Raw genomic sequence first — 41,941 nt, 5'->3', positions numbered from 1 at the left:
CTCGCTAACTCACCGGCATTGAGCCTTGTCGGCCGACAGTCCGGTGGGTGCTCCGCCGGGCAGCAGGTCACGCAGGACGGCGTGGAGTCGGTTGAGGACGCGGGTGCGCTCGTGGACCAGGTCGTCTCGCCGCTCGGTCAGCAGTCGCAGGATCGTGGTCTGGTCTTCCTGGACGACGGGCCGCAGGTCATGGCGGAAGAGGGCGACTTGGGCGATGTGGAGGGCGTCCTTGGCGTCGGTCTTGCGGTCTCCGCCGGTGGCCAGCAGCCGGGCCCGGGCCGACAGAGTGGAGGGCACGTCGACCACGTTCTCACCCGCGGCGGCCAGCTGCTGGGCGAGCGAACGGCCCAAACCGCCGGCGCCTTCGACGGCGAAGCGGCGTTCGGGCCACTGCTCGCACCAGCGCATGAGCTGGCGGAACGTACCCGCGTTCACGACGAACCGGCGCTGGGCCACCTGATGACCGGCAGAGTCAACGGCGACGGCGGTGTGGGACGACTTGTGGGGATCGACACCGATCAGGATCACAGGCTGGCCTCGCACTCGATGAGACAGGGACGGGAGTGCGGTGGGCACCCTGACTTGAAGTCGCGTCACCTTCATGCCTCTGTCGAGCCACACCGCGCGGGTGTCGGCCGGCGGCGGCACGCTATCAGCGAGCCAGCCCGAAGGCGGCAAGGAGCACTGCGGGCCCGTGCCGGCCGACACCCTGGACGCTACGGCTGCAGACCGTGCATCTGGGCTCAATTGAACAAGTCAGGAGCTTGGTCAAGAAGCCCCGTCACTGTCTTGTCCACCCGCCCGACCGGCGCGTGCCGCCCTCGGCTCGGACAAGCGGCAAGGACGGACATGACCAGCATGACGCACGACGGCCCGGAGATCACCGGCGGAGTCGACACCCACGGCCTGACCCATCACGCGGCCGTGATCGACTCCATCGGCCGGCACCTGGCCGACCAGGAGTTCCCCGCGACCATCCGCGGCTACCGGGACCTGCTGGACTGGATGCGCTCCCACGGCACACTCGTCGCGGCCGGGGTCACGGTCATCGACGTCGACCGCCCGGACCGCAAGACACGCCGGATGAAGGGCAAGTCCGACCCGATCGACGCCTACGCCGCCGCGACCGCCGTGGCTTCCGGGCGGGCCACCGGCGTCCCCAAGAGCCGGGACGGCGTGGTCGAGGCCGTGCGGGTGCTGCGGGTCACCCGCCGCAGCGCCATCAAGGCCCGCACCCAGGCGATGAACCAGATCCGCAACCTGCTCGTCTCGGCGCCCGCGATGCTGCGCGAACAGGTCGCGGGCCTGGACCGGGCCCCGCTGATACGCACCCTCGCCCGGCTGCGGCCCGGCGACGATCTCTCCCGCCCGCTGGCAGCGACCCGCGCGTCACTGCGACGTCTGGCCCGCCGCCACCAGGCCATGGATACCGAGATCGCCGAACTCGACGCCGAAATCGGACCCCTGGTCAAGCAGGCCGCCCCGCAGCTGCTGGACCTGTTCGGCGTCGGACCGGAAACCGCGGGCCAGCTGCCGGCCTCGGCCGGTGACAACCCCGAGCGCATGCGCTCGGAAGGCGCGTTCGCGCACCTGGCCGGCGTCGCGCCGATCCCGGCGTCCTCCGGCCGCACCCACCGCCACCGCCTCAACCGGGGCAGCGACCGCGCCGCGAACAACGCCCTCCACACCATCGTGCTGGTCCGCATGCGCTACGACGAACGCACCCGCGCCTACGTCGAAGCCGCACCAAGGAAGGGCTCTCGAAGAAGGACATCATCCGCTGCCTCAAGCGATTCGTCGCCCGCGAGATCTACCGCGCCCTGACCAGCACACCAACACCGCAAATCACTCAAACCGATCTTGCTCCTGCGGCTTGACGCCCATAGGAGCATCCGCGGTCCAGGTCAGCAGCTTGCCCACCAGCGCGCCGCCGATGGCGCTGCAGACACCTACGGCCATCGCTTCGGCCCAGACCTCGCCGTCGTTCAGTGACCTGTTGGGCCCGGGCCCTGAGGTATACGCCCAGCGACTGCCCTTCGTCCTGGGCGCGTTGGATGTCGTCGTACAGGTGGCTCGCGTAGTCTTCGTCGGTCTTGCCGTGCCCGTGGCTAGCCGTGGTATTCCACGGCGACGCAGGCGTGCGGTCAGCCGGGTGCCCGGCCGACCGCACGTCGGGGCTCCGCAGCCGTCAGGATGCGGGTGATGGTCGGCGACGGGTCACGCCGGTACCAGCTGCCATTGCTGGTTGGCGCCGCCGCCGGATGTGTACTGCACGACCTTGGCGCCGTCGCTGGTGTCCCAGCCGTACACGTCCGCCGCCAGCCCGCTGTCGTGGCTGATGAGGGTGAAGTACCCGTCGCCGGTGGGCCGCAGGTACCACTGCTGGTTGGTGCGCCGCTGGATGTCCACTGCTGAAGCTGGAGCCCGACGGTCGAGGAGTAGCCGTCGACGTCGAGCGCCTTGCCGCTGCTGACGTAGCTCAGCCTGTACGCGCCCCCGGGGGCGGCGTCGATGGTCCAGGCACCGCCATCCGCCTTCTGGACGATCAACCCGCCGTTCGCGGTCGACCCGCCGGCCACGGCGAGCGGCTTGCCGCTGTTGCGGTTGACGATGCGGTAGTTCGTGCCCGTCGTGGGCTCGTTGGCGACCTCAAAGCGGTCGATGACGCCCCAGTCGTGCGTCGCAGCGGCCCGCGGGGTGCCGGTGACGCGCACGCGGATCGTGTGCGTGACGGAGGCGAGCCGGGGGCTGGTCCACACCGAGACGTCGCCGGTGCGCACCGCCGAGTACTCGTCGACCAGCACCTCGGCCCCGCCGTCGATGGAGACGCCCAGGATGCCATGGCTCGGCGCGGTGACCCCGTGCAGCGTGACGCCGGTACCGACGAAGCTCAGCGTCGACGTGTCACCGGTGACGTCACTGTAGGAGTTGGTGCCGGCGTACGGGCCGGTCTCGCCGCAAGTTCATCGCCGCGACCATGAGGTCGTCGGACGGGCCGTACAGGCAGGAGCCGTTGCCGTCACCCGCCGCGTAGGCCGTCGCGACGCCGTGGTAACTGACTCCGGGCCTGATCCGGCCGGCCGAAGCAGCCACCGCGGACTCCGGGCGCGTGGCACTGGTCACCGAGGGCGTCGCACTGGCCGGTACCGAGGGTGACGGCGCGGCCGAGCTGGGCGGCTGCGCGGAGGTCGGCGCCGTCGGCTGCCCCGCCGCACCCGTACCCTCGGCGACACCGGACCCGGCCGGCGGCCGTAGGCTCGCCGCAGTGGCCCCGGTGGACGCGTCGACGACCCGCCCGGCCTCGGCCCTGCCCCCGGTGGGAGAGGTCAGGACCAGGCACACCAGCCCCCCGACGGCCGACAGCGCCAAGGCAATGCCTGCGATCAGCCCGCGCCTGCGCCACGGTTGCGGAGCGGCGTGCTTCGTTGCCTTCATGCCCATCCATTCGGTCGTTCGAGCCGGCAGTTCGCTCCCCAGTTGCCACCGCCCCGGGAAAGGTTGCCGCTCGCGAGGCCCTCGTCACCTCCATGGGTGTGGATGCCGTGCGCAACCTCGGCCGGCCCCCTCGCCACGTTCGCTGGTGTGCCCTACTGCGGCCCCACTCAAGGAACCCCAGCCGACGCACCGCTGGGGCACCCTGAGGCGGTGAGTATCGGTCAGCAGGTGGAATGGCCCACGCCGTAAACCGCTCGTCTACGCGTCGGCGGGCCGCACCCACTCGCGATCATCATGGATCAGGCAGATCAGCGCTGCAGGGTGAGGACACCCGGCCGCCACGGCAGTTGGTCGTAGGGGCCGCTCGCCGTGGAGGACTTGCCCTGGTAAAGGAACTGCAGATGGCAGGGGTCGATGGTCATGGACTGGTCGGGGTTGTTGCGGACCAGGTCACCGTGGCTGATGTCGTTGGTCCAGGTGGCACCGCTGTTGGCCTTGCCCGCGAAGGGGTTGCTTTCGCTGCCCGCCTGCGGGGTCCACGAACCGCTCAGGCTGGAGGCCGTGAACGAGCGGAAGTAGCGCCCCTTCGCCCCCTTCGCCTCAACGATCATGAGGATTCCGCAAGCCTGGTCCGCCTCGCTGCTGGGCAGCCCCTACATCCGCACGGTGGGCGCGACGTACGACGTCGAGACCATCAACGCCATCGGCTTCCTCCTCGACCAGAAGCGGATCGCCTCGGGCGACAAGGTCGGTCACGTGTACTTCGAGGGCGACTACGGCGAGAACGCGCTCGCCGGGGCCAAGGCCGCGGCTGCGGAGGCCGGGCTGACGGTCGTCGAACAGAAGATCAAGCCGACCGACAACGACATGACGGCCCAGGTCGCCGCGCTCAAGCAGGCCGGGGTCAGGGCCGTGGTGGTCAGCGCCGGCCCCCGTCAGGCCGCCTCACTCGTCGGGGTCGCCGCGGCAGGCGGCTGGAACGTGCCGATCGTCGGCAACAACTCGGCCTTCTCCCCTCAGCTCCTGGCCACCCCGGCGGGCGCGTCACTGCAGAAGGACTACTACGTCGCCTCCTCCGCCCTGCCGATCGGCTCCGCGGAGGCGGGCCCGGCCGCCCTGGCCGCCGCGTACAAGGCGGAGTACCCGGACTCCGGACTCGACAACGGCGTGGTGGCCGGCTTCACCGCCGGCGCCCTGTTCGGGGAGGTACTCAAGAAGGCCTGCGCCGACAAGGACCTGACCCGCGAGGGCATCCGGGCATCGCTCCTGAGCCTGAAGTCCTACGACAACGGCTTCGGGATCACCCACGACTTCTCGGACCCGAAGGCCCCATCCACCCGGCAGAGCGTGATCATGAAGCCGGACGCAGCGGTCCCGGGTGGCATGAGGGTGGTGAAGGAGGCCGCGGCGGCGCCCGCCGCGACGAAGTTCACGCCCGCTCCCTGAGCAGCCCGACGCCGGCGGTCCCCTGCGCGGAGGAGCCTCCGGACGCCCGTGGCCTCCGGACGCCCGTGGCGTCCGGAGGCCCCTTCCGGCGGCGATCTTGTCCCCCCACGGGGTGTCCGGGGCCGGCGACGGCCAAGTGCTCCGCGGACCGACCCCGCACCGGGCATCCGCGGTCAGACACCCGCCGGCCGCGTCGCCCACCTGTCCGGACAACACACGTGGGGGCAGGGGCGGGTCAGGAGGCGGCGGCCCCGTAGTGGTCGGCGTACGCCTGGAGACGGGGAGGAAACGGGCCGTCGGAGCCGGTGGAGTTCAGCTGCATCCACAGCTCGTTCTCCACGACGAAGCGATAGGTGAACTCCTCGAAGGTGTCGGCGCACCGCATGAGGGAGGAGGCCACCGCAACCCGGACCTCTTCCGTCGGCTCCCCGTCCGACCACCACCCGGCGGACTCCAGTTCCACGTGCGAGAAGACCACGAAGGCCTCGCCGGAGGGTCGCAGGTACAAATACCAGATGACGCAGTCCTGCTGGTCCCGCAAGAACCGTACGAGACGGGCACCCTCCTCCCCCGGGCTGCGCAGCGGACCGGAAAGGTGGCTCCAGCATGCCGTCACGGAGACCTCGTCGAAAGCGCGGCTGAGCATCTCACTGCCGTAGAAGGCGGCAAAGTCTCCGGGGAGTGCCAGCCCGGCCTCCGCCAGTTCCCGTTCCACGGCTGCGAGATGCTCACCATGCTTCGAGCGCGGCCCCTCCACCCCGCCCAGCCAGCCGAAGCCGCCGTCGAGTTGCGCAGCGTCCAATGGCGGCAGGCTGTCCAAGGGGTACACCTCGTAGGTGTACCCACACGGCCGGAAGCGCCCCAGGTCCGTGGCGCACCAGCCGGTGGTGAACCGGACGGACGCTACGCCGGCGGGCCCGGTAACGGATATGGGCATGGAAGTCCCCTCGAAATGCGGCTGGTTCAGCGGTAGGTCTCCATCCTCACGCCCACCACTGACAACAGCCTTCGTCGTCACCCCAGGTACGTCTGCGACGTAGCCGACCTCGTGCAGGTCCGGCCCGGGACCGGATGCCACGCACGGCCCTCCGCATCCGGCTCGGCCCGCCTCGTACGTGCCGGCACACCCCGACGCGGTTGCCAGCGCCGTTCCGCCCATCGCACGGGACGGGCCCCGGGTCAGACAGCGGACGTGGTCCCGTTCTGCAGGAGCAGAGTGGGCATCCCGTCCACCAGCACCACGACGCCGACCACCTCGCCGACCGCGCAACGGCCCACCCAAAGCCGGGTCGCCGAGCCACGGCGGCAGGTCCCCGTCGGTAGCGAGCTGCTCCTGCGTCCTCGGCTCTCCGCCCGGCCGCCATGTCCGGAAGTCCTGGACCAGGGTGACGGCGCAGGTGTCGCCGCGCCCTCCGGCCGTCCAGACCTGGCAGACGTCCAGTCCGTAGCGGACGAGGGCCTCCTCGTAGCCCGTCCACATCCGTACGGCCGGGTGCCTGCGCCAGCCGTAGCCCGGGACGGTGAGCCCGCGCAGCACCTGCACCGCCTCGACCCGTTGCTTTCCGAGCCGCCGTCCGTCGAGCACGGCTGCCGAGGCCTGGAACGACGCGAACGGTAGGAACGTCTGCACGGGGTCTCCTCGTCCTGGAACTGCTCCTGGTGGCGCGCAGTGCGAGGACATCGCGGCAGTAGTCACGCAGTGCCTTGTCGTACTGGGCCTCGGGCAGCACACGGGGTGAGAACCGCGTGTACTCCACCAGGGCTTCGGTCGGGCTGAACGGCACCACGTATCCGAAGGAGAGGCCCAGCGGTGGCTGCGGCGTGCGGGAGTCCACCAGGTGGGCGAAGGACGGATCGAACGCCGGAGACCGGGTCCGCACGAACCACCCCTTGAAGTGCTGGAGCAGCATGGTGCGGGACGGGGGCAGAGGCCGCGGAGGGCGCGAGTCGAACACCCGTCGTGCGCGGAAGGTCCGCGGACGCCCCTCCGGGTCGCGCCCCCGGACCTCCGCCCCGCCCGGGAAGTCACGCACCGACTCGACGTCCACGTGCCGCCGACGCAGCCCCGGGCCGCCGGCGTCCGGCCCGAAGCGGCCTCGAAGCGGCCTCGAAGCGCAGCATCTTGTACCGCCACGGACCGAGCGGCGTATCGGCGGGGCGGCCGTCGCCGCCGGTCACCCTCAGCCTCTCCCAGTGGCCGATCAGCAGGGGGTCGTGTTCACCCGGTCCCTGCTCCCAGAAGCACCACGTCGGTCCGGCACGCGCAACGGACCGTCGCAGGCCTCCAGGACCATCACCGAGGGAGGGCGCGTGGCCCGCGGTCCGGGGGCGCTCAGGCGCACCGCGAGGCTCAGCCCGGCCGCCCCCGCTCCGACGATCAGCACGTCCGTGTCCCTGTCCAAGCGCCCCGCCCCTCTCGCTCCGCTCCGACCGCTGTCCCCCCGCACGGCTGCTCCGGATGCACCGACTCGCCCATCTGGCCGCAAACCCGGTGCACAGCCCGGCCGGTGTCACGCCACCCGCGGGGGCTGCAGGGCCCGCAGGCGGCGGAGGCGACCGGGGCCGCGGCGCCCGGCCTGCTGCATGCGGGCAGGGGCGCTGCGCGCGCCGTCGCCCGACTTGCACCGTGACCCGGTGTATCACCGTGGACCGTGGGCACGGGCCGGTGCACTGCGGACGTAACGCGGGAGGCAGTCGATGGAAGTGGACAGGCATCCGGGACTCGAAGCGGCGAAGGCGGCGATCGCCGCGCTGCCCCCGAAGTGGACGGCGGCGGCGGAGCGGGCGGCGGGAGGACTGTGGCGGCTGCCGAGGGCGGCCGATGCCGTGGAGTACACGCTCGGCGAGGACGAGGAGGGGCTGCGGGAGCGTGGCTGGGTGATGGTGCGCGCCCGGGTGGCGGAGGAGATCGGCTCGGGGCGGGACTGGACGCGGGAGGCCGCGGTGTGGCTCGCGCGGGGAGGGGCAACCTGGCGCGAGTCAGCCCGTGTGACGGGTGACCTCGCCTGGCGGGCGCGTGCCGAAGGAGTCAGCGCCCTGCTGTTCCTGGACCAGGCGTACGTGGCCTCGCTGGACCCGGGCACCGCGTTCGGGCGGGCCCTGTGGCACTGCTTTCTGACCACGCTGCGGTACGACTTCCGCTGCGTGGCCGTCGAGGCGTTCTTCGACGGCCTGCCGGCCGTCCGCGACTGCGTGGACCCGTACACCGACGCCCTGCGCGCGTTCGCCCTGCTCGGGCGGTCCCGGGCCGCGGGGCTGGAGCTCATGGAAGCGGTCATGGCCCGGGCGGGTGACGAGGACAAGGTGGTACACGCGTTGCTGCACGGGCTGTGGCTCGGGGACAACCTCCCGCGGCAGGCGTCGCTGATGCTGGACCTGCTGGACGCCTCCGCCTTCGCGGACGGGGCCATGGGGCCGGAGGCACTGTTCCGCAAGGCCGGGGCGCTGCGCAGGCTGAAGCAGTACGAGCCGGCGCTGGCGGCCGTGCACAGCGCGATCGACCGCCTCGACCCGGGCGAGGTGGTCGTGCACGCCGATTGCGTCCGCGAGCGGTCCCTGATCCTGGCGGAACGCAGCCTGCACGCGGTCGCAGGCGGCCTTGCCGAGCGGGGTGCCGCTGTCGGAGAGGGAGGGTAGGAGGAAGCCCTGTCCGAGTCACCGCCAGTGTCCGCCCCCGCGCGCGGCACCACGCGAACTGAGCCGGCCAGGAACACCCAGCTGTGGCTGTTGCCGGGGCGCCGGGGCGGGCCCCTCACCCTCCGCTTGGGCGGCCCCGGAACCGCTCCCGCCGAGCAACCCGCCGCCGCAGTGCGCGGACCCGCCGTCGAAAGCGGGCAGCAGCCGCAGATCCTGGTTCCGGCCGACGTCCGACAGAGTGCGACTTGTAACACCAGTACCAGGTATAACGGGCGACCGTATCGATCATCCGGATGTTCACGCCGCCGTTCGTCCCCCTCTTTGAGAATGACGCGGCGGATGGTGTCCTGGCCGACAACGGCGATATCGCGGCCCTGCCTTCGGCGCACCTCCGCCGCGACGGTGGACTTGCCGAGCCGGAGTTGCCGCGCAAGACGATCAGCAGGGGGCGCCGCCACTGCGGCCTTCCCCTACAGCCGGGGACGGCTCCGACACCAGACTTCCAGCACTAACCACTGCACCTCCGAAGGATCCCCTCGCCCCGCACCGAGATCATCTCGATGCCGAGCCGACTCCCACCCCACGGCCTACGCCTCGTCCGCCCAGATCACCTTTCGGCCGTCGCTCTGAACGTGAGCGCTGATCGACATCTCGCGGTATCCCCAGGACTCCTCGTCACGGGCACTCACCCATGCCTTCGCCTGGAACACGGTGGCCGCCAACTAGGCCGCAGTGCACTCCTTCGCTGAGCTCACCACTGATTCGCCTGGTCCGATGGTGACCTCCAGCCCGGTTCCCCACGGCCCGGGGCAGTCATGGGACACGGCGGTCTGGACGTAGGCGAGTTTCGCCCTGACGGTGATCGGCTGCGGGCCGGTGTTGGTCAACCGCAAGACGAACGCCGGCGTGTCGCCGTCCGCCCGGGTGCAGGGTGTCCACGCCAGGCCGTTGAGGTACCGGATGCGCCCGCACTTGTGGTTTCCGCCCAGCTCGGTCGCGGAGCCCACAGCACCAGAGGCCAGCGGGCCGGCCAGACTCGGCGTCTGCCCTGTCGGCTTCCCGGCTGCGACGTCGCGGGGGGACTCGGGGCCGGCCGTCGTCTTCCCTGACTCGGGCAGGTAGCGTCCGACGAGCACGGACACACAGATGATCGCCAGCACCCCGACGATGGCGAACGCCTGCTTCCCCGACCGGCCCGCCGACCACTGCAGGACGGGGCGGGGCGGCGGAGGGCTCGCAGCGCCGTTGCCATCGTCATGCCGCGCAGGGGGGTCTACCGCTGCCCCCTTCGCCGCCCTGGTGTCGGCTTCGAGCCGCTCCAACCCGGACCATGCCTTCTCCCAGGCGGCAAGCAGCCGCTCCCGGCAAGGCTCGTCGAACTTCTGGTGGCTGACGAGTTGGCCGAAGACCTCCCCTGACGGCAGGTACTCGCCGGCGAGGATCCGTTGCCAGGTGCTCTTCGCGACGCCGGCCTTGCCGTACCGGATCCTCAGAGCCGGCTCCAGCGTCCTGGCCTGGAGCTGCAGTTCGTCTCGGGCCTCTCCGAGCAAGTGAAGCCAGTCCAAGGCCTCGGGCGGAGGCGGTACCGGGATGGACTGGTTCCTCGCGCGCCTGCTGCCGATCATCGGCCTCCTCTCAGCCCGTCGTCCCACCTGTCCCAGTACCGGCCGTATGACTGCTGGTCAGACGCCTTGTGGGACAGGGGCCGACGCGGTGGGACATGTGCCGACGCGGTGGGACATGTGGGACGCCGTCAGCCTATCGGCCCCTGCACCGGCAGTGACATCGTTTGATCCGTCGGCGGTCGCCGGCACACCCCACCCCCCTTGCCCGGGCTGCTTCGCCATGCCTGGGCACGGCCTTGCCCTTAAGGAATCGACATCCCATGAAGCAGAACAAGCGCACGCGCCGAGTGGTCCTGTCCGTGGCCCTCGCCGGCGTGATCGGACTGTCCGTCGCCGGCACCACGAGCGCAAGCGCGGAGGACACGGCCAAGTCCGCGGACCATCTCACCAAGGCGGCCGCCAAGCCGCTTGCGCCCGTGACCCTGCGCCAGGGCTCGCGCGGTGAGATCGTCAAGACTCTGCAGGGTCAGCTCACCCAGCACGGTCACCGGGTCGCCGTCGACGGCACCTTCGGTCCCGCCACGACCGCCGCGGTCAAGGACTTCCAGAGCGAGCACAACCTGACGGTCGACGGCGCAGTCGGCCAGAAGACCTGGCAGGCGCTGAACGCTGCCCCCTCGGCGCGCCCCAGCAGCTCCCCCAGCCGCGAACTCACCCACTCCCAGGCCGTCGCCAGGCTGAAGGCAGCCGACATCCCGTTCAGCTCGTCCGGGCGCTGTACCGAGAAGTACAAGCGAGGGTGCACGAGCTTCCAGGGAGTCCGCGAAGGGACGCTCAACCTCGTCCTCGACCTCAAGCAGCGCAGCACGTGCGACTTCGTCATCACCGGCGCCGCGGAGAAGTACCCGCACAGTACCTCTGGCCTGCGCACCCACGAGCACGGATACAAGATCGACATCCGGCCGAACGCGTGCCTCAACACGTTCATCCGGGACCACATGGCCCCTGGCAAGCCCCGGGGCAAGAACAACGATCCGCGGTGGACCGGCCGCAACGCCGAGTACGTCCTGGAGCTTCACGGCCGGCGCGGTGAGCACTGGGACATCACCTACCTCGGCTGATCGTCCCTCTGCGGTGCGGGGTGCGCCTCCCCCGGAGGACGCGTCCCGCACCGGTGAGGAAGACACCCCTGCCAAAGGAGGCGGACATGACGAAGATCGGTACGAAATGGGCTCGGGCAGCAGCGGCGACCGCCGCGGTGGCCGCGATCCTCTGCGGCGCCGCAGTAGCCACCCCGACGCAGGCCCAGGCAGCCCCACTCAGCGGCCGGGTGTGCATGTTCAACGCCCCGAACGCGGTGGACATCCCCTACGACGGGCTCGGCCCCTACGGCCACGTCGGCTGGGCGTTCCACGACGGCCGGCACGGCAAGTGGACCTACGGCGCGACCGAGAACCCCGGCGGGAAATTGAACGTGCCCGCCGGCGGCGACAACGGCACCTGGATCAAGACCGGCGCCTGGCAGTCGATGCTCAACGACTTCAAGACACGCCACACCGGCGCCTTCCGGTACGTCAGGTACCGCTGCCAGAACACTCCCGCAGGTGATGCGGCCACTGCTGCCCGGGCGGCGAGGACCAGCCGTGGCAACGGCTACAACCTGTTCCGCAACAACTGCCTGACCAAGAGCATCGACATCTTCCACGCGTACACGCCGTGGCTCGGCGATACCCGTCACCTGCCCTCCCCCTACTACCGCGACAAGTCCCTCCCGCCGAACCTGTACTTCCTCGGCTCCCTCAACAGCGTGCGCTGGAACGACTACCGCAACCTGTAGCGCCCGGGCACGCCCAGAGCCCCTGGCGCTCTGCGCCAGGGGCTGCTTCGTACCCACGGGGGCTTACTGCCCGCGGCGGCTCAGTCGAGCCGTGAACCGCGCCCGGTACACCTGAGCGGTGATGCGTACCCACAGGCGGACGGCTTCGCTGCGAGATCGCACGGCAGATGGAGCGGGACCGGCGGGCCGGGGTGAGTAGGGCGCCCGACCGGTACACGACCTTCCACTGGCAGACGTTCCGGCAGCTGCGGGCCGACATCGTGCTGCGTCGGCCCATCACGGAGGGCCGCCAGCAGGTCGTGGAGGCGCTGGCGCGCCTCGGTGAGCCGGACCACGTGCTGCCACCCGGTCTCCGCCGCGGCCTGGAGAAGGCCGCGAGGCAGCTGTGGCTGCTCGGCGCCCGGCGAGCCGGCGACGGCGGCAGCGGGCACGGGAAGCTGGTCGACGAGATCAGTGAACGGGCCCGTCAGGACATGCTGCTCCTGGACCACGGCTCCGCCGATTGCCCCGCCGGTGTCGTTGCGGGACGTGTACGTGCGGCGCGGCACCGAGGAGCGCCTGGCGCGCGTCCTGCAGCAGCAGGCCCTGGCCGGCAGCCCCGGCCAGCCGGTCCAGGTGGTCTTGGGCGAAGCGGGCACCGGCAAGTCGAGCCTGCTGTGGTATGTGGCGGAATTGCTCGAGGGCCGCCGGGCGGCCCTCCTCCAGGACATGCGTACCGAGGCTCCGTCGAATGAGATCCGCGCGGGTGCGGCGCTCCGGCCGGTCCTGCTGCGGGCCGAGCAGGTGCTCACCCCCGATGAGGGCGAGCAACTGCTGGAGTCCTTCGAACTGAGCCTGAAGCCCGGCCGGGTCGCGTTGCTCGACACAGCGGACCTGCTTCTGCACGCCAAGGACGGCCGCGGCATGCTGCGCCGGGCGGTCGACGTCTGCCAGGAGCGGGGCGTGCCCCTCGTATTGACCTGCCGCACCCGCGACAGCGCCGCCCTCCACGATCTCCTGGACCGGACACCGTCCGACGTCATCTTCCACATCGGCGACTTCCAGGGCGGTGAGGAACTGGAACGCGCCCTGTCCACGTACTGCCTGCACTACCTGGGGCGGCCCGATAGCCAGCCAGGTCCGGGGTGGGACGAGTGGTCCAGGGTGGGCGAAGCTCAGATCAACCCGGCTCGACCAGGCCTCCGGGGGCGGTCGACTCACGGGCGTCGGCGGGACGATGACGAGCGCGGCGCCGATCACGACTCCTGGACCGGCTCGGGAACCGTTCCCCAGGATCCTGCGTGACCTCTTGATGTGTAGTCGGCTGGTGGAGAGGACCGGATGAGAACGCGGACGATGGTGAGCGTGGCGGTATCGGCCTGCGTGGCGCTGATGGCGTGCGCGTGCGGTCCGGAGAAATCGCAGGAGGACGCGGAGGCGAAGCCTTCGCAGCCGTCGGCGTCCACGCGGGCAACAGAGCCGTTGGCCACGCCGTCCGCGTCACCGACCGGTAACCAGCCTGCGCCGAGGACGAAGGAGCGCGCGATCCAGCGGTACGAGCAGTACCTCCACGCCTTGGGCCGTGAGGACATCGACACGGTCTGCGAAGTGGCCGGGCCCGGCGCGAAGAAGGCACAGGACATGGGATTCGGTCCGTGCACGTCAACGTACGTCGCTGTGTTCCAGATGATCTCACCCGCGCAGAAGAAGGCCCTGCAAACCGCGACGGTCGATCCGCAGCGCATCGCCGTTCGCACCCCCGACAAGATCGAGATGCCGCTCGAAGCGGTCAGGGCCTCCGCCACCTTCTCCGAGAGCGACCTCGGCAGCTACACCCTGGAGTACCTCGAAAACGATTACTACGTCACCGACGGAACGTGACGCGTCGTACGCGGAGCCGCCTGGCGGCAGGAGCAGACTCATTCCCACGGCCTTCATGCTGATCAGATCCCTGAGGGCAGACGATCCCGGGGCAGGCGTCCTGGACCACTCGGAACAGCCCGCACACTCCGGGAGCGGGTGGGGAACGCGAGCGCCCCTGGGGAAAATCGCGGGTGTGACCGCGCTTCCGTGATGCCTACGGCTGGGTGAGGAACGCGCCCTTGGAGCCGTCCGAACTCCTCACGCCCTCGCCGGCGGTCCTCACCGACATCTGGATCGGCTACGCGCGGGTGTCGACCGGCGGGCAGAAGCTCGACCGCCAGATAGACGCGCTCAACGCGGCGGGGTGCCGCCGGATCTTCGCCGACATGAAGTCGGGCAAGAACGACCTGCGCCCCGAGCTCAAGGCGTGCCACGCCTTCCTCACTCCGGGTGACACGCTCGTCGTCCCCTCGCTCGACCGCTACGGCCGCTCGCTCCAGGACCTGGTGAACATGGCCGCCCAGCTCCGCGAGCGCGGCATCGGCTTCCAGTCCCTGCACGATCCCCGAGCTCAAGCAGCTCCGCCAGAGCCGTCTTCCGCGTCAGCTCCAAGAGGTCGTTTTCATCGGTGAAGTCTGTTTGATTCCAACTCGCCCCAGCGCCGAGGTGCGACTTCCGAGGCGTCGGTGGACCACCGTGACCAGTGCGAGCCGATAGGAGTCTGCGTTGCCAGCCTCATCCCAAGAAGTCTGTCTCACTCCAAGAGCAACCTATATCGGCGACTATTCCCACTGCATTGCAGGCGACCGCGATACCTGTGAGGCGCGAGTACATCACCGAGGCGCAGGGTGGCCCCGTGAAGCGGCGCAAACGGGAGGAAAACGACCTCTGAGAAGCCATCGGGGGTCGGCCAGGGTTCGGCGGCCGGTTGTTGATCTTGCTCGGGCAAAGGACCGTTTGTGAGAACGCGGGGTGAGGCGGTCACGGCTGTCTGTGCGGTGCGCGGAGTTCGCTTCGGTCGGCTTCTGGCAGCCACCAAGGTTCGTCTGGTAGGTGGTGCCAGTGGTGGCCTTGGGAGTAGGTGCGGATGAGTCCGAGGGTGCGGTGGAGGGCGGGTGTGGCGGTGGTGGTGTTCCACACGGCGTGCCAGGGGTAGAGCGGGACGGGGTCGGTCAGGGGGCGGGCGGTGAGGCCGTCGGGAAGGTGTCCGGTGGTGAGGCCGAAGGCGGGGTGACCGCGGGCCTGGACGGTGGCGTGGATGGCGGCGCGGCCGTGCCCGCGTACGCGCAGTGCGACCTGGAGGCCGAAGGTGGTGATGGCCTCGTCGATCCAGTCGCGCCATTCGGCGGCTTCGTCGGCGGTGTGGACCAGGAGCGGGTGGTCGGCGAGGGAGTGGAGGGGAACTTCGTCGTGGGCGGCCAGCGGGTGGTCGGCGGGGAGGATGACGCCGATGGGTTCCAGCCGCACGGGCATGGTGGCAAGTGTGGCGGGGAGGTCCTGGCCGAGGCCGTGGGCGCGGCCGAAGGTGAGGTCGAGGTCGCCGGCGAGCAGGCGGGGCAGGGCGGCGGCCAGACCCTGGCTCTGGAGGACCTCGAAGGCCAGGCACGGAGTCTGGGCGCGCAGGTGCTGGGTGAGGAGTGAGGGGGTGAGTCCTTCGGTGAGGACGTCGATGCGCAGAGGTGTGCTGGTGCGGGTGACCTCATCGATCAGGCGCTGGGCGTCGGCGAGCAGGCGGCGGCCCTGCTGGGTGAATGTCTCTCCCGCCGGGGTGAGGGCGACGTGGCGGCGGTCGCGGGTGAACAGGGTGACGCCAAGGCGTTTCTCCAACGTGGTGATCTGGGCGGAGAGGGTCTGCTGGGCGATGGTGAGCCTGGCCGCCGCCCGGCCGAAGTTCAGTTCCTCGGCGAGGGTGACGGCGTAGCGCACCTGGCGCAGGTCGAGGTCCACGCTCTCCAACGTAACAGCCGCAGGCTGTCACCTGCCCGGTGAAGAGTGTTGGACCGGGCGTACCTCGGGGCCGTTGACTGGATGACGTAAGGCGCCGGAAGCGACATGAATCAGAGGATCGATCCGGCGGTGATTGTGCTTTTCGAAGGTTAGGCGGCAAGTGTGATGCAGGCAGTGGTGATGGATTCCTACGGCACCCCCGAGGTGCTGCGGGTGGCCGAGCTCCCGGAGCTGGAGGCCGGAGCGGGCCAGGTGCGGGTGCGGGTCAGGGCGGCGGGGCTGAACCCGATCGACGCCAAGATCCGCCGCGGTGAGTTCGACGCGGTCTTCGACATCTCCTTCCCCCAGCAGCTGGGCAACGAGTTCTCGGGCGTGGTGGACCAGGTCGGTGAGGGTGTCGACGACTTTGCGGTGGGCGATGAGGTGATCGGTTTCGTGGACATGGCGGCCTACGCCGAGTACGTCGTCGTCCCGGCCGAAAACCTGACCGCGAAGCCGGAGGAACTGGCGTGGGAGACGGCCGCGGTGATCGGCGCGGTCGGCCAGGCCGCGTACAACGCGCTGCGCAAGCTGGGTGTGACGGCCGGGGAGACGCTGCTCGTCCATGGTGCGGCCGGCGGTGTGGGCAGCGTGGCGGTGCAGTTCGCCCGTGCCTGGGGCGTCACGGTGATCGGCACCGCCGGCGAGGACAACCACGACTACATCCGCTCCCTGGGCGGCACCCCCGTGATGTACGGGGAGGGACTGGAGCAGCGGGTGCGCCAGCTGGCTCCGCAGGGCGTGGACGCCTCGCTGGACCTGACCGGTTCAGAGGAAGCGATCAGCGTCTCGGTCGCCGTCACGGGCGACAAGGGGCGGATCGTGACGCTGGTCAGCCCGCCGCTGGCCCAGCAGTACGGCATCACCATGATGTTCGGCACCCGCTCCGCCGAGAGCGTCGCCCAGGTCGCCGACCTGGCCGCCCGCGGCGACCTGCGGCTGCCCGTCGCCCGCCACTTCACCCTGTCGGAGCTGGCCCAGGCGCACTGGCTGATGGAATCCGGCGGCCAGCGCGGCAAGCTCGCCCTCATCCTCGGCTGACCCCATGCGGCGGCCCTCGTGCCGCGCCCCACGTACCGGTGCGGCGGGACGGCCGCCTGCCCCGCCGCACCCCTGCACCCCACTCGCCCGTTGCACCGCGCGGCCGCCCGCGCCCTCGGGGAGGAGTTTCGCATGTTCGCCAAGCACGTCCAGGGCCGGATATCCCGACAGGCCCGCACGGCGGTGCCGGAGGGAACCTTCGAGGAGCACCACGCCCGAGGAGGTTTCGAGGGGGAGGTCTCCCAGCTCTACCACTCCCACCCCACCACCGACTGGCTGCGGGTGGAGGGCCCGATCCGGGCGCGCGGCATCCAGCTCACCACTGTTCCCGCCGCCGACGAACAGGACGTCCGGGCACTGCCGACACCGCTGATGTTCAACGCCGACCTCACCCTTGCGGTGTCCAGGCGGACGGCGCCGATGCCGTACTACTTCCGCAACGCGGACGGCGACACCCTGCTGCTTAGGCCGGCCACGGCACCCTCGTCACCGACTACGGCACCCTGTCCTACGGGCCGCTGGAATAGCTGGTCATCCCCAAGGGCGCCAACTACCGCATCATCCCCGGCCAGGGCGGCCGGCACGTGACCTACGTTGTCGAGCCCCGCGATCCGATCACACTGCCCGACCGCGGACCACTGGGGCACTTCCTGCCCTTCGACCGCGGCGTCCTCGACGTCCCCCGCCTCGGCGCCCCGACCGCCGCCCCCTCCGCGCAGAACGCGGACGGCGAGTGGGAGGTACTGGTCAAACGCGGCGGCGAGCTGTCGTCGATCTACTACGCCTTCGACCCCGCCGACGTCCGACGTCCGACGTCCGACGTCCGACGTCCGACGTCCAAGGCTGGACCGGCAGCCTCGCGCCGTACCGGCTGCGCCTGGCGGACATCCGCCCGGTCACCGCCGAGCGGCTCGATGTACCGCCGATGACGCACGCGACGTTCCAGGCCGGGCAGAACTGGATCGTCACCATGGCCCCGCGCCCCACCCAGACCGCCGACGACGCCGAGCGAGCCCAGCCCTTCCACCGCAACGTCGACTACGACGAGGTCATCGTCCCCCTCGGCACACCCGACGGCCGCCACACCGGACCCACCCCGGGACTGGCGAGCATCACCCCGGGCGGGATGAACCACGGCCCCAACAAGGCCCGCCTCACCGCCGACCGGGACCGACTGCCGATCTACGTGTGGAACATCGACACCATCCGCCCCCTGCACTACACCGACGCCTTCGAAGCGAGCGAGATCCCCGACTTCACCCGCCACGAAAGCTACCGCGGCTGACAGCAACACCCCCGCCGCCACCCAACCCGCCTCGCACCCCCTGGCCGGGCGGGGCCCGCCCGCCGCCCTCCACCTCCCCGGCGGCGCCCCCTTGATCTTGGAGAACTACCCGTCATGAGCCGTGTCCTGGCCCTCTCCGGCTCCCTGCGAGCCGCCTCCTTCAACACGCAGATCCTCCACACCCTCCCCGCCCTGGCACCCGAAGGCATGCACATCGAGCTCTTCGAGCACCTGGGAGATCTACCGCACTTCAGCGAGGACCTGGAGACGGACCCGCCCGCCGCCGTGCGCCGGCTGTGGCGGGCCATCGCGGACGCCGACGGCCTCATCGTCGCCACCCCCGAGTACAACGGCGCCCTCCCCGGCGTCCTGAAGAACGCCCTGGACTGGGCCTCCCGCCCCTACGGGGCCGGCGTCCTGCCCGGCCACGCCGCCATGGTCCTGTCCGCCTCACCCGGCATCTTCGGCGGCATCCGCGCCCAGATGCAGCTGCGCGAGCTGTTCGCCCAGCTCAACGTCTACGTCGTCGGCGGCCCCCAAGTCGCCATCCCCGAGGTCCACACCCGCCTCGACCTCAGCGCCGAACCGGCCGAGCGCCTGACCGACCCCACCGCGACTGCGGCATGCCGCTGACCGAGGCCGAAGAGCTCCTGGGTCTAGGACGCCCACACCCCGCCATCCGGATGAGACCGGACATTGACGGCTACCCCTACGCCTGGAACGACCTGGAGCTGTCCGTCACCCAACGCGCCGTGAGCGAGATCTGCATCAGACTCCGGCCGGGCTCGACGACCACGCTGCCGCCCCTGGTCTTGCCGGACTCGGAGTCCTACCCGTCCACGGTGCTCCGAGAAGACCTGATCGCCGGCCTTGATGCAGCCGATTGCCGCCACGACGTCAATGACCGCCTCACGTTCGGAAAGCAATCCAGCATTCTTACCTACCCGGCGAACGTCTGTGCGGTGTTCTTCACGCCTGGCCGTGACGAGCACGTGCCCCATCCTGAACGCCTGTACCTCGGCGCGATCTATACGCACACCCGCTTGGCACCTTTGATTCCATAGAACGCCCTGGCGAACGGTCATGGCCCGCTGGAGCGCTGCCGGGAAATCGTCGGGAAGATCCGCGACCACCTGCGCGAACATATCCCCCGCGACGTGGGCCGTCACGCTGAGGACGGCGGGCGTGATCGACCGCTGGCCAGGGGTAAGGCAGCCGCGGTCCGAGCGAGCCCGGCCGACAGTGCGTGCGGGGAGCAGACCTCCTACGGCTTCCTCTCTGGGTCCTGTACGGAGGTTCATCCCCGCGTGCGCGGGGAGCGAGTGGGCTGGGCGCGGCCGTCGTGGCCGGAGTGGGGTTCATCCCCGCGCGTGCGGGGAGCCGGACTCGGTGGCCGTCGGGGAGGCGCTGGCCGCGGGTTCATCTCCGCGTGTGCGGGGAGCAGGCTCCGTGACCTGGGACTCTAAGTGGTCTGCGCCCGAAGTCCTTCGGGGGTTGATCACGCTGCCAGCGCGACGGAGGATTCTTCCTGTCGGTCGAGTGTGTATCGGTCGAGCCGGGCCAGCAGTTCGTCCAGGTCGCAGGTGGTGAACCTCCACTGGAACGGCTGTGCCGTGGCGTTATAGCGGTCTTCGAAGGCTTGGAGCCGGTCTCGGATCTGGTCGAGGTTCGTGAAGTCGTTGGGTGCCACGACTTTGCGTTGGACGACGGAAAAGAAGATCTCCACCTGATTTACCCAGGAGGCGTGGACCGGGGTGTGGACCATGACGGCGTTGGGAAATGCCCTGGTCAGACGGTCGACGGCGCTCTGCCCGCGGTGGGAGGAGCCGTTGTCGACGATCCAGAAGACGCGTTTCGCGCTGGCGTAGGGCTCGCTGGTCATGACCTGGGTGACCAGGTTCATGAAGGGCACGATGCCGGTGGTGGGTTCGCAGCGCCCGATCGCGTGGGCGCGGTGGACGTCGTAGGCGGCCAGGTAGGCCAGGGCGCCGCCGCGCCGGTACTCGTGGTTGACGCGCATGGCCCGGGCCTGGCCGGGGGCGAGCGTGGGGTGGCAGCGGCAGCGGGCCTGGATCGAGGTCTTCTCGTCGCTGGAGATCACGTACTCGTCCGCGCCCAGCGGGACGCCGTCGAAGGTGCGGGCGTACAGGTCCATGATGCGGGCGGCCTTGGGCCGGAAAGCCGGGTCGCGGATGAAGATCCAGGACCGGTGCTGCCAGGGCTTGAGCGCGTCGCCCGCCAGCCAGCGGCGCACGGTCGAGGCGGAGATCGAGCCGGCGATGCGGCGGGCGACGACCTCGCGCGCCAGCTCCGGGCACGACCAGCGCGACAGCGGGGTCCCGGTCTCGGCGGGCAGTTGGCAGGCCAGGGCCTTGACCTCGGCGACCTGCACCGGGGGGAAGCGCCGCGGACGACCTGAACGCCTGCGGTCCGCCAGGGCAGGCAGGCCGCCGTCGGCGAAGCGGACTCGCCAGGTGCGCACGGTATCCAGGTGCACTCCCGTCTCGCGGGCGATCGCCGCGTTGCCCCGCCCCCGGGCGGCATGCAGCACGATCTGCGCCCGTATCCGTTCCTGGTGCGCAGTCTTGTGACCGTAGGCCGCCTTCTTCAGCCGGTGCCGTTCGGCGGCGGTCAAGACGATCGAGCGGGCAGCGGCAACGGGCATGGCAGGCAGGCCGATCAGCAGAAATGGATCACGACCGGCAGCAGCCTGCCGCATCCGCTCCCACGCCGGTCGGGCAGGATGGCCACCGTGCCCAGCACACCGCCGCAGTCCACCAGGGACTTGCTCGCCCAGCACCTGGCCGGTCCTGCCTGCGTGGCCTGGCCGCAGCTGACGGACCTGCAGATCCGCCGCCGCGATGCCTCCTGACAGCGGGCGTCCCTCTGCATCAGCTGCGGAGGAGGGCGAGCTCGTTATCGCTACGCGCGGGCTCTGCGGCGGCGGGGACAGAGAGGCCGGTGCGCTTGAAGCCGACCTTGCCGTACATCGCTTCCGCTCGGGCATTGTCCTCGTGCACAAAGAGCCGGACGCGTTCGACCGGCGGCTCGGTCAGTGACCAAGACCACCCCAGGGCGGCTTGGAAGAGTTCCTCCGCGAGCCCAGTGCCGCGCGCCTCGGGCCGGACGAAGACGCCCACGATGTGCGTCTGCGGCACCTCGGGGACGTCCTTGAAGAAGCTCTCGACCCCGGGCCGCTCGACGAGCACGGAGACCGTGCCGAGCCAGCGCCCGTCCGCGGCCTCCGCGACGAACTGTCGGGCTGTCCTGCCCTCGGCGGCTCCGGCCGCACGGTCCTGCCAGAAACTGTCGGGCTCGGCGCCAGCCTGTTCGTGGGTCTGGTGAAAAGCGAGACGCGCGACCGGATCCCGCAGCGCGTCCAGCCGCAGTGCCTTGATCTTGGTCCAGTCTTCGTGTCGTACGGCCCTGATGGTGTGCTTCATCTGCAGATCCTCGCATCTGCCCCGGTGCTAATCGCAACAGGATTCCCCTGGTCCCCCGGGTTCCGCCGTCAACCCCCGACGGACTTCGGGCGCAGACCACTAAGCGGCCCAAGAGCCGTTCGCGAGCACTTTCCCCGAACCCGAAAATCCCCCCATACTCCCCGGTCGCAATGCAACGCCCAGCCATCCCATCCCAGTCGCCGAACCGTCACTGCGCGCGCCCCGTCAAGCGGCATGCGGTAGCCGTCCTCCGGCTGCCGTACATCGCAACGGCCTGACCCGCCCCCTCGGGCCGCCATATCCCCCTGGAGCCCGGGTACGGCTGGCAGCACGCCGTCTACGGCGGGACGTACGCCCTCAGTGCCGTACGCGACACCCTCCTCCACGTCTTCGGGGAGAGCGAAGAGGACCACGACGGCCGGATGGACGGCGAGACCGCGCTGTTCGCCCTCACCGTCACTGGCTTTGTTCACGAGAACCGGGTTCTGGCACACATTCCGTGAATGATCTTGTGAGAGCGCTCTCGCAGCGCCAACTCTGCGGTGTTGATGCTGCTCAGACGTGCGAGCCCGCTGCCTGACGGGATGACTTCAAGATCATTCAAGGAATGTGTGCCAGACCCCACAACCCGTGAATAAGGCCAGACGGGCGCAGGTCGCCGGCCGTGGGAGAGCTGTCGACGACGGTGACATTGCCGTCGTCGCCAATCAGCATCAGATCGGGGATGTAGCCGACTGTCCCACTAAACAGGTCCGACAGGCGTCCGTCAAGTCCCGACTCAAAGTGGCATGACGTGCCCAGGTTGGACAGGGCTTACTGGACTCACAAGGCCACAGACCTCCCGGCGGCGCGGCCCGCCGACCATGTGTCCCAGTGGTGGAACACCGCCATACGGGCTGGGCCGGTCGAGTCTGCCCCTCACCATTCCCTCGAAGGAGAACTTCTTCCATGTCTTGTATTATCCGGCCCCTCCGTCCTCAGCGTCTCGCGTTGCTCGCCGCCACGATCGGCCTGGGAGCAGCAAGCGTGCTGCTGCCCACCAGCGCCTTCGCCGCTCCTGCCACGGGGCGCACCGCAGAGCATCTGACTATGCCTGCCGCCAAGCCTCTCTCGGCGAAGAGCCTCGTGACGACACCCGCGGATACCCCTCCACAGTCGTATTGCCTCTACCAACTGGAGCTCAACCAGCCCTGGACACTGGGTCACTGCAGGGGCTATGAAGCGGGAGAAGCGGCTGGCAAGAAGGCCGGTGGGCTTTGTTGGCCGGTATCGCGGCCGAAATTTCCACCATATGGCGAGGGAGTATACGGAGAAGGCTTCAAGGTCGGCTACAGACTCGCCTACAGGTACTACTACAACGAGGCTTGGACGCAAGCCGGTTGCCAGCGCTCCGTTTTCAAGCCGTTCAAGGATGTGAAACTGCGGTAGATCAGCAATCTGGCTCTGTTCACGAGAACGGGTTCTGGCACACATTCCGTGAACGATCTTGAAGCCATCCCGACAGGCAGCGGGCCTGCGCGTCTGAGCAGCATCAATACCGCAGAATTGGCGCTGCGAGAGCGCTCTCACAAGATAATTACCGGGGGTTCCCTTCGTCGTCCCACTGCAGCAGGAACAGCAGCGGAATGGTGACCTGCCGGGCCTCCTCGCGCTGGGCGCGGGGCACGTAACCCCCGGCGAAGAAACCGGCGGCCCCGATACGCGGCTCGACCACCGCCAGCCGAATGCCGACGGCGGTCCACCCCGAGTACCCGACCGGGCCCCCGATCTCGGGCAGCGAAAGGAGGGCGTCCAGGGTAGTCCGCCATTCCGGGACCGCCTTTTCGACCAGCGGGGCGATGAAGGACTCGAAGATCTCGTCGACCAGCTCGCCGGCCTGCATCGCCCGGCGGAGGTCGGCGCGGGCCTGCTCGTCGGCGGCGGAACGGGGCCGGTCACCGCACCCGGGGGCGTCGATGGCGGCCACCGCGTAGCCGTGGGCCGCAGAGTGCCGGGCCCGGGCCACCAGCCGGGATTCCCCCTTGGGCAGGCCGTTGTTGTGGGCCATCAGGATCAGCGGAGCCGGTGCGGATTCAGGCGTCCACAGGGTGCCGGGGATCTCGCCGAGGGTGAACTCGCGCTCGAGGACGCCGTCGTCGAGGCGCTGTTCAGAAGTGAATTGCATGGTCGTGCCTTTCGGGAGTGCTCTTGAACGGCGCTCCCGGACGACCTATCGCCCGACCGTGACCCCGGAGGGGAGCACCCATGTCAATACGTTCACGGGTACCACCTCCTCGTTCTCTCGCACGGCCTCCGGAAACGTAGCAGTGGTCGCGGTGGTCCGCCAAGCGGGTTCTTGCGCGGGCTCCGTAGCCGGATGCCACGAAGTCGGAACACTACGCAGAGCTACTCGGGGCCTCATCGCGGCTTCCGAGATGAGGCCCTGCGACGGCGGGGCGCGCTGGGGGCGCTGTCGTTTCTCATGAACATCGAACACGACGCGCCGCCGACGCCTCCCAATCTCGTGTTCAGGTGCTGTCGGTTCTCGGTTCTCGTGAACAAAGCCCCCGTCACGGACGAAGGGCGTGTGCTGCTCGACTCGCCCGTCTTCTCCTCCTGCGCCTGGGCCACCGGCCGTGCCGTGTCCCCCGGCCCCGGCAGCCGCGGCTGGCTCGACGGGTTCGAGGAGGAGGCCGAGGCCTGGGGCGTACAGGCCGGTGCGCTCGGTGAACTCGCAGACCCCGGCGAGGAGATCTTGCCGAGCGGCGACGGCACCGATGGCGGAGAGGACGACGACTCCCCCGCCGGGACCGGCGTGGTCAGCGCCGAGCACTTGCTGGAGTTCACCGGCGATCTCGCCCGCGCCTGGGGCGTCTGCGTCGCGCTGAACCCGGCCGGCGTGCGTGTGCGCAGCATCGCCGTGCGGCCGGACCACTCCGGCGACGCCGACCAGCAGGACTTCCTCAACAGCTTCATCGTCGCCGACCTCGACCGGGTGGCCCACGCGCTCGGCCGGCAGGATCCCGGCGCGTCGCTCGCCGCCTACCTCACCCCCGACGCCGCCTTCGACACGGCCCGCCGGATCGATGTGCGCGCGCACCCCGCCGTCGCGCTCGCCGGAGTCGCACCCGCCCGTACCCCGCTGGGCCGATGGCCGGCCGACGCCGGGCACCCGCTGGCCCTGAGCCAGCAGTTCGCCGTCAACGCCGTCCACACCGAGCTCGCCCCCGCCGCCGGGATCTTCGCTGTCAACGGGCCGCCCGGCACCGGCAAGACGACCATGCTGCGCGACTGCTTCGCCGCGGCCGTCGTCGAGCGGGCCCGCCGCCTCGCCGCGCTGCGCCTGCCGTCCCAGGCCTTCGCCGAGCAGGCCCCGTACGTCTGGAAGAGCGGCGACTACACCCGTACGGTCACCCCGCTGCGCCCGGAGTTCACGGGCTTCGAGATGGTGGTCGCCTCCGCCAACAACGGCGCGGTGGAGAACATCTCCACCGAGATCCCCGCCCGCGCCGCGCTCGGCGAGCAGTGGCGCAAGGACGCCGACTACTTCGCCGAGCAGGCCACCCGGCTCCTCAAGGGCGAGGCCGCATGGGGCGCGGTCGCCGCTCGCCTGGGCAGCAAGAAGAACCGCCTGGAGGTCGACCGAGCGGGTGCACGCGAAGGGCGCCGGCAAACACGTCCGTTCACGGCGCATGCCGACGGCGGGCTCCCCGCGGAACGGCTGTGGTTGCCGTGGCGCCAAGCCGTACGAGAGGTGGCCCACCTCGGCATCCCGGAACTCGACTCGGAGGCTGGATCCCGGGCGGCGGGATCACGCTCACCCCGGATCCGCCGCCCTGATCTGCGGGTACCGCACTGCGGTGAGGGCCGCAGCAATGAGAGAGACACCTGCGAGGGCTGCGAAGAGGTGGGCGTGGCCGCCGAGTGGGCCTGCCAGTGCGGCTCCGGCCCAAGGGGCGAGGGCTGCTGCGATGCGTGCGGGGGCGCCGAGCAGGGCGGAGAGTCTGCCGTAGTCGGCGGTGCCCCAGCGATCGGCGACGGCGGTTGCCTGGAGGAGGGTGAGGTTGCCCCGGACGACACCCGCGAGGACCGCCAGGACGATCAGCAGCGTCATGGGTCCCGGGATGAGGGCGAGGGCCGCCGTCGTCGCGGCCCCGAGAGAGATGAGGGTGACGGTGCGGGTCGTGACGGACGTACGAGCGGACAGGCTCGCGTACAGGGTGCGTCCGAAGGTCTGGCCCGCGCCGCCGAGTCCCAGGGCCCAGGCCGCCGTTGACGCACTGGCGCCGCGTTCGGTGAAGAGCGGGATCAACCCCATGACGACGGCGTACATGGCGAAGCTGGAGAGGGTGAAGGCCGCGGCCAGGAAGAGGAAGGGGCGGCTGCGGGTGACCGGGGTGCGGTCCTTTTCAGGCTGTGCCGGCGGTGGTGCGGCCGGCCACGGCGCGCGCAGTGCCAGGGCGTGCGCGGGAATGGTGACGACGGCGAGGACCGCCGCGAGGACCGCGTACGTGGCCCGCCAGCTCAGGTGCTCGGCGAGGGTCGCGATCAGAGGTGCGAAGACGGTGGAGGCGAGTCCGCCGGCGAGGGTGACGACGGTCAGGGCGCGGACGCGGTCGGGGCCCCACCAGCGGGTGAGGGCGGCGAAGGCCGGAGGGTAGAACGTCGCCGCCATCGCCACACCTGCGAGCAGCCAGCCCGCGGTGAAGACAGCGAGGTTGGGTGCGGCGGCGATGACCAGGAGGGCGAGCGTGCCGAGCACGGACCCGGCGGTCATCACGGCCCGCGGCCCGCGGCGGTCCAGAATCCGCCCGATGGGGATGCCCGCCACGGCGGAGACGAGCAGCGCGAGGGAGAAGGCAGCGGTCGCGGCGCCGGTGGACCATCCGGTGGCGCCCGTCAGCCGCGGCAGCAGGACGGGGAACGCGTAGTAGACGATGCCCCAGCTGGTGATCTGCGTGGCACACAGGGCGGGCAGGGCGGCGCGCGGCCGGGACCGGAGCTCCGTTCCGGTCGCGGCCGCGCCGGCCTTGGTGTTGGTCACGGCGGTCAGCAGCCGCCGGAAGGAGCCGGGGCGCCGATGCCGATGGTGAGGGTGGTCGGGGCAGGCGCGGCGCAGCAGCCGCCTCCGGACTCCTCGGCTGCGGCGGGCTGGTCGAAGAGGCCCGCTCCGCCGCAGACGCCGGTTTCGGGGAGGGTGAGTTCGACGCGCTCGGCGGCTTCGTGGTCGCCCGCCAGGTGGGCGGCGATGGAGCGGACCTGTTCGTAGCCCGTCATGGCGAGGAAGGTCGGGGCGCGGCCGTAGGACTTCATGCCGGCGAGGTACACGTCCTGCTCCGGGTGGGAGAGCTCCTTCGCTCCGTGGGGGTAGACGGTGCCGCAGGAGTGCTGGTTGGGGTCGATCAGCGGGGCCAGGGCGACCGGCGCCTGGAGGCGGTCGTCGAGTCCGAGGCGGAGCTCGTCGAGGAAGGACAGGTCAGGGCGGAAGCCCGTCAGGACGATGACCTCGTCGACCGGGTCCAGGCGGCGGCCGTCCTCGGCCACCAGGACGAGCCGGTCGCCGTCCCGCTCGACGGCCGTGGTGCGGAAGCCGGTGACCGCGTCCGCGTGGCCTTCGTCGACGGCGGCCTTCGCTGCGAGGCCGAGGGCTCCGCGCGCGGGGAGCTGGTCCGAGGCCCCGCCGCCGAAGGTGGAGCCGCTGATGCCACGGCGCAGGATCCACACCGCGTGCGTGCCCTCCTCGGCCTTCGCGAGTTCGGCCAGGTAGGCGAGGGCCGTGAACGCGGAGGCGCCCGTACCGACCACGGCGGTGCGCTTGCCCGCGTAACGGGCCCGGACGGCCGGGTCCTTCAGGTCCGGGACCCGGTACGAGATCTGCGCGGCGGCGGCGCCTTCGCCGAGCGCCGGGAGCCCGTCAGCCCCCATCGGGCTCGGCGTCGACCACGTACCGGAGGCGTCGATCACCGCGGCGGCCGGGATCCGCTCCTCGCCGCCGTCGGCTCGCTGGATGTAGACGGAGTACGGCTGCTCCGCGCGCCCCGAGTCCACGATCCGGTCCCGGCCCGCGCGGGCCACACCGGTCACCCTGGCGCCGAAGCGCACGCGCCCGCCCAGGGCTTCGGCGAGCGGCCGCAGGTACTGCTCGGCCCAGTCACCGCCTGTCGGGTACGTGGCGCCGTCGGGCTTGACCCACCCGGTCGGGGCGAGGAGCTTCTCGGCGGCCGGGTCGGTGACTTCGGACCAGGTGGAGAAGAGCCGTACGTGCGCCCAGTCGCGGGTCGCGGTGCCGGCGCCGGGACCGGCTTCGAGCACCAGCGGCTCCAGGTTGCGTGCGACAAGGTGCGCGGCGGCGGCCAGGCCGACGGGGCCGGCACCGATCACGACGACGGGCAGCGCGTTCCCGTTCGGGTCCTGCACAGTCATGGCGTACTCCGAGGTTCTCTGGGGCGGGCGGCGGGGTTACGGGGTGTCGGCAGGGAGGCCGAGATCAGCAGCAGGAGCTGCCGGCCGTCACGGCCTCGGCCTTCGCGGCGGGTGCGCAGCAGGAGCCCGCTTCCTCGGCGGCGGCGCTCGTGCCGCAACACGGCTGGGCGGCGGAGTCCTGCGGCGCGCTGGTGGCGCAGCAGCCCGTGGCGCGGGGCGCGGACGGCTGGGTGGGGTCGGCGTTCGGGGATGCGTTCATGGGACTGCCCTCCGGTGGTTCTTCTGCTTCGACGTCTGTCGATATAGAAACCTTGCCTCTCGGGTTGACAGATGTCAATATAGACGCATGTCGAATCTTTCCTCTGTCGGGCTGCCGGTGATCCAGCCGGACGCCGTGCCGTGCTGCCCACCCATCACCTCGGCCGAGCTGCCCGAAGAGAGTGCGGTGCGGATGGCCGACATGTTCAAGGCGCTCTCCGACCCGGTGCGCCTGCGGCTGTTCTCGCGCGTCGCCTCGCACCCGGCGGGCGAGGCCTGCGTCTGCGACATCCAAGACGTGGGCGTCTCCCAGCCCACGGTGAGCCACCACCTCAAGAAGCTCCGCGAGGCAGGACTCCTGACCTCCGAGCGGCGCGGCACCTGGGTCTACTACCGCGTCGCACCCGAGGTGCTCGCCGGGATGGCGAGCCTGCTCACCGTCGCCCGCTGAAGCAGGGAGCGGATGGAGGCATTGCCCGTCCGCGCTTAATCGAATATCGTCGATGATCGATGAATGAAACCCGATCAGTCAGTGACGAGAACGCCCGCGTCTACGCGGGGTGGTTCAAGGCGCTCGCGGACCCCACCCGGATCCACCTCCTGCACCTCCTCGCGACGGAGCGGCGCCCGATGAGCGTCGGCGAGATCGTCGAGCGCGCCTCCGTCGGGCAGTCGACCGTCTCCCACCACTTGAAGATCTTGGCCGAGGTCCGCTTCGTCCTCCCGGAGCGACAGGGCACCTCGACCCGCTACGCCGTGAACCGCACGTGCCTCACCGTCTTCCCCGAGGCCGTCAGGGCGATCCTCGGCGAGAGCGAAGGAGGGGCCGATGCCTGCCGCTGACCTCGCAGTTTTCCTCATGAGCGCGGAACATACGGAGCAGGTGCTGGCCATCTACCAAGCCGGCATCGACGAAGGCAACGCCACCTTCGAGACCACCGCACCGACCTGGGCCGCCTTCGACGCGGCCAAGCTTTCCGCCCACCGCTTCGTAGCCCTCGACGAGCACGGCAAGGTGCTGGGCTGGGTGGCCGCCGTCGCGGTCTCCGACCGCTGCGCGTACGCGGGCGTCGTGGAGCACTCCGTCTACGTCCACGCGGCTGCCCGGGGCCGGGGCGTGGCCGGCGCCCTCCTGAGCGCGCTGATCGCCTCCACCGAAGCGGCGGGCGTCTGGACGATCCAGTCCGGCGTCTTCCCCGAGAACACCGCCAGCCTCGCCCTCCACGAGCGCGCCGGCTTCCGCGTCATCGGCACCCGCGAACGCATCGGCCGCCATCACGGCCAGTGGCGAGATGTCGTACTCCTCGAACGCCGCAGCCCAGCCATCACCTGACGGTCGAGTGGTCAGTCCCGCCTGCCGAGTGTGAGCTGCTGCCGGTGAAAGTCGAAGTGCTGGGTCGGGTACCGGTGGATGTCCGCGAGTGTCATGAAGTCCTTGAAGAAGGGATCCCAGCGGACGGGATAGTGCATGCCCCGCGCGAGGTCGGCTTCGGACTCGGCATCCAGGCGCCGGTGCAGGCTCGCGATGGGACGCGGTCGAACTTCGCGCCCATCCGCCGGGGGCCGTACACAGTGACCGCGCCCAGCGGTCCCACGTAGTTGACGGCGTCGAACGGCCTGATCGCCGCGTTGAGCAGTCCGGCGAAGGTCCGGCTGACCCCCGAGGCAGCCGCCCGAAGAGGCGCACGAGAACCAGCAAGGGCAAGAGGATCATGTAGCCGAAGAGCATGTGGAACAGCAGCTGCTCGTTGTTCCAGCGAGTTCCCCGCGTAGGCATTCGAAGGTCGGCAGCACTGGCCTCGTCGAGAAGGGCGTGGAACTCCCGCCGGGCCCGCTCCAGCTCGTCATGGACGGCCCGTCGGTCCAACAGCTCGTCCGCCATCGATCCACCAGCTCTCTCTCGGCTCTCGCCTCGCGGGCAGCTGTCCCGGAACTCATGCCGAGGCATGGCGCGAGGCCACCATTACAGCAGCCGCAGGCTGGTCGACGGCATCGCCGTGTGGGGTCCGTTCAAGGACCAGGTCGGCCGGCCCCGTCTCCCGCCGATCTGGCTGACCTGCGCGCCCTACGCTTGCCGCCAACCGGGAGGACCGACGACGAACGGAAGAGGCGTGAGATGACGAACGACAATGGTGAGCTGGCCGACGATCAGCGGCGGCACTGGCAGGACACCTACAGCGCTCACCCGGGCATGTACGGCGAAGAGCCCTCTGCCCCTGCCGCGCACGCCGCACAGGTATTCCGGGCAGCCGGCGCGCAGGACGTGCTGGAGCTTGGCGCAGGGCACGGACGCGACGCTCTGTTCCTCGCCCGGGAAGGATTCACCGTGCGCGCCACGGACTTCAGCGCGACCGGCCTGGAGCAGCTGAACGACGCTGCCCACGCCCAGGGTGTCGATCAGCGCATCACGAGCGTCGTGCACGATGTCCGCGATCCGCTGCCGATGCCGGATGCCTCGGTGGACGCCGTCTTCGCGCACATGCTGCTGTGCATGGCCCTGTCGACCAAGGAGATCCACGCTCTGGTCGGCGAGGTCCGCCGCGTGCTTCGGCCGGGTGGTGTCTTCGTCTACACCGTCCGGCACACCGCTGACGAGCACTACGCGGCAGGCACCGCACACGGCGACGGCATCTTCGAGCACGGAGGCTTCGCCGTGCACTTCTTCTCCCGCGACTTGGTGGACGCGCTTGCCGAGGGCTGGTCGCTGGACGAGGTTCACGCCTTCGAGGAGGGCGAGCTGCCCCGCCGCTTGTGGCGCGTGACGCAGTCCCTGCCCCACTGAGCAACGGGCAGCGTGTCTCAGACCCGGCCGATGTGAACGGTGGTGGACTTCACGCGGGCAGTGGCCTGCGCTCCGACCACCAGCCCGCCGCCCTCGTGCCGAACGGCGCCCGGTCCGCAAGGCGCCGGACGGGCTGCCGTAGCATCGCGGCCATGCAGTCCGCCCCTGTCCATCACCGCGCCTCGGCCTTCGCCGCCGGTGTGGTGGCGGCTGTACTGCTGGTCTGCGGGACGCTCTTCATGCATCCCGTGCCGGACGGCATGGCGGCCATGAGCACGGGCATGCCCTCGGCCGGCGTCCATGCCGCAGGCGCCCACGCGAGCCAGGGCATGGAGGGCGGCTGCGCACCCTCCGGCCAAGACTGTCCGCTGGCGTCGGCGCACACTCCGACGACCTCGACCGGGCCGGCAGCGGACCTCACTCCGACCGAGGCATGGGACCAACGGGCCGATTTCCCTGGCTACACAGGGCCGATACCGCACTTGGTGTGCTCGCAGCCTCGGGCGCCTGATCTCGATGCTCTCTGCGTCAGCCGGACCTGACCGGTCCCACCCCGAACCCGCTGAGCGGGTCGACGGGGTGCTCCGCCGTGTCCTGATCCGCGTAGAGCACAGAGAGAACTGTCCATCCATGGCTTCATCCACCGCGTTGTTCGTCACCGGTCTCACCACCGGTCTGTTCGCCGGCGGCGCCTCATGTGCCGCCGTCCAAGGCGGTCTGCTCGCCGGGGCCGTCGGCCGCCGCTCCACCGAGTGGTCCAAGCAGAGGTGGGAGCGCAGCGGCCTGTTCGCTCCCGTGGGCGCCTTCCTCGGCGCCAAGCTCGTCTCGCACACCCTGCTCGGCGCCGCCCTCGGCCTGATCGGCGCCGCAATCCAGCCCGGCCCGCGCACCCAGGCCGTCCTCACGGTGGCGGCCGGGGTCTTGATGGTCTTCTTCGCCCTCGACATGTTCGGTGTACAGGCCGTACGACGCTTCGTGCCGCGTACGCCCGCCTCCTGGGGACGCCGCGTGCGGCGCTCTGCGAAGTCGACGGCCGTCACCACACCGGCCGTCCTCGGCTTCTTGACGGTGCTGATCCCCTGCGGGGTGACGCTCAGCGTGGAGCTGATCGCCGTCACCTCCGGCACCCCGGTGACCGGAGCTGGGGTCATGGCCGGCTTCGTGCTGGGCACCGGTCCGCTGTTCGCCGTGCTCGGCTTCTTCCTGCGCTCCGCCGCCCGCCTGTGGCAAGGACGCCTCACCCTGGTGACGGCGGCCGTAGTGCTACTCGTTGCCGTCTGGACCCTGGGCTCCGGACTCCGTCTGAGCGGCTGGTGGCCCACCGCCGCCCCGGCTGCGGTCGCCGCGGAGGCCCCGGCCGAGACGGTCGTCCTCAAACCGGACGGCACCCAGACCGTGACCGTCCAAGCCCGCACCACTTCCTACACCCCAGGTGCCGTCACCGCGAAAGCCGGCGTGCCCACCACGCTCGTCGTCACGACCATGAACACCGGCGGATGCATCCGCGCCTTCGTCGTCCCCGACCTGGGCATCCAGAAGATCCTCCCCACCACCGGGAAGACCACCATCGAACTCGGCACCCGCACGCCGGGCACCCTGTCGTTCACCTGCGGCATGGGCATGTACGGCGGCCAGATCACCTTCGAGAACCCGGAAGGCAGCACCGCATGACCACTCGGATGGAATTCGCCGTCACCGGCATGCACTGCAACAGCTGCGGCCTCCTGATCGATGACGAGGTCGAGGAACTGGCGGGTGTGCGGGCCAGTACGACCAGCATCCGCACCGGCAGGACGGTCGTCGAACTCGACGGTCCCGTCGACCCTGCTGATGTCATCGCCGCGATCACCGAAGCCGGATACGCGGCAGAGCACGCGGGGTAGACCGCTGGCCCCCGGCCCGCATCAGCGGGCCGGGGACTACTGCGGCGAGGCAGCCAGCAGCGAGCCGAAGATCGTCGCGGCGATGCGCTCCGCTTCGGCCTGCCCCACGATCGCGCCGCGGAGCCCGGCCTGCTGCCCGGCCCATTGCTCAGCGTTGTGGCGGTCGGTGAAGAAGCGCAGGTAGTCACAGCACACGGCCGCCGCCGGGCCGTGCTGGTCACGGGCGCCGTAGTAGACCACCGCGGTGCTCGGCTTCCAGGCCGCCGCACCGCCGGAGAACTCGACCCGAACGGTGGCACCGTTGACCGGGTCGCTCGAGGTGACGACCGCGTCGGCGCCGAGCATGGGCGGGATGCCCAGCGCATCGATCGCGCACATCGAGAACACCATGGGGCCGCCCGCAATCTGCACGACGTGCTCGGTAGCGACTGCGGAGAACGGATACGCGCCCAGGATCACCCCGGAGTCATCCAGGACCAGGAAGTCCTCGGCGGCCAGTTCCGCCAGCACCTGAGCGGCCGGGAGCCCGAAGGGCCCTGCGGCTTCATCCAGTGCAGCGGTCGTCGGCGCGCTGCCGGTGGCCGCGAAGGACCTCAGGACCGCCTGCTGTACGGCCCGCAGGCCACCTTCGGCCGGGGCGAGGCGGCCACGGCCCGCGCGTCCGGCCGGCTGGGTGAGGGAAACAAGATCCGCACCGTTCAGGACCCGCCGCAGATCCTCCACGGACGGAGCTCCGCCGATCGTCCCGTCATGGTCGCGGTAGAGGCGGCAGGCGAAACTCGTCGGCGTGCCGGGGGCCGCGAACGGATCGCTTCCGTCGATCAGCAGGGTCGGCGAGCCGTGCATGCCCCGCCGGGCGGCATCGGCCTCGTCCCCGACCACATGCCGCTCCACCTGGCAGTCCGGCCGTCCGTCCAGTGCCTGGGCCAGCCGGTCCTCCAGCAGCGGCCCGTTGGGACAGTCCGCGACGGCGAGCACTTCTACCCGCATGGGCAGTACCTCCTTCTCGGCTCGCTTCGGACGCTAGACCTTCCAGTGCGCTGGAAGGTCAAGCGGTACCGTGGATGTATGCGCATCGGCGACCTCGCCGCAACCACCGGCACAAGCACCAAGACCCTCCGCTTCTACGAGCAGGCGGGGCTGCTGGACGCGCCACCGCGTACCCCTGGCGGCTACCGCGACTACCCGCCCGAGGCCGCCACCCGCATCGGCTTCGTCCGCACCGCGCAGGCCGCCGGCCTCAGCCTCGCCGAGATCCGCTCCGTCCTCCGCATCCGGGACGGCGGACAGGCTCCGTGCGCGCACGTCAGTGCCCTGCTCGACCAGCACCTCGCGGACGTGGAACGCCGACTGGCCGAACTCCGCGCGACCCGCGCCGCACTGCGGGAACTGGCTCGCACGGCCTCGGTCACTGATCCCGACACCTGCGCGGAGGGTGACATCTGCAGCATCCTGACCGCCCGGTGAACACCGCCCTCAGTTACGCCGATGCGTCCTTGAGAAAAGCCGCGATCTCGCGGGCGGCTTCGCGGGCCGGGCGGCCGGCGCCGATGAGGGTGGCGGAGGCGGGGCCGGTCCAGTCGCCGTAGCCGAGGAGGTGCAGGCGGGGCTCGTCCACCGCGCGGGTGCCTTCCGTCGGGATGTGGCCGCGCACGCCTCTCAGGCCGAGGGGTGCGAGGTGGGAGAGGGCGGGGCGGAAGCCGGTGCACCAGATGATCGCGTCGGCTTCGGCGCGGGTGCCGTCGGTCCACTCGACGCCGCCCGGGGTGAGGCGGTCGAACATCGGCTCGGCCTTGAGGAGTCCGGCGTCGCGGGCTTCGCGTACGGGCGGGACCGCGACGATGTCGCCCAGCGAGGCGACACCGTCGGTGTCGGTGCGGCCCTCGTCCAGGGCGCGGCGGCGGGCGGTGGCGTGGTCGAAGAGGGCGCGGCCGTCGATGTCGTCGGGAAGGAAGCGTGCCTCGCGCTGGGTGACCCAGGTGAGGTCGGCCGTGTGGGCGAGGTCGGCGGCGATCTGGGCGCCGGAGTTGCCGCCGCCCACGACGATGACGCGTCGCCCGGTGAACGCGCGGGGGCTGCGGTAGTTCGCGGTGTGCAGCTGGATGCCGGTGAAGTCGGCCCGGCCGGGAATCGCGGGAATGAAGGGGCGCCACCAGGTCCCGGTCGCGCTGATGACCGCGCGAGCCCGCCACGTTCCGTCGTCGGTCGCCACGCGCAGGAACTCGCCGTCGCGGTGGACGCCTTCGGCCCGGACACCCCGATGGACCGGGAGCTCGTACCGCTTCTCGTAGTCGGCGAGGTACGAGACGACGTGCCCGGCGTCGGGGTACACCTCGCCTTCCTGCACGGGCATGAGGCGGCCGGGCAGGGAGGAGTAGGCGGCCGGTGAGAACAGGTGCAAGGAGTCCCACGCGTGCTGCCAGGCGCCGCCGGGCTCGGTCTGGGCGTCGAGGATGACGTAGCCCAGGCCGAGTCGGCGCAGGTGGTAGCCGGCGGCGAGCCCGGACTGGCCGCCGCCGATCACCACGACATCGGTGCGCTGCGTCATACCGCGGGGGCTCCGTAGGCCTTGCCGCGCATGAAGATGACCGCCACCAGGGCCAGGCCGACGACCGCGCCCAGCAGCTGCACCCCGACGAACGCCGGGACCGAGGCCGGGGCGATGCCTGCGAAGGTGTCCGTAAAGGCGCGCCCGATGGTCACGGCCGGGTTGGCGAAGGAGGTGGACGAGGTGAACCAGTACGCCGCGCCGATGTACGAGGCCACCGCGACGGGGGCGAACCGGAGCCGGTCCGTGCGGGCCAGGCCGAAGATCAGCAGGATCAGCCCGGCAGTCGCGACGACCTCACCGAGGAGCAGGTTTCCGGCCGAGCGGTCGTGCGTCGACCACTTCACCAGCGGCTCGCCGAACATCGCGTCGGCCAGGACGGCGCCCGCGATGGCGCCGACGATCTGCGAAGGGACGTAGACGGCCAGCTCGCGGGCGGTGACCCCGGCGCCGCCGCGTCGCGCTGTCCACCACTCCGCCAGGGTGACCGCCGGGTTGAAGTGCGCGCCGGAGACCGGGCCGAGGAGGGCGATCAGGACGCCAAGGCCGAAGACCGTGGCGGTGGAGTTGGCCAGGAGCTGGAGGGCCACGTCGTCGGTCAGCTCGGTGGCCTGGATGCCGGACCCGACCACGATCGCTACCAGGGCCGCGGTGCCGACCAGCTCGGCTGCGGCCCGGGCGATCAGCGGGGTGCGCGGCGGGGGCGCCCCGGGGGCGGGCTGGGGAACGTCTGCGGTGGTTATGGCGGTCTCCGCAGCGGGGGCGGCGCCGACGGGCTCGGTGGCGGTCAAGAAATGCTCCTCGTGCAAGGTGAGGCAGGTCGTGGGGGCTACGGACAGGACCGCTTGACGTTCGCTTCGGCGGTGGTGCGCGCGGTTCGGGCAAGGTCGGCGAACTGGCCGGCGAGCGCTTCGATGACCTCCGGGCGCAGGCGGTAGTACGTGAACCTCCCGCATGGCTCGGTCTCCACGACCCCCGCCTCGCGCAGCACCTTCAGGTGGTTGGAGAGGTTGGTCTGCTTCGCGCCGGTCTCCTCGACCAAGTGCGTGGTGCAGAGAGTCTCCTTGGCGAGGAGGCTCACGATCTGGAGCCTGAGCGGGTCGGCCAGAACCCGGATCAGATCAGTGTCGACTGACGTCATCATGTGCTGATACTCTCACATCATCCGGGACTGATACCAGCCCCCGACTGAGTCGTCCGCTGCCTCTGGGCGAGAACGGCGACCCCCTGCCACAAAGGAAGAGCCGATGTCCGCCACCCCGCTCGCGTCCGTGCTGTTCGTCTGTATCCACAACGCAGGCCGCTCGCAGATGGCCGCAGGCTTCCTGCGCCACCTCGCGGGGGACCGTGTCGAGGTCCGCTCCGCCGGATCCGTGCCCGGGGACCAGATCAACCCCTCCGCCGTTGCAGCGATGGCCGAGCTGGGAATCGACATCTCCGACCAGAAGCCCAAGGTGCTGACGACGGAGGCCGCCCAGGCGTCCGACTACATCATCACCATGGGCTGCGGCGACGCCTGCCCGTACTTCCCGGGCAAGACGTACCTGGACTGGCAGTTGGAGGACCCGGCAGGCCAGGGCGTAGAGGCCGTGCGCCCCATCCGGGACGAGATCAAGGGCCTGATCGAGGGCCTCATCGCCGAGATCGACGCGAAGAAGCAGGAGAGCTGACCGCATCATGACGACGAACCCGAACAGCGCCGAGGACGTGCGCGAGGTCATCATCATCGGCTCCGGCCCCGCCGGCTACACCGTCGCCCTCTACACGGCCCGCGCCCAGCTGAAGCCGTTGCTGTTCGGCAGCTCCATATTCGTCGGCGGTTCGCTCACCACGACCACCGAGGTCGAAAACTTCCCGGGCTTCCCGACCGGCATCGACGGCCCGGACCTCATGGACAACATGCGGGCGCAGGCGGAGAAGTTCGGCGCCGAGATGATCGACGACGACATCGTCGAGGTCGACCTGACGGGCGACATCAAGCTGCTGACAGACTCCGAGGGCACGGTCCACCGCGCCAAGGCGGTCATCGTCGCCACCGGCTCCGGCTACCGCAAGCTCGACCTGCCTGGCGAGGCCGAACTGTCCGGCCGGGGCGTGTCCTGGTGCGCCACCTGCGACGGGTTCTTCTTCCGCGACAAGGACATCATCGTCGTCGGCGGTGGCGACACCGCGCTCGAAGAGGCCACCTTCCTGACGCGCTTCGCCGCCTCTGTGACGATCGTCCATCGACGGGACTCCCTGCGCGCTTCCAGGGCGATGCAGAATCGCGCCTTCGCCGACCCGAAGATCTCCTTCGCGTGGAACAGCGAGGTCGCCGCGATCCACGGGGACAACCTGCTCTCGGGGGTCACCCTGCGCGACACGGTGACCGGCGAGGAGCGTGAACTGGCGACCGAGGGCCTGTTCATCGCCATCGGCCACGACCCGCGTACGGAGCTCTTCACCGGCCAGCTCGACCTGGACGACGAGGGCTACCTCAAGGTCCAGGCACCCAGCACCAACATCCCCGGCGTCTTCGGCGCCGGCGACGTGGTCGACCACCTCTACCGGCAGGCCATCACCGCGGCCGGCTCCGGCTGCTCGGCCGCCCTGGACGCCGAGCGGTACCTGGCCGCGCTGGCCGACGTACGAACGGAAGCCCTCGCGCCGGCTGTGTGACGGTTCGCACCGGAAACAGACGCCGGGCCCGGTCCATCGTGATTGCGACACGACGGACCGGGCCCGGTCTCGATACCTGGTCCAGGCCCCTTCCCCCGACAGTTGCGTGGACCCGCTGACGCCCGTCCCGCTGCGCCCCACGTCGCCCCTCTACCAGCAGCCCCCGCTGCTCGGCCCCCAGCAACCCCCGCTGTTCGGCAGAGATGGTCCCCGCCCTTCGCGCCTGCACCCGGCGGCCCGCCCCAGGACCGGCTCCAGATCGAGCGTTTTCCCAAGAATGTCAGAGGGAGTGGATGGCCGTCCCCGAGTTCCTCCAGCAGACCCAGAGCCATCTCCCACTCGTCGTGGACGAGGTAGTCCCAGATGTCTCGCACCGTGATGTCGTTCTCGGTGGCGGTCTCCTCCGGGACCAGCAGGAAAGCCGATTCGAGCAGCTCAGGGACATCCATGCGCTCATTGTCGACCACGTCGATATCAGGCTGTGCTGTCCCGGTACTGCTCGATGGCAACGAGCCGGTTCTTGAGCCTGTAGCTGGGGCCGTTGAATACGAGAGCCCACCAGTAGGCCGTGGGCGTCAGGTACGCCGCCGGGGCATCCGCCACACCACCCCGGAGTAGTGCCTTGACAGGCCAAGTGATTAGCCGCCATATTATTTGTATGACGAGGGACGGCATCGATGGCGAGGCGCCCACGCTGGACCAGGCCAGGCGGCAGGTCGAGCACTACGGCTTGGAGGTCGATCCGCAGGCGGTGCTGGTCGCGGTGCGGCTGATCTCGGCGGGCGCGAGGGTCGGCCGGGCGGCCGAGGCGCACTTTGCCAGGTTCGGCCTGTCGACGGGGCGCTACCGCCTGCTCGCCGACCTCGAAGACCACGGCGGGGAGAAATCCCCCTCGCGCCTTGCGGTCGACCTCGATGTCTCCAGGGCCACGATCACCGGCCTGCTGGACGGCCTTGAGCGCGAGGGCCTGATCGCCCGCCGCCCGTCCACGGAGGACGGCCGGGGCACGGTGGCCGTCCTGACCGAGCGCGGGGCGCAGCGCCTGCGCGACATGGCGTCCGAGCATTTCGGGCGGCTTGAGGCGATGGTGGGCGGGCTTTCCGTCGAGGAGCGTGCGGTGTTCCTGGATCTGCTCGCCCGCGTCGTGCGCGGCAGTGCGGCCCTGGCCGCTGACTGACCCGACCCTCAGCCGGTTTGGCCCCGCCCTCCGGGTAGGGCCTCTTTTGCGAAGCAATAGTTAGCCACCTAATCATATTGGCGGAGTAGGCCTGCCACCCCCCGCCGCAACCCTTCGCTTCCCTCACACGAACGAGAAAGAGGCCAGCATGCCCACAACGAAGGACAGAACCAGCCGAAACCGGGCAGCCTCCCGGCCATCCCGGCCGTTCACCCTGTGGCGCGAGGTGCTGACCGCCTACGCCGCCCCCGCGCTGATGGCCGGTACCGCCGGAGTCGTCACCGGGCAGCAGGACTTGGCCGTGGCCGCCTGCACCTCCATCGCCGGCACCTCCGCCGTGGTGGCGTTCCTGGTCGGCACCTGGCTGCGGCACGGCGGGCAGCCCCGACGGTGGACCACCACCACGCCGCGCGTCGCCCTGACCGCCGCACTCGTCATCACCGCCGCCGGCGCGGCGGCCCTGCTGGGATGGCTCACCGCCCAATGGCTACCCGCCCACACCCCGATCCCCGCCACCCCGTGGCTGGAGCGCCTGCCCATCGACCTGCCCGTCTCCGCAGCCCTCGCCACCACCATCGTCACCCTGCGCTGGCGCAGCACCACCACAGCATCCCCGACATAGCCCACCCCGGCACCGGGCCCACCCGCCCCACGAGCCCAAGACCGACCGAGCCCACCCCGGCAGCACCCGCCGCCGGGAAGTCACCAAGGAATGACACACGATGATCGTTGTCATGGGAGCGACCGGAGCAACCGGCAACGCCCTGCTCCACAGCCTCCTCACACTCGGCGCCCCCGTCCTCGCACTGACCCGCACCCCGCACAGGCCGATCCCCGGCATAACCGGCGCACACCAACCGCCCGTCGAGGTTCAGTACGCCGACGCCACCGACCCCCATTCCCTGCGCACCGCCTTCAAGGGCGCCAGCCAGCTCTTCCTCGCCATGGCCAACAGCCCCGCACAGGTCGAACTCGAAACCCGCGTCATCGACATCGCCGCCCACACCGGCATCGGACACATCGTCAAGATCTCCGCACCCGCCGCCGAACCCGACTCCCCGGTCGCCATCTCCCGCGGACACCACGCCATCGAGGAACACCTGCGCGCCAGCGGCCTCACCCACACCATCCTGCGCCCCTACGCGTTCACGCAGAACCTCCTGCGCCTGGCCCCCACCGTCGCCCGGGGCATCATCCTCGGCACGACGGGCGACGCGCCCTGCAACTACATCGACTGCCGCGACATCGGCGACGTCGCCGCCGCCGCCCTCACCAGGCCCGACATCGCCGGCGGCACCTACACCCTGACCGGACCCGAAGCCGTCTCCTACCCCACTCTCGCCTCACGACTGACCACCCTGACCGGCAATCAGATCCGCTACGTCAACCTCACCCCGGACGAACTGCGCGACAACCTCATCCACAACGCCCACATGCCCACCTGGCTCGCCGACCACGTGACGGAGATCCAACAACTCGCCATTGCCCGACCCGAAACCCCCACCACTACCGTCATCGACATCCTCGGCCGCCCGCCCCGCACCCTCGACGCCTTCCTGCACGAACACCAGGCCCACTTCCGCCGATAAGCCGCCGCCTCAAGCCTGGTCACGAAACTGCGAACCGTCCCGCCGCACAAGGCAGATGATCAGTCATCGGCTCGGCGGTGGGCGAAGCGGGTGAATCTCCGCCCGGCCGGGCCCACGTGGAGCCGATAAGCCGCTGGAGATCACACACGGTCACCGGCCCGTTGGGTTCCGGGGGGAACTGGTGACAGTTGAATACGAGAGCCCACCAGTACCGAGGCCGGTCATGGCCAGAGCGCGGGTCCGGCCAGGGCCGGTCAGCCAGCGGTCTGGTAGGCCACCAGCTCGTCGCCTGACGCGGCGATGGCGACGCCGGTGTAGCCTGGCGCGCACCTTCAACCATCGTCGCGACCGTCGGAGGAGCCTTGCCCGGCACGGGGCACTGTGCCGCTCCCGACGTCCGCACCTCAGCCGGGTTGCTTGGCCATGATGACTACACCCGGCCCGCTTTGCTCATCCGCAGGGAGCCGAAGTTCGGCGACCGGGCGCAGTCCAGCCTGCTCAATCAGGTCCAGGAGTTGTTCCGGCCGCCATTTGTGTGTCGTCCAACGAACGGGTACGCCGCCGTAGGCCTCGGTGCGCACCGCGTCCTCGTCGCCGACGTGTGTCGCGGTGATGAAGTGTCCGCCTGGCTTCAGGGCGCGCGCGAACAGGCCGAGGACCTGAGGAAGGACGTCGCGGGGGAGGTTGAACAGGGACCACCACCCGAGTACGCCGCCCAGGGACGCTTCTCCGAGGTCGAGGTCGGTGGCAGAGGCGACGCTGAAGCGGCATTGCGGATGAAGACGGCGCGCGTTCTCGATCATGCGGGGTGAGAGATCGACTCCGGACACGTCGAGTCCACGTTCGGCGAGGTAGGCGGTCACCGTTCCCGGTCCGCAGCCGACGTCGAGGACAGGCCCAAGCTCGCTCACGGTGTCAGCGAAGGCATTGATTGATGCCTTGAGCCAGGGATGGCTACGGATGTCGCCGACTCCCGTCGTCACCACCATGTGGGCGTAGTTGTCAGCCGCCCGGTCATAGGACTCACGGACCACGTCGAGATCGGCTGGGCGGTCAATATGGTGTGCGCGCATCAGCCAATAATAGGATCGTGCGACGGCCTACTGGGGGCCTAGGTCCTGTTTGAAG

45 protein-coding genes and 7 pseudogenes are annotated in these 41,941 nt (G+C 70.2%); 28 read left to right on the top strand and 24 right to left on the bottom strand.

Annotated features, from left to right (window positions below; all coding sequences use genetic code 11):
* Positions 1-9: 9 nt before the first annotated feature.
* Positions 10-528, bottom strand: coding sequence for an IS110 family transposase (locus J7E94_RS00920; RefSeq protein WP_308344335.1), 519 nt, complete (start codon positions 526-528; stop codon positions 10-12).
* Positions 529-849: 321 nt separating this feature from the next.
* Here J7E94_RS00920 and J7E94_RS00915 point away from each other — a divergent pair.
* Positions 850-1,877 (top strand): annotated as a pseudogene (locus J7E94_RS00915) (IS110 family transposase).
* Between the two features lie 340 nt (positions 1,878-2,217).
* Here the strand turns inward: J7E94_RS00915 and J7E94_RS34070 are convergent.
* Together J7E94_RS34070 and J7E94_RS35565 are read right to left on the bottom strand one after the other, a co-directional pair.
* Positions 2,218-2,409, bottom strand: a complete 192-nt coding sequence (locus J7E94_RS34070; protein ID WP_308344334.1) for an RICIN domain-containing protein — start codon at positions 2,407-2,409, stop codon at positions 2,218-2,220.
* Positions 2,410-2,465: 56 nt separating this feature from the next.
* Positions 2,466-2,714 (bottom strand): annotated as a pseudogene (locus tag J7E94_RS35565) (RICIN domain-containing protein); the annotation flags it as partial.
* On the opposite strand from J7E94_RS35565, the gene J7E94_RS34060 reads away from it, so the two are divergent.
* Entirely contained in the window at positions 2,662-2,925 is a 264-nt protein-coding gene (locus J7E94_RS34060; protein WP_251055937.1) for a hypothetical protein, read from the top strand. The pseudogene J7E94_RS35565 and the gene J7E94_RS34060 sit on opposite strands and share 53 nt — an antisense overlap.
* On the opposite strand, the gene J7E94_RS00905 is transcribed toward J7E94_RS34060, so the two are convergent.
* A complete protein-coding gene (locus J7E94_RS00905) occupies positions 2,917-3,435 on the bottom strand; it encodes a hypothetical protein (protein ID WP_215011359.1) in 519 nt (172 codons plus the stop codon). The genes J7E94_RS34060 and J7E94_RS00905 overlap by 9 nt on opposite strands.
* A 308-nt stretch (positions 3,436-3,743) precedes the next feature.
* Positions 3,744-4,049, bottom strand: a pseudogene (locus tag J7E94_RS00900) (non-reducing end alpha-L-arabinofuranosidase family hydrolase); the annotation flags it as partial.
* Between the two features lies 1 nt (position 4,050).
* On the opposite strand from J7E94_RS00900, the pseudogene J7E94_RS00895 reads away from it, so the two are divergent.
* Positions 4,051-4,881, top strand: a pseudogene (locus J7E94_RS00895) (ABC transporter substrate-binding protein); the annotation flags it as partial.
* Positions 4,882-5,116: 235 nt separating this feature from the next.
* Here the strand turns inward: J7E94_RS00895 and J7E94_RS34055 are convergent.
* The 4 genes and pseudogenes from J7E94_RS34055 to J7E94_RS35845 all read right to left on the bottom strand — a co-directional run bounded on the left by J7E94_RS34055 (position 5,117) and on the right by J7E94_RS35845 (position 7,265).
* Positions 5,117-5,818 (bottom strand): hypothetical protein, encoded by a 702-nt coding sequence (locus J7E94_RS34055; protein WP_251055943.1) that lies wholly within the window; start codon positions 5,816-5,818, stop codon positions 5,117-5,119.
* Positions 5,819-6,163: 345 nt separating this feature from the next.
* A pseudogene (locus J7E94_RS34050) lies at positions 6,164-6,511 on the bottom strand (MSMEG_6728 family protein); the annotation flags it as partial.
* 49 nt (positions 6,512-6,560) lie between these two features.
* Positions 6,561-6,929 (bottom strand): annotated as a pseudogene (locus J7E94_RS35850) (lycopene cyclase family protein); the annotation flags it as partial.
* A gap of 153 nt (positions 6,930-7,082) precedes the next feature.
* A complete protein-coding gene (locus J7E94_RS35845; protein WP_374224364.1) occupies positions 7,083-7,265 on the bottom strand; it encodes an NAD(P)-binding protein in 183 nt (60 codons plus the stop codon).
* A 313-nt stretch (positions 7,266-7,578) separates the two neighbouring features.
* Here J7E94_RS35845 and J7E94_RS00875 point away from each other — a divergent pair, with 313 nt between their 5' ends.
* Positions 7,579-8,517, top strand: a complete 939-nt coding sequence (locus J7E94_RS00875; protein ID WP_215011351.1) for a hypothetical protein — start codon at positions 7,579-7,581, stop codon at positions 8,515-8,517.
* Positions 8,518-9,239: 722 nt separating this feature from the next.
* Here J7E94_RS00875 and J7E94_RS00870 read toward each other — a convergent pair.
* A complete protein-coding gene (locus J7E94_RS00870) occupies positions 9,240-10,142 on the bottom strand; it encodes a hypothetical protein (RefSeq protein ID WP_215011350.1) in 903 nt (300 codons plus the stop codon).
* 260 nt (positions 10,143-10,402) lie between these two features.
* Here J7E94_RS00870 and J7E94_RS00865 point away from each other — a divergent pair, with 260 nt between their 5' ends.
* The 5 genes from J7E94_RS00865 to J7E94_RS00845 all read left to right on the top strand — a co-directional run bounded on the left by J7E94_RS00865 (position 10,403) and on the right by J7E94_RS00845 (position 14,393).
* The gene (locus J7E94_RS00865) at positions 10,403-11,203 is read left to right on the top strand and encodes a peptidoglycan-binding protein (protein WP_215011348.1); all 801 of its coding nucleotides are present in this window, start codon (positions 10,403-10,405) and stop codon (positions 11,201-11,203) included.
* Between the two features lie 86 nt (positions 11,204-11,289).
* Positions 11,290-11,919, top strand: a complete 630-nt coding sequence (locus tag J7E94_RS00860; RefSeq protein ID WP_215011346.1) for a Tat pathway signal protein — start codon at positions 11,290-11,292, stop codon at positions 11,917-11,919.
* 513 nt (positions 11,920-12,432) lie between these two features.
* Positions 12,433-13,203 (top strand): ATP-binding protein, encoded by a 771-nt coding sequence (locus J7E94_RS00855; protein ID WP_215011344.1) that lies wholly within the window; start codon positions 12,433-12,435, stop codon positions 13,201-13,203.
* A 60-nt stretch (positions 13,204-13,263) separates the two neighbouring features.
* On the top strand, positions 13,264-13,779 hold the full coding sequence (locus J7E94_RS00850; RefSeq protein WP_215011342.1) for a hypothetical protein: 516 nt from the start codon (positions 13,264-13,266) through the stop codon (positions 13,777-13,779).
* Positions 13,780-14,000: 221 nt separating this feature from the next.
* Positions 14,001-14,393 carry a recombinase family protein gene (locus tag J7E94_RS00845; protein WP_374224363.1) on the top strand — a complete coding sequence of 131 codons (393 nt, stop codon included), beginning with the start codon at positions 14,001-14,003 and terminating at the stop codon, positions 14,391-14,393.
* Between the two features lie 349 nt (positions 14,394-14,742).
* On the opposite strand, the gene J7E94_RS00840 is transcribed toward J7E94_RS00845, so the two are convergent.
* The gene (locus J7E94_RS00840) at positions 14,743-15,708 is read right to left on the bottom strand and encodes a LysR family transcriptional regulator (RefSeq protein WP_215011338.1); all 966 of its coding nucleotides are present in this window, start codon (positions 15,706-15,708) and stop codon (positions 14,743-14,745) included.
* Positions 15,709-15,873: 165 nt separating this feature from the next.
* On the opposite strand from J7E94_RS00840, the gene J7E94_RS00835 reads away from it, so the two are divergent.
* The 6 genes from J7E94_RS00835 (at position 15,874) to J7E94_RS00810 (ending at position 19,137) form a co-directional block, all read left to right on the top strand.
* Complete coding sequence (locus tag J7E94_RS00835; RefSeq protein WP_285440689.1) at positions 15,874-16,788, top strand: NADP-dependent oxidoreductase; 915 nt, start codon at positions 15,874-15,876, stop codon at positions 16,786-16,788.
* Positions 16,789-16,920: 132 nt separating this feature from the next.
* The gene (locus tag J7E94_RS00830; RefSeq protein WP_215011336.1) at positions 16,921-17,376 is read left to right on the top strand and encodes a hypothetical protein; all 456 of its coding nucleotides are present in this window, start codon (positions 16,921-16,923) and stop codon (positions 17,374-17,376) included.
* On the top strand, positions 17,373-17,717 hold the full coding sequence (locus J7E94_RS00825; RefSeq protein ID WP_215011334.1) for a hypothetical protein: 345 nt from the start codon (positions 17,373-17,375) through the stop codon (positions 17,715-17,717). The genes J7E94_RS00830 and J7E94_RS00825 overlap by 4 nt, the downstream gene beginning before the upstream one ends.
* Positions 17,714-18,073, top strand: coding sequence for a hypothetical protein (locus J7E94_RS00820; RefSeq protein WP_215011333.1), 360 nt, complete (start codon positions 17,714-17,716; stop codon positions 18,071-18,073). Before J7E94_RS00825 ends, J7E94_RS00820 begins: the two co-directional genes overlap by 4 nt.
* A 114-nt stretch (positions 18,074-18,187) precedes the next feature.
* A complete protein-coding gene (locus tag J7E94_RS00815) occupies positions 18,188-18,706 on the top strand; it encodes an NADPH-dependent FMN reductase (protein WP_215011331.1) in 519 nt (172 codons plus the stop codon).
* Complete coding sequence (locus J7E94_RS00810; RefSeq protein ID WP_251055936.1) at positions 18,697-19,137, top strand: hypothetical protein; 441 nt, start codon at positions 18,697-18,699, stop codon at positions 19,135-19,137. Before J7E94_RS00815 ends, J7E94_RS00810 begins: the two co-directional genes overlap by 10 nt.
* A gap of 434 nt (positions 19,138-19,571) precedes the next feature.
* Here J7E94_RS00810 and J7E94_RS00805 read toward each other — a convergent pair whose 3' ends face one another.
* Positions 19,572-20,738 carry an IS630 family transposase gene (locus J7E94_RS00805; RefSeq protein ID WP_251055935.1) on the bottom strand — a complete coding sequence of 389 codons (1,167 nt, stop codon included), beginning with the start codon at positions 20,736-20,738 and terminating at the stop codon, positions 19,572-19,574.
* A gap of 226 nt (positions 20,739-20,964) precedes the next feature.
* A complete protein-coding gene (locus J7E94_RS00800; protein WP_215011329.1) occupies positions 20,965-21,516 on the bottom strand; it encodes a GNAT family N-acetyltransferase in 552 nt (183 codons plus the stop codon).
* 990 nt (positions 21,517-22,506) lie between these two features.
* Here J7E94_RS00800 and J7E94_RS00795 point away from each other — a divergent pair.
* The gene (locus J7E94_RS00795; RefSeq protein WP_215011326.1) at positions 22,507-22,944 is read left to right on the top strand and encodes a hypothetical protein; all 438 of its coding nucleotides are present in this window, start codon (positions 22,507-22,509) and stop codon (positions 22,942-22,944) included.
* A gap of 151 nt (positions 22,945-23,095) precedes the next feature.
* Here the strand turns inward: J7E94_RS00795 and J7E94_RS00790 are convergent.
* From J7E94_RS00790 to J7E94_RS00775, 4 genes and pseudogenes are all read right to left on the bottom strand, one after another.
* Positions 23,096-23,680 (bottom strand): annotated as a pseudogene (locus tag J7E94_RS00790) (dienelactone hydrolase family protein); the annotation flags it as partial.
* Between the two features lie 1,632 nt (positions 23,681-25,312).
* Entirely contained in the window at positions 25,313-26,539 is a 1,227-nt protein-coding gene (locus J7E94_RS00785) for an MFS transporter (protein WP_215011324.1), read from the bottom strand.
* A 5-nt stretch (positions 26,540-26,544) separates the two neighbouring features.
* A complete protein-coding gene (locus tag J7E94_RS00780; RefSeq protein WP_215011322.1) occupies positions 26,545-27,918 on the bottom strand; it encodes an FAD-dependent oxidoreductase in 1,374 nt (457 codons plus the stop codon).
* A gap of 64 nt (positions 27,919-27,982) precedes the next feature.
* Positions 27,983-28,177 carry a hypothetical protein gene (locus tag J7E94_RS00775; protein WP_215011320.1) on the bottom strand — a complete coding sequence of 65 codons (195 nt, stop codon included), beginning with the start codon at positions 28,175-28,177 and terminating at the stop codon, positions 27,983-27,985.
* Between the two features lie 87 nt (positions 28,178-28,264).
* Between J7E94_RS00775 and J7E94_RS00770 the strand changes: the two genes are divergently transcribed.
* The 3 genes from J7E94_RS00770 to J7E94_RS00760 are packed head-to-tail and all read left to right on the top strand — an operon-like array spanning position 28,265 to position 29,509.
* Positions 28,265-28,627, top strand: a complete 363-nt coding sequence (locus tag J7E94_RS00770) for a helix-turn-helix transcriptional regulator (RefSeq protein ID WP_215011318.1) — start codon at positions 28,265-28,267, stop codon at positions 28,625-28,627.
* Between the two features lie 59 nt (positions 28,628-28,686).
* On the top strand, positions 28,687-29,019 hold the full coding sequence (locus tag J7E94_RS00765; protein ID WP_215011316.1) for a helix-turn-helix transcriptional regulator: 333 nt from the start codon (positions 28,687-28,689) through the stop codon (positions 29,017-29,019).
* On the top strand, positions 29,006-29,509 hold the full coding sequence (locus J7E94_RS00760; protein ID WP_215011314.1) for a GNAT family N-acetyltransferase: 504 nt from the start codon (positions 29,006-29,008) through the stop codon (positions 29,507-29,509). The genes J7E94_RS00765 and J7E94_RS00760 overlap by 14 nt, the downstream gene beginning before the upstream one ends.
* An 11-nt stretch (positions 29,510-29,520) precedes the next feature.
* Here J7E94_RS00760 and J7E94_RS35265 read toward each other — a convergent pair whose 3' ends face one another.
* Positions 29,521-29,646 carry a hypothetical protein gene (locus J7E94_RS35265; protein WP_285440688.1) on the bottom strand — a complete coding sequence of 42 codons (126 nt, stop codon included), beginning with the start codon at positions 29,644-29,646 and terminating at the stop codon, positions 29,521-29,523.
* A 646-nt stretch (positions 29,647-30,292) separates the two neighbouring features.
* Here J7E94_RS35265 and J7E94_RS00750 point away from each other — a divergent pair.
* Positions 30,293-30,958 carry a class I SAM-dependent methyltransferase gene (locus J7E94_RS00750; protein WP_215011312.1) on the top strand — a complete coding sequence of 222 codons (666 nt, stop codon included), beginning with the start codon at positions 30,293-30,295 and terminating at the stop codon, positions 30,956-30,958.
* A gap of 172 nt (positions 30,959-31,130) precedes the next feature.
* Here J7E94_RS00750 and J7E94_RS00745 read toward each other — a convergent pair whose 3' ends face one another.
* Positions 31,131-31,289, bottom strand: a complete 159-nt coding sequence (locus J7E94_RS00745; protein ID WP_215011311.1) for a hypothetical protein — start codon at positions 31,287-31,289, stop codon at positions 31,131-31,133.
* 299 nt (positions 31,290-31,588) lie between these two features.
* On the opposite strand from J7E94_RS00745, the gene J7E94_RS00740 reads away from it, so the two are divergent.
* A complete protein-coding gene (locus J7E94_RS00740; protein ID WP_215011309.1) occupies positions 31,589-32,629 on the top strand; it encodes a sulfite exporter TauE/SafE family protein in 1,041 nt (346 codons plus the stop codon).
* Complete coding sequence (locus J7E94_RS00735; RefSeq protein WP_251055934.1) at positions 32,626-32,841, top strand: heavy-metal-associated domain-containing protein; 216 nt, start codon at positions 32,626-32,628, stop codon at positions 32,839-32,841. Before J7E94_RS00740 ends, J7E94_RS00735 begins: the two co-directional genes overlap by 4 nt.
* 36 nt (positions 32,842-32,877) lie before the next feature.
* Here J7E94_RS00735 and J7E94_RS00730 read toward each other — a convergent pair whose 3' ends face one another.
* Complete coding sequence (locus tag J7E94_RS00730) at positions 32,878-33,831, bottom strand: alkylmercury lyase family protein (protein WP_215011307.1); 954 nt, start codon at positions 33,829-33,831, stop codon at positions 32,878-32,880.
* Between the two features lie 78 nt (positions 33,832-33,909).
* Here J7E94_RS00730 and J7E94_RS00725 point away from each other — a divergent pair, with 78 nt between their 5' ends.
* Positions 33,910-34,308, top strand: coding sequence for a heavy metal-responsive transcriptional regulator (locus J7E94_RS00725; protein WP_215011305.1), 399 nt, complete (start codon positions 33,910-33,912; stop codon positions 34,306-34,308).
* Positions 34,309-34,321: 13 nt separating this feature from the next.
* Here the strand turns inward: J7E94_RS00725 and J7E94_RS00720 are convergent, their stop codons facing one another.
* The 3 genes from J7E94_RS00720 to J7E94_RS00710 are packed head-to-tail and all read right to left on the bottom strand — an operon-like array spanning position 34,322 to position 36,533.
* On the bottom strand, positions 34,322-35,389 hold the full coding sequence (locus J7E94_RS00720) for an ArsO family NAD(P)H-dependent flavin-containing monooxygenase (RefSeq protein ID WP_215011303.1): 1,068 nt from the start codon (positions 35,387-35,389) through the stop codon (positions 34,322-34,324).
* Positions 35,386-36,180 (bottom strand): MIP/aquaporin family protein, encoded by a 795-nt coding sequence (locus tag J7E94_RS00715; RefSeq protein ID WP_251055933.1) that lies wholly within the window; start codon positions 36,178-36,180, stop codon positions 35,386-35,388. The genes J7E94_RS00720 and J7E94_RS00715 overlap by 4 nt, the downstream gene beginning before the upstream one ends.
* Positions 36,181-36,218: 38 nt before the next feature.
* Positions 36,219-36,533: a helix-turn-helix transcriptional regulator gene (locus tag J7E94_RS00710; protein WP_215011301.1), complete on the bottom strand. Its 315-nt coding sequence runs from the start codon at positions 36,531-36,533 to the stop codon at positions 36,219-36,221.
* 103 nt (positions 36,534-36,636) lie between these two features.
* Between J7E94_RS00710 and J7E94_RS00705 the strand changes: the two genes are divergently transcribed.
* From J7E94_RS00705 to J7E94_RS00685, 5 genes are all read left to right on the top strand, one after another.
* Positions 36,637-37,059: an arsenate reductase ArsC gene (locus tag J7E94_RS00705; protein ID WP_215011299.1), complete on the top strand. Its 423-nt coding sequence runs from the start codon at positions 36,637-36,639 to the stop codon at positions 37,057-37,059.
* 7 nt (positions 37,060-37,066) lie between these two features.
* Positions 37,067-38,047 (top strand): thioredoxin-disulfide reductase, encoded by a 981-nt coding sequence (gene trxB / locus J7E94_RS00700; protein WP_215011297.1) that lies wholly within the window; start codon positions 37,067-37,069, stop codon positions 38,045-38,047.
* 658 nt (positions 38,048-38,705) lie between these two features.
* Complete coding sequence (locus tag J7E94_RS00695; RefSeq protein WP_215011295.1) at positions 38,706-39,224, top strand: MarR family winged helix-turn-helix transcriptional regulator; 519 nt, start codon at positions 38,706-38,708, stop codon at positions 39,222-39,224.
* A gap of 148 nt (positions 39,225-39,372) precedes the next feature.
* Positions 39,373-39,846 (top strand): hypothetical protein, encoded by a 474-nt coding sequence (locus J7E94_RS00690; protein WP_215011293.1) that lies wholly within the window; start codon positions 39,373-39,375, stop codon positions 39,844-39,846.
* 100 nt (positions 39,847-39,946) lie between these two features.
* Positions 39,947-40,813, top strand: a complete 867-nt coding sequence (locus J7E94_RS00685; protein ID WP_215011291.1) for an NmrA family NAD(P)-binding protein — start codon at positions 39,947-39,949, stop codon at positions 40,811-40,813.
* Positions 40,814-41,217: 404 nt separating this feature from the next.
* Here the strand turns inward: J7E94_RS00685 and J7E94_RS00680 are convergent, their stop codons facing one another.
* On the bottom strand, positions 41,218-41,886 hold the full coding sequence (locus J7E94_RS00680; RefSeq protein WP_215011289.1) for a class I SAM-dependent methyltransferase: 669 nt from the start codon (positions 41,884-41,886) through the stop codon (positions 41,218-41,220).
* Positions 41,887-41,941 lie beyond the last annotated feature (55 nt).

This window comes from Streptomyces sp. ISL-94 (assembly GCF_018614075.1).
Taxonomy (GTDB): Bacteria; Actinomycetota; Actinomycetes; order Streptomycetales; family Streptomycetaceae; genus Streptomyces.
The sequence above is the reverse complement of the archived record's forward strand: the minus strand, read 5'-3'. Positions and strand labels throughout refer to the sequence as shown.

Coding starts and splice junctions, on each gene's coding strand:
- J7E94_RS34060 (WP_251055937.1), top strand. CDS start 2,662: ATGACGCCCCAGTCGTGCGTCGCAGCGGCCCGCGGGGTGCCGGTGACG.
- J7E94_RS00905 (WP_215011359.1), bottom strand. CDS start 3,435: ATGAAGGCAACGAAGCACGCCGCTCCGCAACCGTGGCGCAGGCGCGGG.
- J7E94_RS34055 (WP_251055943.1), bottom strand. CDS start 5,818: ATGCCCATATCCGTTACCGGGCCCGCCGGCGTAGCGTCCGTCCGGTTC.
- J7E94_RS00875 (WP_215011351.1), top strand. CDS start 7,579: ATGGAAGTGGACAGGCATCCGGGACTCGAAGCGGCGAAGGCGGCGATC.
- J7E94_RS00870 (WP_215011350.1), bottom strand. CDS start 10,142: ATGATCGGCAGCAGGCGCGCGAGGAACCAGTCCATCCCGGTACCGCCT.
- J7E94_RS00865 (WP_215011348.1), top strand. CDS start 10,403: ATGAAGCAGAACAAGCGCACGCGCCGAGTGGTCCTGTCCGTGGCCCTC.
- J7E94_RS00860 (WP_215011346.1), top strand. CDS start 11,290: ATGACGAAGATCGGTACGAAATGGGCTCGGGCAGCAGCGGCGACCGCC.
- J7E94_RS00835 (WP_285440689.1), top strand. CDS start 15,874: ATGCAGGCAGTGGTGATGGATTCCTACGGCACCCCCGAGGTGCTGCGG.
- J7E94_RS00830 (WP_215011336.1), top strand. CDS start 16,921: ATGTTCGCCAAGCACGTCCAGGGCCGGATATCCCGACAGGCCCGCACG.
- J7E94_RS00820 (WP_215011333.1), top strand. CDS start 17,714: ATGACGCACGCGACGTTCCAGGCCGGGCAGAACTGGATCGTCACCATG.
- J7E94_RS00815 (WP_215011331.1), top strand. CDS start 18,188: ATGAGCCGTGTCCTGGCCCTCTCCGGCTCCCTGCGAGCCGCCTCCTTC.
- J7E94_RS00810 (WP_251055936.1), top strand. CDS start 18,697: ATGCCGCTGACCGAGGCCGAAGAGCTCCTGGGTCTAGGACGCCCACAC.
- J7E94_RS00805 (WP_251055935.1), bottom strand. CDS start 20,738: ATGCCCGTTGCCGCTGCCCGCTCGATCGTCTTGACCGCCGCCGAACGG.
- J7E94_RS00800 (WP_215011329.1), bottom strand. CDS start 21,516: ATGAAGCACACCATCAGGGCCGTACGACACGAAGACTGGACCAAGATC.
- J7E94_RS00780 (WP_215011322.1), bottom strand. CDS start 27,918: ATGACTGTGCAGGACCCGAACGGGAACGCGCTGCCCGTCGTCGTGATC.
- J7E94_RS00775 (WP_215011320.1), bottom strand. CDS start 28,177: ATGAACGCATCCCCGAACGCCGACCCCACCCAGCCGTCCGCGCCCCGC.
- J7E94_RS00770 (WP_215011318.1), top strand. CDS start 28,265: ATGTCGAATCTTTCCTCTGTCGGGCTGCCGGTGATCCAGCCGGACGCC.
- J7E94_RS00765 (WP_215011316.1), top strand. CDS start 28,687: ATGAATGAAACCCGATCAGTCAGTGACGAGAACGCCCGCGTCTACGCG.
- J7E94_RS00760 (WP_215011314.1), top strand. CDS start 29,006: ATGCCTGCCGCTGACCTCGCAGTTTTCCTCATGAGCGCGGAACATACG.
- J7E94_RS35265 (WP_285440688.1), bottom strand. CDS start 29,646: ATGCACTATCCCGTCCGCTGGGATCCCTTCTTCAAGGACTTCATGACA.
- J7E94_RS00750 (WP_215011312.1), top strand. CDS start 30,293: ATGACGAACGACAATGGTGAGCTGGCCGACGATCAGCGGCGGCACTGG.
- J7E94_RS00745 (WP_215011311.1), bottom strand. CDS start 31,289: ATGCCCTGGCTCGCGTGGGCGCCTGCGGCATGGACGCCGGCCGAGGGC.
- J7E94_RS00740 (WP_215011309.1), top strand. CDS start 31,589: ATGGCTTCATCCACCGCGTTGTTCGTCACCGGTCTCACCACCGGTCTG.
- J7E94_RS00735 (WP_251055934.1), top strand. CDS start 32,626: ATGACCACTCGGATGGAATTCGCCGTCACCGGCATGCACTGCAACAGC.
- J7E94_RS00730 (WP_215011307.1), bottom strand. CDS start 33,831: ATGCGGGTAGAAGTGCTCGCCGTCGCGGACTGTCCCAACGGGCCGCTG.
- J7E94_RS00725 (WP_215011305.1), top strand. CDS start 33,910: ATGCGCATCGGCGACCTCGCCGCAACCACCGGCACAAGCACCAAGACC.
- J7E94_RS00720 (WP_215011303.1), bottom strand. CDS start 35,389: ATGACGCAGCGCACCGATGTCGTGGTGATCGGCGGCGGCCAGTCCGGG.
- J7E94_RS00710 (WP_215011301.1), bottom strand. CDS start 36,533: ATGATGACGTCAGTCGACACTGATCTGATCCGGGTTCTGGCCGACCCG.
- J7E94_RS00705 (WP_215011299.1), top strand. CDS start 36,637: ATGTCCGCCACCCCGCTCGCGTCCGTGCTGTTCGTCTGTATCCACAAC.
- trxB (WP_215011297.1), top strand. CDS start 37,067: ATGACGACGAACCCGAACAGCGCCGAGGACGTGCGCGAGGTCATCATC.
- J7E94_RS00695 (WP_215011295.1), top strand. CDS start 38,706: ATGACGAGGGACGGCATCGATGGCGAGGCGCCCACGCTGGACCAGGCC.
- J7E94_RS00690 (WP_215011293.1), top strand. CDS start 39,373: ATGCCCACAACGAAGGACAGAACCAGCCGAAACCGGGCAGCCTCCCGG.
- J7E94_RS00685 (WP_215011291.1), top strand. CDS start 39,947: ATGATCGTTGTCATGGGAGCGACCGGAGCAACCGGCAACGCCCTGCTC.
- J7E94_RS00680 (WP_215011289.1), bottom strand. CDS start 41,886: ATGCGCGCACACCATATTGACCGCCCAGCCGATCTCGACGTGGTCCGT.